At 62.6% G+C, this 56,771-nt stretch carries 53 protein-coding genes and 5 pseudogenes (2 of these 58 only partly in view); 31 read left to right on the plus strand and 27 right to left on the minus strand.

Annotated features, from left to right (window positions below):
- The 4 genes from wecB to QFZ33_RS20415 all read left to right on the plus strand — a co-directional run.
- Positions 1-126: the 3' portion of a non-hydrolyzing UDP-N-acetylglucosamine 2-epimerase gene (wecB, locus tag QFZ33_RS20400; RefSeq protein WP_307030419.1), read on the plus strand. The gene continues 1,023 nt to the left of window position 1, outside the view; 126 of the gene's 1,149 nt are visible here — the last part of the coding sequence; its start codon lies off the left edge, out of view; it ends in the stop codon at positions 124-126.
- Between the two features lie 64 nt (positions 127-190).
- Positions 191-1,435, plus strand: coding sequence for a UDP-N-acetyl-D-mannosamine dehydrogenase (gene wecC / locus QFZ33_RS20405; RefSeq protein WP_307030420.1), 1,245 nt, complete (start codon positions 191-193; stop codon positions 1,433-1,435).
- A gap of 748 nt (positions 1,436-2,183) precedes the next feature.
- On the plus strand, positions 2,184-3,335 hold the full coding sequence (locus QFZ33_RS20410; protein ID WP_307027897.1) for an IS30 family transposase: 1,152 nt from the start codon (positions 2,184-2,186) through the stop codon (positions 3,333-3,335).
- Between the two features lie 372 nt (positions 3,336-3,707).
- The gene (locus QFZ33_RS20415; RefSeq protein ID WP_307030422.1) at positions 3,708-3,947 is read left to right on the plus strand and encodes a hypothetical protein; all 240 of its coding nucleotides are present in this window, start codon (positions 3,708-3,710) and stop codon (positions 3,945-3,947) included.
- Here the strand turns inward: QFZ33_RS20415 and QFZ33_RS20420 are convergent.
- Positions 3,935-5,244, minus strand: a pseudogene (locus tag QFZ33_RS20420) (ISL3 family transposase). The gene QFZ33_RS20415 and the pseudogene QFZ33_RS20420 sit on opposite strands and share 13 nt — an antisense overlap.
- 234 nt (positions 5,245-5,478) lie before the next feature.
- Here QFZ33_RS20420 and QFZ33_RS20425 point away from each other — a divergent pair.
- From QFZ33_RS20425 to QFZ33_RS20450, 5 genes and pseudogenes are all read left to right on the plus strand, one after another.
- A pseudogene (locus tag QFZ33_RS20425) lies at positions 5,479-5,968 on the plus strand (helix-turn-helix domain-containing protein); the annotation flags it as partial.
- 83 nt (positions 5,969-6,051) lie between these two features.
- A complete protein-coding gene (gene istA, locus QFZ33_RS20430; RefSeq protein WP_307030427.1) occupies positions 6,052-7,284 on the plus strand; it encodes an IS21 family transposase in 1,233 nt (410 codons plus the stop codon).
- 8 nt (positions 7,285-7,292) lie between these two features.
- Positions 7,293-8,039, plus strand: coding sequence for an IS21-like element helper ATPase IstB (gene istB / locus QFZ33_RS20435; protein ID WP_307030429.1), 747 nt, complete (start codon positions 7,293-7,295; stop codon positions 8,037-8,039).
- A gap of 66 nt (positions 8,040-8,105) precedes the next feature.
- Positions 8,106-8,894, plus strand: a pseudogene (locus QFZ33_RS24100) (ISL3 family transposase); the annotation flags it as partial.
- Between the two features lie 46 nt (positions 8,895-8,940).
- Positions 8,941-9,144: pseudogene (locus QFZ33_RS20450) on the plus strand (IS21-like element ISMyma9 family transposase); the annotation flags it as partial.
- A gap of 39 nt (positions 9,145-9,183) precedes the next feature.
- Here QFZ33_RS20450 and QFZ33_RS20455 read toward each other — a convergent pair.
- Genes QFZ33_RS20455 through QFZ33_RS20485 form a run of 8 tightly spaced genes read right to left on the minus strand, consistent with a single transcriptional unit; the run spans position 9,184 to position 17,599 of the window.
- On the minus strand, positions 9,184-10,362 hold the full coding sequence (locus QFZ33_RS20455; RefSeq protein ID WP_307030435.1) for a glycosyltransferase family 4 protein: 1,179 nt from the start codon (positions 10,360-10,362) through the stop codon (positions 9,184-9,186).
- Positions 10,349-11,563 (minus strand): hypothetical protein, encoded by a 1,215-nt coding sequence (locus QFZ33_RS20460; RefSeq protein ID WP_307030436.1) that lies wholly within the window; start codon positions 11,561-11,563, stop codon positions 10,349-10,351. Before QFZ33_RS20460 ends, QFZ33_RS20455 begins: the two co-directional genes overlap by 14 nt.
- Positions 11,563-12,909 (minus strand): hypothetical protein, encoded by a 1,347-nt coding sequence (locus tag QFZ33_RS20465; RefSeq protein ID WP_307030438.1) that lies wholly within the window; start codon positions 12,907-12,909, stop codon positions 11,563-11,565. The genes QFZ33_RS20460 and QFZ33_RS20465 overlap by 1 nt, the downstream gene beginning before the upstream one ends.
- Positions 12,910-12,935: 26 nt before the next feature.
- Complete coding sequence (locus QFZ33_RS24055) at positions 12,936-13,361, minus strand: serine O-acetyltransferase (protein WP_373427303.1); 426 nt, start codon at positions 13,359-13,361, stop codon at positions 12,936-12,938.
- Positions 13,358-14,113 carry a WecB/TagA/CpsF family glycosyltransferase gene (locus QFZ33_RS20470; RefSeq protein ID WP_307030440.1) on the minus strand — a complete coding sequence of 252 codons (756 nt, stop codon included), beginning with the start codon at positions 14,111-14,113 and terminating at the stop codon, positions 13,358-13,360. The genes QFZ33_RS24055 and QFZ33_RS20470 overlap by 4 nt, the downstream gene beginning before the upstream one ends.
- Positions 14,097-15,170: a prenyltransferase/squalene oxidase repeat-containing protein gene (locus QFZ33_RS20475; protein ID WP_307030442.1), complete on the minus strand. Its 1,074-nt coding sequence runs from the start codon at positions 15,168-15,170 to the stop codon at positions 14,097-14,099. Before QFZ33_RS20475 ends, QFZ33_RS20470 begins: the two co-directional genes overlap by 17 nt.
- The gene (locus QFZ33_RS20480; protein WP_307030443.1) at positions 15,167-16,216 is read right to left on the minus strand and encodes a glycosyltransferase; all 1,050 of its coding nucleotides are present in this window, start codon (positions 16,214-16,216) and stop codon (positions 15,167-15,169) included. Before QFZ33_RS20480 ends, QFZ33_RS20475 begins: the two co-directional genes overlap by 4 nt.
- Positions 16,217-17,599, minus strand: coding sequence for a hypothetical protein (locus tag QFZ33_RS20485; RefSeq protein ID WP_307030445.1), 1,383 nt, complete (start codon positions 17,597-17,599; stop codon positions 16,217-16,219).
- 560 nt (positions 17,600-18,159) lie between these two features.
- Here QFZ33_RS20485 and QFZ33_RS20490 point away from each other — a divergent pair.
- The 4 genes from QFZ33_RS20490 (at position 18,160) to QFZ33_RS20505 (ending at position 24,136) form a co-directional block, all read left to right on the plus strand.
- Complete coding sequence (locus QFZ33_RS20490) at positions 18,160-19,626, plus strand: polysaccharide biosynthesis tyrosine autokinase (protein WP_307030447.1); 1,467 nt, start codon at positions 18,160-18,162, stop codon at positions 19,624-19,626.
- 405 nt (positions 19,627-20,031) lie between these two features.
- On the plus strand, positions 20,032-21,417 hold the full coding sequence (locus QFZ33_RS20495; protein ID WP_307030449.1) for a sugar transferase: 1,386 nt from the start codon (positions 20,032-20,034) through the stop codon (positions 21,415-21,417).
- A 42-nt stretch (positions 21,418-21,459) separates the two neighbouring features.
- A complete protein-coding gene (locus tag QFZ33_RS20500; protein WP_307030451.1) occupies positions 21,460-23,343 on the plus strand; it encodes a DUF4012 domain-containing protein in 1,884 nt (627 codons plus the stop codon).
- Positions 23,344-23,512: 169 nt separating this feature from the next.
- Positions 23,513-24,136, plus strand: coding sequence for an LPXTG cell wall anchor domain-containing protein (locus tag QFZ33_RS20505; protein ID WP_307030453.1), 624 nt, complete (start codon positions 23,513-23,515; stop codon positions 24,134-24,136).
- Positions 24,137-24,278: 142 nt separating this feature from the next.
- On the opposite strand, the gene galU is transcribed toward QFZ33_RS20505, so the two are convergent.
- Complete coding sequence (gene galU / locus QFZ33_RS20510; RefSeq protein ID WP_307030454.1) at positions 24,279-25,169, minus strand: UTP--glucose-1-phosphate uridylyltransferase GalU; 891 nt, start codon at positions 25,167-25,169, stop codon at positions 24,279-24,281.
- An 86-nt stretch (positions 25,170-25,255) separates the two neighbouring features.
- On the opposite strand from galU, the gene QFZ33_RS20515 reads away from it, so the two are divergent.
- Positions 25,256-25,699: a VanZ family protein gene (locus tag QFZ33_RS20515; protein WP_307030456.1), complete on the plus strand. Its 444-nt coding sequence runs from the start codon at positions 25,256-25,258 to the stop codon at positions 25,697-25,699.
- Positions 25,700-25,748: 49 nt separating this feature from the next.
- Here QFZ33_RS20515 and QFZ33_RS20520 read toward each other — a convergent pair whose 3' ends face one another.
- The 6 genes from QFZ33_RS20520 to paaA all read right to left on the minus strand — a co-directional run bounded on the left by QFZ33_RS20520 (position 25,749) and on the right by paaA (position 30,932).
- Entirely contained in the window at positions 25,749-26,528 is a 780-nt protein-coding gene (locus QFZ33_RS20520) for an enoyl-CoA hydratase/isomerase family protein (protein ID WP_307030458.1), read from the minus strand.
- Positions 26,529-26,752: 224 nt separating this feature from the next.
- Positions 26,753-27,979, minus strand: coding sequence for a 1,2-phenylacetyl-CoA epoxidase subunit PaaE (paaE, locus tag QFZ33_RS20525; RefSeq protein ID WP_307030460.1), 1,227 nt, complete (start codon positions 27,977-27,979; stop codon positions 26,753-26,755).
- Between the two features lie 10 nt (positions 27,980-27,989).
- Positions 27,990-28,526 carry a 1,2-phenylacetyl-CoA epoxidase subunit PaaD gene (paaD, locus tag QFZ33_RS20530; RefSeq protein WP_373427362.1) on the minus strand — a complete coding sequence of 179 codons (537 nt, stop codon included), beginning with the start codon at positions 28,524-28,526 and terminating at the stop codon, positions 27,990-27,992.
- Between the two features lie 5 nt (positions 28,527-28,531).
- Positions 28,532-29,443, minus strand: a complete 912-nt coding sequence (gene paaC, locus QFZ33_RS20535; protein WP_307030464.1) for a 1,2-phenylacetyl-CoA epoxidase subunit PaaC — start codon at positions 29,441-29,443, stop codon at positions 28,532-28,534.
- Positions 29,440-29,910: a 1,2-phenylacetyl-CoA epoxidase subunit PaaB gene (paaB, locus tag QFZ33_RS20540; protein WP_307030466.1), complete on the minus strand. Its 471-nt coding sequence runs from the start codon at positions 29,908-29,910 to the stop codon at positions 29,440-29,442. Before paaB ends, paaC begins: the two co-directional genes overlap by 4 nt.
- Positions 29,907-30,932 carry a 1,2-phenylacetyl-CoA epoxidase subunit PaaA gene (gene paaA, locus QFZ33_RS20545; protein ID WP_307030468.1) on the minus strand — a complete coding sequence of 342 codons (1,026 nt, stop codon included), beginning with the start codon at positions 30,930-30,932 and terminating at the stop codon, positions 29,907-29,909. The genes paaB and paaA overlap by 4 nt, the downstream gene beginning before the upstream one ends.
- Positions 30,933-31,128: 196 nt before the next feature.
- On the opposite strand from paaA, the gene QFZ33_RS20550 reads away from it, so the two are divergent.
- From QFZ33_RS20550 to QFZ33_RS20565, 4 genes are all read left to right on the plus strand, one after another.
- On the plus strand, positions 31,129-31,539 hold the full coding sequence (locus QFZ33_RS20550; RefSeq protein ID WP_307030470.1) for a four-helix bundle copper-binding protein: 411 nt from the start codon (positions 31,129-31,131) through the stop codon (positions 31,537-31,539).
- Between the two features lie 159 nt (positions 31,540-31,698).
- Positions 31,699-32,115 carry a CBS domain-containing protein gene (locus QFZ33_RS20555; protein ID WP_307030472.1) on the plus strand — a complete coding sequence of 139 codons (417 nt, stop codon included), beginning with the start codon at positions 31,699-31,701 and terminating at the stop codon, positions 32,113-32,115.
- Positions 32,116-32,151: 36 nt separating this feature from the next.
- On the plus strand, positions 32,152-32,772 hold the full coding sequence (locus tag QFZ33_RS20560) for an ATP-dependent DNA ligase (RefSeq protein WP_307030474.1): 621 nt from the start codon (positions 32,152-32,154) through the stop codon (positions 32,770-32,772).
- A gap of 74 nt (positions 32,773-32,846) precedes the next feature.
- On the plus strand, positions 32,847-33,176 hold the full coding sequence (locus QFZ33_RS20565; protein WP_307030476.1) for a hypothetical protein: 330 nt from the start codon (positions 32,847-32,849) through the stop codon (positions 33,174-33,176).
- Positions 33,177-33,301: 125 nt separating this feature from the next.
- Here QFZ33_RS20565 and QFZ33_RS20570 read toward each other — a convergent pair whose 3' ends face one another.
- Positions 33,302-33,943, minus strand: coding sequence for a hypothetical protein (locus QFZ33_RS20570; RefSeq protein WP_307030478.1), 642 nt, complete (start codon positions 33,941-33,943; stop codon positions 33,302-33,304).
- A 534-nt stretch (positions 33,944-34,477) separates the two neighbouring features.
- Between QFZ33_RS20570 and QFZ33_RS20575 the strand changes: the two genes are divergently transcribed.
- Positions 34,478-35,341 (plus strand): hypothetical protein, encoded by an 864-nt coding sequence (locus QFZ33_RS20575; protein WP_307030480.1) that lies wholly within the window; start codon positions 34,478-34,480, stop codon positions 35,339-35,341.
- 115 nt (positions 35,342-35,456) lie between these two features.
- Here QFZ33_RS20575 and QFZ33_RS20580 read toward each other — a convergent pair whose 3' ends face one another.
- Positions 35,457-36,251, minus strand: coding sequence for a helix-turn-helix transcriptional regulator (locus QFZ33_RS20580; RefSeq protein WP_307030482.1), 795 nt, complete (start codon positions 36,249-36,251; stop codon positions 35,457-35,459).
- Between the two features lie 65 nt (positions 36,252-36,316).
- Here QFZ33_RS20580 and QFZ33_RS20585 point away from each other — a divergent pair, with 65 nt between their 5' ends.
- Positions 36,317-36,829 carry a VOC family protein gene (locus QFZ33_RS20585; RefSeq protein ID WP_307030484.1) on the plus strand — a complete coding sequence of 171 codons (513 nt, stop codon included), beginning with the start codon at positions 36,317-36,319 and terminating at the stop codon, positions 36,827-36,829.
- A gap of 56 nt (positions 36,830-36,885) precedes the next feature.
- Here QFZ33_RS20585 and QFZ33_RS20590 read toward each other — a convergent pair whose 3' ends face one another.
- Positions 36,886-39,234 carry a multicopper oxidase domain-containing protein gene (locus QFZ33_RS20590; protein WP_307030486.1) on the minus strand — a complete coding sequence of 783 codons (2,349 nt, stop codon included), beginning with the start codon at positions 39,232-39,234 and terminating at the stop codon, positions 36,886-36,888.
- 228 nt (positions 39,235-39,462) lie between these two features.
- Between QFZ33_RS20590 and QFZ33_RS20595 the strand changes: the two genes are divergently transcribed.
- The 3 genes from QFZ33_RS20595 (at position 39,463) to QFZ33_RS20605 (ending at position 40,768) form a co-directional block, all read left to right on the plus strand.
- Complete coding sequence (locus tag QFZ33_RS20595; RefSeq protein ID WP_307030488.1) at positions 39,463-39,864, plus strand: YidH family protein; 402 nt, start codon at positions 39,463-39,465, stop codon at positions 39,862-39,864.
- 3 nt (positions 39,865-39,867) lie between these two features.
- Complete coding sequence (locus QFZ33_RS20600) at positions 39,868-40,221, plus strand: DUF202 domain-containing protein (protein ID WP_307030490.1); 354 nt, start codon at positions 39,868-39,870, stop codon at positions 40,219-40,221.
- 94 nt (positions 40,222-40,315) lie between these two features.
- Complete coding sequence (locus QFZ33_RS20605; RefSeq protein WP_307030492.1) at positions 40,316-40,768, plus strand: response regulator transcription factor; 453 nt, start codon at positions 40,316-40,318, stop codon at positions 40,766-40,768.
- A 24-nt stretch (positions 40,769-40,792) separates the two neighbouring features.
- Here the strand turns inward: QFZ33_RS20605 and QFZ33_RS20610 are convergent, their stop codons facing one another.
- Positions 40,793-41,890 carry an EAL domain-containing protein gene (locus QFZ33_RS20610; protein WP_307030494.1) on the minus strand — a complete coding sequence of 366 codons (1,098 nt, stop codon included), beginning with the start codon at positions 41,888-41,890 and terminating at the stop codon, positions 40,793-40,795.
- Between the two features lie 139 nt (positions 41,891-42,029).
- Positions 42,030-43,229, minus strand: a complete 1,200-nt coding sequence (locus QFZ33_RS20615; RefSeq protein ID WP_307030496.1) for an MFS transporter — start codon at positions 43,227-43,229, stop codon at positions 42,030-42,032.
- Positions 43,230-43,346: 117 nt separating this feature from the next.
- Between QFZ33_RS20615 and QFZ33_RS20620 the strand changes: the two genes are divergently transcribed.
- The gene (locus QFZ33_RS20620; protein ID WP_307030498.1) at positions 43,347-44,249 is read left to right on the plus strand and encodes a helix-turn-helix transcriptional regulator; all 903 of its coding nucleotides are present in this window, start codon (positions 43,347-43,349) and stop codon (positions 44,247-44,249) included.
- A gap of 84 nt (positions 44,250-44,333) precedes the next feature.
- Here QFZ33_RS20620 and QFZ33_RS20625 read toward each other — a convergent pair whose 3' ends face one another.
- Positions 44,334-45,785 carry an MFS transporter gene (locus QFZ33_RS20625; RefSeq protein WP_307030500.1) on the minus strand — a complete coding sequence of 484 codons (1,452 nt, stop codon included), beginning with the start codon at positions 45,783-45,785 and terminating at the stop codon, positions 44,334-44,336.
- A gap of 97 nt (positions 45,786-45,882) precedes the next feature.
- Here QFZ33_RS20625 and QFZ33_RS20630 point away from each other — a divergent pair, with 97 nt between their 5' ends.
- A complete protein-coding gene (locus tag QFZ33_RS20630; protein WP_307030502.1) occupies positions 45,883-46,260 on the plus strand; it encodes a MarR family winged helix-turn-helix transcriptional regulator in 378 nt (125 codons plus the stop codon).
- Between the two features lie 79 nt (positions 46,261-46,339).
- Here QFZ33_RS20630 and QFZ33_RS20635 read toward each other — a convergent pair whose 3' ends face one another.
- A complete protein-coding gene (locus QFZ33_RS20635; RefSeq protein ID WP_307030504.1) occupies positions 46,340-47,014 on the minus strand; it encodes a class I SAM-dependent methyltransferase in 675 nt (224 codons plus the stop codon).
- Positions 47,015-47,606: 592 nt separating this feature from the next.
- On the opposite strand from QFZ33_RS20635, the gene QFZ33_RS20640 reads away from it, so the two are divergent.
- The 4 genes and pseudogenes from QFZ33_RS20640 to QFZ33_RS20655 all read left to right on the plus strand — a co-directional run bounded on the left by QFZ33_RS20640 (position 47,607) and on the right by QFZ33_RS20655 (position 51,259).
- Positions 47,607-47,741, plus strand: a complete 135-nt coding sequence (locus QFZ33_RS20640) for a heavy-metal-associated domain-containing protein (protein WP_373427304.1) — start codon at positions 47,607-47,609, stop codon at positions 47,739-47,741.
- Positions 47,742-47,806: 65 nt separating this feature from the next.
- Positions 47,807-49,886, plus strand: a pseudogene (locus QFZ33_RS20645) (copper-translocating P-type ATPase).
- 96 nt (positions 49,887-49,982) lie between these two features.
- A complete protein-coding gene (locus tag QFZ33_RS20650; RefSeq protein ID WP_307030506.1) occupies positions 49,983-50,462 on the plus strand; it encodes a hypothetical protein in 480 nt (159 codons plus the stop codon).
- A gap of 152 nt (positions 50,463-50,614) precedes the next feature.
- On the plus strand, positions 50,615-51,259 hold the full coding sequence (locus QFZ33_RS20655; RefSeq protein WP_307030508.1) for a DUF305 domain-containing protein: 645 nt from the start codon (positions 50,615-50,617) through the stop codon (positions 51,257-51,259).
- A 104-nt stretch (positions 51,260-51,363) separates the two neighbouring features.
- On the opposite strand, the gene QFZ33_RS20660 is transcribed toward QFZ33_RS20655, so the two are convergent.
- Positions 51,364-52,635 (minus strand): glycosyltransferase, encoded by a 1,272-nt coding sequence (locus tag QFZ33_RS20660; RefSeq protein ID WP_307030510.1) that lies wholly within the window; start codon positions 52,633-52,635, stop codon positions 51,364-51,366.
- Positions 52,636-52,682: 47 nt separating this feature from the next.
- On the minus strand, positions 52,683-53,198 hold the full coding sequence (locus QFZ33_RS20665; RefSeq protein ID WP_307030512.1) for a GNAT family N-acetyltransferase: 516 nt from the start codon (positions 53,196-53,198) through the stop codon (positions 52,683-52,685).
- A gap of 180 nt (positions 53,199-53,378) precedes the next feature.
- Between QFZ33_RS20665 and QFZ33_RS20670 the strand changes: the two genes are divergently transcribed.
- Entirely contained in the window at positions 53,379-54,284 is a 906-nt protein-coding gene (locus tag QFZ33_RS20670; RefSeq protein ID WP_307030514.1) for a trypsin-like serine protease, read from the plus strand.
- Between the two features lie 138 nt (positions 54,285-54,422).
- Here the strand turns inward: QFZ33_RS20670 and QFZ33_RS20675 are convergent, their stop codons facing one another.
- Complete coding sequence (locus QFZ33_RS20675) at positions 54,423-55,241, minus strand: SGNH/GDSL hydrolase family protein (protein WP_373427305.1); 819 nt, start codon at positions 55,239-55,241, stop codon at positions 54,423-54,425.
- Between the two features lie 279 nt (positions 55,242-55,520).
- Between QFZ33_RS20675 and QFZ33_RS20680 the strand changes: the two genes are divergently transcribed.
- Positions 55,521-55,994, plus strand: a complete 474-nt coding sequence (locus tag QFZ33_RS20680) for a hypothetical protein (RefSeq protein ID WP_307030518.1) — start codon at positions 55,521-55,523, stop codon at positions 55,992-55,994.
- Positions 55,995-56,276: 282 nt separating this feature from the next.
- Here the strand turns inward: QFZ33_RS20680 and QFZ33_RS20685 are convergent, their stop codons facing one another.
- Positions 56,277-56,771, minus strand: the 3' portion of a protein-coding gene (locus QFZ33_RS20685) for a hypothetical protein (protein WP_307030519.1). It continues 198 nt past the right edge of the window; 495 of the gene's 693 nt are visible here — the last part of the coding sequence; its start codon lies off the right edge, out of view; the stop codon is at positions 56,277-56,279.

Below are 56,771 nucleotides of genomic sequence, written 5' to 3' on the forward strand. Positions count from 1 at the left end.
TATGCACTCATGGCGAACGCCGTCAATCCTTACGGGGATGGACTCGCCGCAGATCGTACCGTTGCCGCCATCTCCCAGCTATTCGGATTCGGTAAACGCATGTCAGATTTTGAGGAAGCCATCTAATGTTCCACCGCTTCTGCCCGAATCGAGCGAAAAACACACAGATCTCGAGAAAGAGACTTAAAGAATGACTACAATTCAATCAGTAGCAGTGGTTGGCCTGGGGTATATAGGTCTACCCACGGCAGCGATTCTCGCAACCCACGGACTTGACGTCACTGGCATCGACGTTAATGCAGACACGATAGACGCCGTAAACCGCGGTGACGTTCCGTTTGTGGAACCAGATTTAGAAGTTCACGTGGCGGGCGCGGTTCAACAGGGAAGACTCCGGGCCACTACCGAAGCGCCGTCCGCAGATGCCTTCATTGTGGCCGTTCCCACGCCGTTCGGCGAAGACCTTCAAGCTGACCTGACGTATGTCAGAGCAGCAGCTAGAGCCATTGCGCCCAAGCTCAGCGGTGGAGAACTGATTGTTCTCGAGTCCACCTCACCGCCGGGAACGACGCAGATGATGGGCGAATTGATCATCAGCCTGCGGCCGGACCTGACGTTGAACGCGGACCTAACAAATTCAATCTACGTGGCCCACTGCCCGGAGCGAGTCCTACCGGGTCGAATAATGATAGAGATGGTGACCAACGACAGAATTGTTGGCGGACTCACTCCCGAAGCGGCAGAAAAGGCCAAAGAACTCTACGCTCGGTTCTGCCAGGGAGACATCCACTTAACGGATGCCATCACAGCGGAGATGGCGAAGCTCGTTGAAAATTCCTACAGGGATGTCAACATTGCTTTTGCCAACGAACTCTCCATGATTTCGGATGAACTCAACATCGATGTCTGGAAGCTTATCGAACTTGCCAACCACCATCCGCGGGTCAATATCCTTCAGCCAGGACCAGGCGTAGGAGGACACTGCATTGCCGTCGACCCATGGTTTATTGTTGCCGCAGCGCCTAAGAGTGCGAACCTCATTCGAGTCGCGAGAAATGTGAATGATGCTAAGCCGGCTTACGTCACTCGGCGTGTTCTTGAAAAAGCGGAACGTTTTCATGAGCCACGCATCGCCCTTTTGGGCCTGGCCTTCAAATCGGATATTGACGACCTGCGCGAATCCCCTGCCCGCAAGATTGTCTACGACCTAGCCCTGAAACTTCCATCTGCGTCGATATTTGCAGTTGAACCACACGTAAACGAATTGCCCATAGAACTCGACGAACTCTCCAATGTGGAGCTTCGGGATATTCACTCAGGTATTCGTGATGCTGACATAGTCGTCCTGTTGGTCGACCATAGCGAAACCAAGCGGTTTCCCAGAGGCCTACTGAACGAAAAGATAGTCATCGACACAAAAGGTGTGTGGAGGTAGCTTGTAGCTGCTCAGACTCTCAGGCACGTGGTGAATCTGGTTCGCGACTCGAAGCCTCAGGGCCTTGCCGTTGACGTACAGTATTGACTGACGACGATAGCAGGGAGTCGGTGGGCCTAGGCCTTGTCAACGGCCCGGCCACGTCAGCCCTTGACCTGCTGGGACAGGTTCTGCCGGGTCTCGGTCATGGCGTGGTTGGCCAGGAAGATCAGGTGGAAGTGCTCGAGCGCGGCAGCGGTGCGGAGAGCCACATGCTTAAAGCATTGCGGAGCGCCGCAGTGGGGTCGATCGCGATGACCTGCACGGCCAGCCAGCAGCGCAAGGGCCGGGGCGAATAGCCGGTCTCCGCGCCTGTGTGATCCCGTCCGTCAACGACGACCAAGAACTCGCCGGCGTCAAGGTCCACGATCCTTGGCTCTCACTGCTCAAAATCGCGTCCAGGTTGATAATTCAGGCTCTTGGAAGTAGCCACGGACCGGAACCGGTGTTCATCGAGGCCCAGCATCCGTGGCCTGAGTTTGTCCATGTCAGGCAGCCGCAGCAGGCAGGCCTCGCGTAGTGCAGCCCGGACCATTCACTAAGGCACGGCGTGTCGGTGACGTCGAAAACTGAGCCATTGTGACGGCTTGGCGTCTAGCGGTGGTTGCAACACCTGAGCGATTAGGAGTTGCTGGGAGAGATGAAAAGACCACGAAAGTCCCGGGGCGCTCCTCCAAAGAACGCTGCACGGGCTCACTATGATCAGCTGATGAAACAGGGAATAGGCAATTCCGAAGCGTGCCGGATCGTAGGAATCAGCCGTAGTTCCGGCACTCGATGGCGGCACGGCCACACGGTCGTTCTGAAGTCCGGAGACATCAAGAAGTACGCTCCCATCTCTCATCAGAGGCCAGCCGTGATCTCCGCCCGATTTCTCTCCGAGTCGGAACGGATCACGATCGCGGACCTGCTGCATGCCCGGCGGAGCATCCGTGCCATTGCCATGGAGCTCGGGCGCAGTCCATCAACCGTGAGCCGGGAAATTCGACGCAACATTCACAAACCCTCTGGCAACTACCGTCCGAGGACGGCCCAGCGCAGCGCGGAACGCAGAAGGAGCCGCCAGCGAAGCGGGAAGATCGCCGGCAACCCGGAGCTGCAGGACTTCGTCCGCGAGCACCTCGAACAACGCTGGAGCCCCCGCCAGATCAGCAACCGGCTGCGCGCTGTCTTCCCGGAACAACCGGAAATGCACGTCGTGCCTGAGACCGTCTACCAGGCCCTGTACGGGCGCGGACGCTTGGATCTGGCGGTGAATCCAGCCGTCTCACTGCGGACCGGTCGGACCGGTCGCCGGCCACGCCGCCGGAAGGAACACCGGACCAAACGCTTCCCCGACATGGTCATGATCCGTGACAGGCCCGCAGAAGTGACCAGCAGATTAGTACCCGGGCATTGGGAAGGCGATTTAATAATTGGAAAAGGCAGCCGCTCGGCCATTGCCACACTGGTCGAACGGACCACCCGCTTCATCATCCTCGTGCATCTGGCAGGCAACCGCGGAGCAGAGAATCTGCGCGACCGGCTGGCAGAAACGATGAGCGCCCTCCCGGCCCATCTACGTCGTTCCCTGACCTGGGATCAGGGCACTGAAATGGCCTGCCACCAGGACTTCACGCAGCGGACTCTCATGCCGGTCTACTTCTGCGATCCCGCCAGCCCCTGGCAACGCGGCTCGAACGAGAACACTAATGGCCTGCTCCGCCAGTACTTTCCCAAGGGAACCGATCTGGGCGTCCACACCGCCGAACACCTTGCCTCAGTCGCGAATCAACTCAATCGACGGCCGCGTGAAGTTCTAGGCTGGGAGAGCCCCCTCGAGCGCCTGACTACACTGGGTTCACCACTGACAGACTCATAAACCGTTGCAACGACCGCTGACTTCCGCCCGGTTGAAGACTGAGCCACCCGTTCCAAACGATTGGGTGGTGATACCAGTGGACGATTGGGCGCTTATTCGGCGGTTGCATCTCGCCGAGGGTGAATCGATGGGTCGATAGCAGCGCGGCTGGGTATTTCCCGGAACACACCGTTGCGAAAGCTGTCAGCGCCGACTGCCCACCAACATATGCGCGGACGCCGCAGGAGTCGGGGACCAAGGACCGAGCTGGTATGTCGAGCGCCGTTGAAGGACAACCTGCGGATGCCGGCGACGGTGTTGGCCGAGCGGGGGCTGGTCAGGCTTCGGGCGTGGTTTCGGGAGAACGTGGCGCGGATCCGGCCGGAGTAGGCCTTGGCGGATCCTGCCGATCAGATCAGCCACGAACCCGGCGACCAGGCGCAGTGCGACCTGTGGTTCCCGGAGACCCTGATACCCGTCGGCGCCCGCAAAGCCAGGGTGCTGCCGGTGCAGGTGATGGTCCCCTCGCATTCGCGGTTCATCATGCCCAGGCTGATCCCGTCGCGGATGACCGGGGACCTGCTGGCCGGAATGTGGGAACTGCTCGGTGGATTGGGGGCTCATCGCATTTGAGGGTGTAGCCGTCGTCTGAATCCGCCGGTCTCGAGGAGCGATCGGGCGATGTAGTTGGCCAGGTTCCGAAAGCCGAGGGCGGAACCTCGGAGGTGTTCGAGCCGGCCATTGAGCGCTTCAGTGGGACTGTTGCTGGTGCCGGGCCGGTCGAAGTACGCAAGCACGTCCCCTGCACGGCGTTTCAGCGTCCGGCCGAGCGTAATGACTTCGGTCAGCGCACCGGGAACGCCGGTGCTGACCGCGTCGATCAGTGCTTGCATGAGCTGTTTCCCGTGGGTGCCGTCAGGTTCGCGGTAAGCGGCGATGACGCGCTGATAGATGCCCCAGGTCGCTTCGACTTCGGCATGGCCGTCCGCAATGAACAGGGCCTCCAGCCTGTCCTTCTGCTTGTCGGTCAGCAGATCATGTCCGGTGTGCAGGGTCCGGCGGGCTGCGTACAGCGGGTCCCCGGACCGTCCGCGGTGACCAATGGTCTGCTGCTGAACGCGCTGGCGGCACCTGTCCAGGGCATCGCCGGCAAGCCGAACGACGTGAAACGGGTCCATGACCTCAACCGCATCCGGGAGCTCCTCGGCTGCTGCGGTCTTGAACCCGGTGAACCCGTCCATCGCAACGACCTCGATCCCGTCCCGCCAAGCCTTCGGCCGCCGGCAAGCCAAGCTTTGAAGACCTGTTTCGAACGGCCCTCGACCATGTCCAGCAACCGTGCCGGGCCGGTTCTGTCACGGACTGGGGTGAGGTCGATGATCACGGTGACATACTTGTCCCCGCGCCGGGTGTGCCGCCACACATGCTCATCGACCCCAATCACGGCGACCCCGTTGAACCGTGTCGGATCTTCAATCAACACCCGCTTGCCCTCAGCAAGGATCGCGCTGTTCGCGGTGTGCCAAGACACGCCTAAGCCCTCGGCAACGCGGGCGACGGTCAGGTGCTGACACACGATGCCCTCCAGTGCCCAGCGCAGCCCGCCGCGGGAGATCTTTGCCCGTGGCTGGGCGGCTTTGGAGATGTCCTGCCGCCACACGCGACCGCACCCTGTGCACTTGTAACGCCGGACCCGCACCAGCAGCGTCGTGGGCCCCCAGCCCAACGGTTCGTGCGCGAGAGGCCGTGTGACCGTGCCGCGGGCGATGCCCTGCGCACCACACGAACGGCACCAGTCATCCGGATCAACGGCACGGCATTCCAACACCGCCCGGCCAGGGGCGAGAAGCTGCCCGGCAGCTTCGAGCCCAAGCTCATCGAGCCGGCAGAACGTAGTCAGGTCAGGAGGCAGGAAGGTAGCGTGGGACACGTCGAGGTCTTCCGGATGGGCAGTGTAGGAACTTCCATCATCGGAAGACCTCGACCCCTACCCGGGAACCGACGCGCCCACCCCGGCTACACCCTCAAATGCGATGAGCCGGATTGGGGGGGGCTCTTCGTGGTTGATGGTGAAACAGGTTCCGTGTCTTGAAAGCTGAAGGGCTCGTAGCCCTGCTGTGATGGATGTTCTCTACGCATTCATCAAAGTCAGGAGCTACGAGCCTTGGTCGAGCCTACTTCCCCACGCCCGGATGCTGCCACCGCCATCTTCAACCTGCCCGACTACCGAGTCATCGATACTGAGGTCCTCGCCTTCGGGCAGCGAAGGGTCAGCGTCAATGCCACCGCCGAGGCCGGCCATTCCCGGCGGCCTCAACGACTGCGTGACATACCTGTCGCCGGGCCGATCGAAGTGGTCTGGGCCAAGCGGAGATTCTTCTGCGATGAGTACCTGTGCCCGCGCCGCACATTCACCGAGGAAACCGCCCAGGTCCCGCGCCGGCCACGGTACACCCGCCGGCTCCGTGAGGCCTTTGTGGCTGCCGTAATCGGATCCGGAAGAGCCACCGCTGAGGCGGCCTCCTCGTTCGGCGTTTCGTGGTGGCTGGTGCAGCGAGCCTTGGACTCCGCGGCAGTGACACTGCCCGATGTAGATGCCCCTGGCACCGCGGATGCTCGGCATCGATGAACACCGCTACCGGTCCGTGCCGTTTTCCGCGATCCGGTGTTGAAGACGCCAACCGAGAATAGGGCCAAGAACGCCAACTGAAAATGAGGCCACTGACCATTATGGAAGGTGATCACATTGGATGTTTGGGCGCAGATACGCCACCGATACGCGACGGAGAAGATCTCCAAGAGAGAGCTGGCAAGACAGCTTGGTGTTTCCCGTGGGACGGTGGACCGGGCGTTGGAGGCGGACCGTCCGCCAAAGTATGAGCGGAAGCCCGCCGGCTCCAGCTTCGATGCGTACGCGCAGAGAGTCCGGGCGCTGCTGGTGCAGACACCGACGATGCCGGCCTCGGTGTTGGCCGAACGTGTCGGCTGGACGGGTGCCGCCTCACTGTTTCGGGACAAGGTCCGTGCCATCCGGCCCGAGTATTTACCCGCTGATCCGGTGGACCGTCTGGTCCATGAACCAGGCAAGGCAATGCAGTGCGACCTGTGGTTTCCGCACGAGCCGCTGCCGCTTGGCCACGGGCAGGAAGGCAAGCCACCGGTACTGGTGATGACGAGCGCCTTCTCCGGATATGTTCAGGCCAGGATGCTGCCGACCCGCACGACCTTTGATCTGCTGGGCGGGATGTGGTCACTGCTGCAGGAAACCCAGGCGGTTCCAAAGCAGCTCTGGGACAACGAGTCAGGAATCGGCCAGGGACGGCTGACCGAACCTGCCGCGGCATTCGCCGGAGTGCTGGGCTGCGAGATCCGGCAGCTGCCACCACGGGATCCGGAATCCAAGGGCATGGTGGAGCGGATGAACCGATACTTCCGCCAGGGCTTCATGCCCGGACGGCGCTTCGCGTCGCCAGCAGACTTCAACGATCAGCTGGTGGACTGGCTGCCGTGCGCCAACGCCCGTTACTCCCGATCCCGGCACGGCAGGCCGGCCGAGCTCTTCGACAGGGACCGGGAAGCGATGCGGCCCTTGTCGCCGGTGGCGCCTCAGAGCGCGTTCCGCAGCAGCGTCCGGCTGCCACGGGACTACTACGTGCGGGTCTTCTCGAATGACTATTCTGTGGATCCGGGCGCCATCGGACGGATCGTGGACATTGTCGCGGACCTGGAAACGGTCACCGTGAGCATTGACGGCCGGCCGCTGGCCAGGCACGAGCGCCGCTGGGCCCGGCACCAGATCTTCACCGATCCCGAGCACGTGAACAAGGCCGCCTCCCTTCGGCAGCTCCACCGCACGGTCAAAGCCGGACGGGCCACGATCGTGGAGGAACGGGACCTGTCGGTTTACGACGAGCTGTTCGGTGTCTGCATCCCAGATGACGCCCTCGAACTCTCCGCGGCCGGACGGTGAGCACGGGGATGAAGGACATCGACTACTACGCCCGGGCGCTGCGCGCGCCACGGATCGCCGACGGCTACCGCTCCCTCGGGGACCGGGCACGGGAAGCAGGCTGGTCCCACGAGGAATACCTCGCCGCGGTCCTCTCCCGCGAGGTCGCCGAACGCGAAGCCTCCGGCGCAGCGCTGCGGATCAGTGCCGCCCGATTCCCCGGGCACAAGCTGCTGGAGGAATTTAACTTCGACCACCAGCCCGCCGCGGACCGGAACCTCATCGCGCACCTGGGCACCGGGGTGTTCCTCGAGGAAGCCAAGAACGTGGTCCTGCTTGGCCCACCGGGCACCGGAAAAACCCATCTGGCCGTCGGCATCGGCATCCGCGCCGCGCGCGCCGGGCACCGCGTCCTGTTCGATACCGCGACCGGGTGGGTCTCTCGCCTGGCCGAGGCCCACGACCGCGGCCGGCTGCCGCAGGAACTGGCCAAGCTACGCCGCTACAAACTGCTCATCGTCGACGAAGTCGGCTACATTCCGTTCGACCAGGACTCAGCCAACCTGTTCTTCCAGCTGGTCTCCTCCCGCTATGAACACGCCTCCCTGGTGCTCACCAGCAACCTGGCCTTCAGCCGCTGGGGCGAGGTCTTCAGCCATGCGACCGTGGCCTCAGCCATGATCGACAGGATCGTCCACCACACGGAAGTCCTGAACCTCACTGGAAGCAGCTACCGGCTCCGAAACAAGACGAAAACCCAACTTCAGGCACAATAGAACAGCAAACCCGTGGCCCTATTTTCAGTTGGCAAAACTGGCCCCATATTCGGTTGGCGTTAACATCCGGCCACTAAGGCCTGGAAACGATACGAACCTTGGATGACCACCATTGTCGATCTGGACACCGGTCAGGTCCTGGGGATCGTCGACGGCCGTGACAGTGAAGGCGTCGGGACCGGCTGTTCGCCCGGCCCCTCGAGTGGCGCCTGGGCGTGCAGGTCGCTGCCATCGATCCGTCAGCGGCGTTCCGCAAGGCTCTGCGGATGTGGCTGCCGCGCACCGCTGTCTCGGTCGACGCGTTTCATCTGGTCAAGCTGGGCAACGACATGCTCACCGAAGTCCGGCAACGGCTCACGCAGCAGGTTCATGGCCGGCGGGGGCGCTCCATCGACCCTGTCTGGGCGAACCGGCGGCTGCTCCTGCGCGCCGGGGACACACTCTCGGACCGGCCCGGGACAGGCTCAGCACCGTGTTCGCCACAGATGATGCCACGGGGAAGCCGCAGGCCGCGTGGCTGGTCAAGGAACAGCTCCGGGCTCTGCCCCGAGACCCTCCAGTTTGGCTAGCGGGTATCTGACCACCGGGTCTCTCGCCGACGCTGCCGCCGCGAAAGACCGGCTGCAGGCCTTGGTACTTCAAGCCGCGCAGCCGGAAACGAACCGGCACTGGCGCACGGTCTGCAGGTGGTGGAAAGCGATCGAAGTCCTCATTGTCACCGGAGCGACAACTGCCAAAGTGGAAGCCAACAACACCGCGATCAAGCACATAAAAAGAACAGGCCGGGGATTCACCAACGCACGGAACTACAAAACGCGTATCCTGTTGCGCAGTGCCGCCAGAACAGCGGCATGAACATTCATCGCGGCAGAACATTCACCACGAACCGTGAAGAGCCGACTTGGGGGCTGTTCCGCGGCGGCTGATCTGGGACAACGAAACCGGCATCGGCCGCCGAAACAGCTACGCCACCCGCATGGCCGCGTCCGTCGGTGTCCTGGCCACGCGGATCGTTCAGGTCAAACCCTTCGACCCGGAAACCCAGGGCGTAGTTGAGCGGGCCAACCGATTGCTGGAGACAACCTTCCTACCCGGCCGGGTCTTCACTTTGAGCCCCTAACGTCTTATGGACACCAATGGAGAATCATTTCCGATATTCATCCACCAATTTGAGGTAGCGTTCAAGAACGCGGCCCCAATCATATTCAGCCGCTGCATCGGCGGACCTAGCGCTTATTCTGTCGATCTGCGCCTGGCGCTCGTCAGAGGTCCACAAACGCAGAGCTCCGGCCAGGCCATGGGCCGTAGGTTCGCAAACAAGCTCAGAATGAACGTCTGACACGATTTCAGGCGACGCCCCGGCTGAAGTAACGATTGGCACCAGGCCAAGTGCCATCGCTTCGATAGTAGCCAAACCAAATCCCTCGAAAGCCCTTGTCGGGAGTACGAAGAGTTGCGCTCGCGAAAGAAGCGCAGACTTTGCTTCTTCGGAAACCAGACCATGAAACGTTACCTTCTTGTCGATTCCTAGCTCCACAGCCTTCAGTTTCAATTCGGCAGTCAACGAGCCCGTTCCCACGACGTCCAACTCCCAGCCGTCACTTGCGATACCGGACCCGGCAAAACCTTCAAGCAGGAGGTCGACGCCAGTTCGCCATTCCAACCGACGGAGCGCGATTAGCCGCTTCGCCGATTCCCGAGTTCGCGGCGCAATCTCAATGCCCGATACTTTCGAGCCTCCGGGAATTACATGCACATTCTCGCGCCTCATCCACGAGTACTGTTGGAGTAGAAGTTGTTTTGAAAAGTCGCTCAGAACCACGACGCAGTCGGCTTTCTTCAAACACGAGGCTTCTAGATACCCTAGAATGCCTACGCGCAACCGTGTACCCATGTTAAACGATAACGATTGTTTCGCCTGCGTGGCTAGCTCCAGCGCGGGGCTTGCATGAAAAACATAAACCTGCAGTGCTTTGCTCCGCCTAGAAAAGAATAGGTTGCCCAAAATCGAAGTATGCGCAACACGAACGCTGCCGCGTAACCGGGCGTGCATCGGAAACGAAACAAGAGAAAGAGCGGTCAGTAAAAGCCCTCTCAACTTGCCTCGCACGTTGGGCAGCAGCTGGACAACTTTAGCGTCTGGCACGATTTCAGAGATGGAAGCAGCGCCAGAAGGAGACCACATGCGCGTCCAGATCCGCGTCGATCGTCCGCTGTCGGCGACCACCTGAGCGAATTCACTCGCGTAGCGTTGCAGGCCTCCGACCCAGTCGGGGTGGAACGCATCACTAATAAAATCCCACTCTTCGTCACGCCGTACCAAGTAGAAAACCTCCCATTAGGACAATGTAGCCCAGGTTGTACAAAGTTGTGGTGCCACTACGACGCACCCAGCCCAATAATGCCGCTTGTACCAGCTGAACAGTCAGAGTAGACAGGGCTATTCCTAGAACCCCAAATTCCAGAATGAACAACCAGTTGCCGACCACATTCAGCAGCAGTAAGCCGGCAGCAAGGCCGACCATCGACTTAACTTTGGCAGTGCGATTCCAGAGCCGCATGTGTATCTGATTCAGAACAGCCGAAGGAGTCGCCAAAGCGTAGACAAGGCACAGGGACAACAGGACACGAGCGCTGCCTGTACCGTAGTTTCCGCCTCCCAAGACCACTTGCACAAATACCGGGGAAAGGGCTAGGAAGACTAACCCGACTAAAATCGGCACACCGGCCAAAGCAAAAGCTGGAAACTCACGCTCTTGAACGCTCGCTCGACTGACAGCCGCGTTTCCCATTGCGATACCGATAGAGGATACGGCTCCAGTGTAAAGAATCGCACCCAAGTTGAGCAAGACAAGGTTTTCAGCCCCGAATCCGTTGGCAAAAAAACGATCAACAACAGGAGTGGCAATATTTATCGCGGAAATACCCGAAATGGCGAGACCTTGGGCTACTACTCCCTTTAGAGATGCATTTGAAGAAATTCCGGCGAGCGCGTGGGCGCACCTCCAGGTAATGAAACACATGAGAGCGGACCCAACCAAGTTTCCCCACGCAGCACGTTCCACTAATGAACCCGACGGCAGGACCAAAAAGACAAGACTGATCAACGGCGGCAGCGCCGACGTAAGCATGCCCAGGAAACTATTGCCGGCACGAAGAAGTCGTCCGTTGGCCACGCCGTATACTGCGTAGAATGGAACGGCAAGCGCAAATATAATGAAAAGTAGGCCACGACTCGCATCGCTCAGTAGATAGTATGCGCCGGCAAGCACCAGCGGCAGAATACCCGAGATGAGACCGAATATCGTGACGTACTTATCTGATCCTGAACGCCTTATTACAAGAGCAGACGCAACGCCCGAAACGAGGCCTGCGACTGCTAGAAGTATGGTCGATGCAAGTACGTAGTTGGACATCTCCTCTGTAGGACCGACTTCATGAGCCAGGAAGAACTCCCTTGCAGCCCCGAAAACCCGCCCCAACACGAGCACGAGCGCACCGCCAATTGATGCACGCCAAAGCATTAGTGGACCAATCTCTGCGAGCCGCCAATTGCTGGCGTTTCCATGCTGCTCGTACTACCTGGTCCTCTGGATGTCTGGGAGAAGGCCAAGCAGCACCAAAGTGGAATAATCACCCACGCGCCGTACCAGCCATTCCAAAAGTAAAGGCTCGCATACAAGGCCAGAAGCGCCACAGACTCCCACTGCCTCCAGTTCTTGACCAGCTTCAAGATGACGGCGAAACCAATTAGAAAAACGACCACGACCCCTACGTCTGATGCCATCGCAAGCCATGACGACTCGATACCGAACCGATCGCCGTTCTGAACAGGACTATGGATTCTCTTTGCGGTAAGCACACTGCCCAGCGGGACTCCACCGAAAGGTCTCTCTCTAAGAGAGTTCAATACAAACTCGGTTGTAAACGCCCGGTCCGGGTCTGCATCCCGCAGGTTTTCAAAAACCGAGAACCTTAGTGCCAACGAGGCTGCGGCCGAGGGCAGTGCCGTAACGAACAGAAAAAAAGCCACTACGGAACCCGTAATCAGGGCTACTGATCGGCGTATACCCAAGGAGTACATCGCGACCAACAATCCGACGACGAGTCCAATGAGTGCGCTCTTCGAGCCGGTCATTATAAGAGCAACTATGAAAATCGATCGCATAACATTGGCATAACGCAAATCCTTTGGAATCGCGAATATCGCGACAAGTAGGATCGCACTGCTGAAAAGTGGGTTACCCGCGGGGCCAAGAGCCCGAGTACTGCGAAGGTAGTCACGGACGCCGGGCACGTCAGCGAGCAGGTTGTTGGAGCTTAGATCAGTGACGTATTCAATTATTATCAACACCGCATATACGCAACCCACGAGAAAGAGGTGTCGTCGCATCAACTCAGAGTCAGGCGGGCGGACCAGAAAGCTGATCCCGATCGACACGCAAGGAACTACCCAGACAAGCAGGCTCGACTCTGCAGCGCCCCACAGTAACGAAGTTACAACATATGCTACCGCGGGTAGGAACACCAAAATGGACACCATCCATTTTGACACCGGAGGTTGCTCGCCTTTTCTTGAGAACAACCGCAGGACAGCCAACCATATCCAAGGATTGAAAATCATACTGGCATTTATGAACGGTAAAAACTGCCACGGAATCAGAAAAAGCCACACAAATGACCTATCAAATCCCAAAAGGATTAGTAATCCGGTACCGGCCAGAAGCCCCAGAATAGCGATGCCGAACTTTGGAAAGAAGCCAATGAGAACACACACGACAACGATGGCCGTAATCGTCGACGCCACGAGCACGTGAGACTGGGAAATCGCGAAACGATGCTTCCCTTCCCATATCGGGTTACTTCTCATCAAGGACTCTTTTCAATTGCCGTTTGTCAAGCATCGCCACGAGGAGGCAACATGCGCGCAGCAGGGGCCACGACCCTGCCACCCGCCGGAACATCCGCAACGACGACGGCGTTTGCTCCAATAACGGCGTTGTTCCCAATGACGACGCTCCCCAAAATCGCCGCGCCAGGAAAAATCTTCACGTCATCGCCTATCGTCGGCAACACGGGACTCCCACCGCGCCCACCAATAACGACTCCCGGCGAGATCGTACAACCGTGGCCAATGGTTGCGTTCGGATGGATCACAACGCCAGAGCCCCCATAAGCAACCTTGCATTGTCTCCCTATGCTGCATTCCGAGGGTATGTGCGCCCCAAATAGCAGCCTCCCCAATAGCGTGCAGACGCGCGGAAGAACTGGAATGTGATGAACATGGAAGTAGTGGCCGACTCGATAAAATATTAAGCTCATTTAGAAAACGTCCGTCTTTTCATAGTGACAAATTCTCGGACGACATAATAGATAAAGCGAGAGTTTCCAACCAGGTATCTCATAAACATGCGTCGTGGCTCCTGCAAAAGCCGATGCAACCATTCCAGTCCAAAGGTCTGCATCCACTTCGGCGCACGAGACGTTACACCTGCCATCACGTCGAAGCTGCCTCCGACCCCAATAGAAAGTCGAGCATTCATTCGTTGCAATTGATCCCTGAGGAAATTTTCCTTGAACGGCGAGGGTAGAGCGACAAAGACTAAGTCTGCTTGTGTGTCGCATATTATTGACGCCATTTCTTCATCGCTCATGTCTTTGCGCCAGAACCCATCATGGAAACCAACGACCGACACGCCCATGTCCCTCACTTTTTCAGCCACAGCAGACACAACGTCCGCGGAAGCCCCAAGGAGGTATACGCTTAGAGACTTAGCAGCAGCAGCCCGGAGCATCTGATCCATGAAGTCTATGCCCGCAACACGTTCAGGGAGTCCCTGCCCCAGTAATCTGCTGGCCCAAACTATTGACTGTCCGTCGGCGTTAACCATTGCACAATCGGAAATGGTCCGCTTCAAGGAATCATCATGCATGGCACTGACAATCTTTGCGGCATTTACAACGACGTGTTGATGGGTTCCGCCCCCTTTAACTAAATCTAAGGCTTTAGACACAGATTCCGCCATGGTTAGCGAATCGATCTCAATACCGAGAAAATTAATCTTCCGTGCCATTTGAGCCATTTCCGTCCGTAACCATAACTTTTGCAAGAGCACAGAATGCGTGAGCCTGATTCCACCGCATATACGGTACGCTGCCGGGCTTGTCCCGGAAACCCCCGTCGGGCCCCTGATGCGACAGTAACAACTGCACTGTGGGATGAGCATGACCAGGAACGGCGAGCGGATCCTTAAATTTCGAAAGACCGCCGACAACCGTTGCGATGTTATGAACGTCTGTACTGGGGCTTCTATCGCCAGCGTAATAGAAGGGGAGACGATCTTGGCTCAGCAAGGATTTATGCCAGTAGTCAATGCCTGACTTGAGCTGATCACGAGAGCCGATCTCATAGTCCGCCAGTCGGGACAATGATTCGAGTACGTAAACCGTGTGAAAGTTGTCGATCCAACTGAGATTGCTGCCCTCGCCATAGGCCCACGACCCATCAGAGCTCTGATGCTGCAGAGTGATCTCCGCGGCTGCACGGACTGCTCCCAGGTCTCCCCCCATCCGTGCAACTGTCTCCGCCGCGAGGAGGTTTCCGTTGTGAATCAAGGCGCTAGACGCCGGTGTGTAGTGGAAATATCCGCGCGGATCGATTAGCGAATAAAGCCACTCAAGAACCTCCGGATTTACCTCATCCAACCTCTTCTGGACCGCAAGTGCCCGTATCACAAAAGCGGTCGCGATAACGTTGGGTGTGCCGGCCCGATAGTGCGCCCACCTGGTTTGAACGTCAAACTCATACCCCCAAGGCCCGCCTGCCTGGCTGGCCAGCAGCCGGTCTCCGAGGAGTCTCGCCTCATCTTGTCGCCCTAGCAGCCAAAGCCCCTCCGCAAACAATGCTGTTGCCTTGGCCATGCGAACAGGTCGGATGCCGGTCATAGCTCGAATCGTTAGGTTGGAACGCTTAATGACCTGCTGCCAGGCTTGCCTTGGTAACCGTCCAACGAGCAGCTTGGCTAGTGGCGACGTCAAGCCGTCATAGGGGTCCGCACCTGCGAAGTCATGTCGCTTCGCAAAGTCCAGAGCATGGAGAGCGGATGCCCGTACCTTCAAATCGTCATTCATCGTTTTGTCCTTGGATAATCAGAGGCGACCGCATATTCGAACTCGAGCCTCGAGCGATACGAAGATATATCAAAGTTCTGCTCCCAACTGCGACGAGCCTCATTTCCAAGCCTCACCCGGAGTTCTGGATCCTCGACCAATCGCTGCATGGCCTGCCTGAGTCCGTCGACATCTCCCACGCTTACAACAAGCCCGTTGACGCCATCCACAATGACGTCACCGATAGATCCCACCGCCGTCACTATCGGTGCGAGTCCCCATGCCATCGAGTCGAGAAGAGCTAGCGGAAGTCCTTCCGCATGCGAGGGCAAGACGAAAATAGATGCTCTGTTCAGAAGGATGGCGAGTGCGTCCTGCTCAATCCAACCGGTATATTCGACGAGATCGGAGGAAGCCAGCATTTCGCTCATTGATACGCTGTCTGCATCGCCCGCAAGCGTCATAGTCCAGGGGCTGCCGGTCTCCAGACCTTCTAAAGCAGTCAGAATTTCGGGAACACCCTTACGCGAGCCGGATCTGCCAATGAAGATCATCGAGACCGGGTCATCGCTGGATGTCGGAGGCGCCTGCGGTCCGGGCACTGCATTTTGCAGAACAGCTACTTTCGAGCCAGGAAGGCCGATCTCCTCCGTCACAAAGCTTTTCCATGCCGAACCAAGCACCAGCACTCGCGCTGATCTTTTGAACATCGATCGCACGAGACGTTTGACTATGCTGTGGCTACTCGAGTAAAACTCACGGTACGATGCCCCATGCAAGTGCAGGACATACTTTTTCCGTTTCCTCCAGAGCACAGCAGCTATCACTAGCTTCCTGTATGTGCTCCCGCGTGAGGCTAGGTTCAGATGAAAGATCGCATCATCTTCGCAGACGCGCAGGACGGTCCATAGCGCTTTTGCAAATGTAAGCAAACGCCTCTGGGTTGTGCCACTGTCTACGAATTGGTAGTCGCTTTTGGCGTCGAGTGTCCCAGACAGGTGTTCCATCATTATGCCAATGCCGCCTGGAGATCCTGGCGGGGGGCCGATCACGATAACCCTGGTCATTTAGAGTTGCCTCGTTGCATCCGATATCCGAAGGTCGACGAGCTTCTGCTTTCCATTGATAGTATTCGGCAGAGTGTTGACAACAGTCGACTTGAAGACGATGCGGTCCCCGCAGTTCTTTTGCAGCTCCGATGCGAAGACCTCGGCATCTCTTGCCGATGCGTTTTCTTTCAAAACAACAAGGACTTCAGTGAAACCCATTTGAGTTTGAACAAAGCGAAAGGCAAACACAGAGGCATAGGCAGCGGAGTGGACGTTCAGAGCCGATGTAGAAATTGGTGCGCCAGTTAACGTATACAGGTGCTCTTGAACGCGCTTGCCCCTAATTTCGCTAACGATCGGTGAACCGCAATCCCCATATCCTTCTAGCGTCGCCATGTCCCCGGTGTCATATCTCAAGAGCGGCATTCCGGTAAGTCGGAGCCCCGTGGCCACCACCCGGCCCTGCTCGCCCGGGGCAACCGGGACGCCATTGTCGTTCAATATCTCGACGAATCCATAGAGAGAGTTGAACCGGTAATTCATCGATTTCTGGTCGAACTCAGCGAAAGCAACCCGTTCACTCAGGCCATAAAAAGGAGTGACCATTGCTTCCGGAAATGCTTCTGCAAGCGTTCTTTGCTGCTCTACCGTTAGCGGCTCGGAGACTGGAAAGATCCCTTTGATCAACCTGCGATTTAGGCGCGTGCCTGTCGTCAATGCTGCCTCGGCGACGGCAGCTAGCGCAGAAGGGTACCCGTGAATGTAGCGTATCTTCCGCTTGAGTATCAAACGCCAGTAGTCTTCGACGGATGCAGGCGAGAGATCGAACGGAGAAAGATAAAGTTCCCTCGTGGAGCGTGACAACAAATATCTCTGACCCGAGGCGCCCAAGTTTTGCCCCCTGAGAACAGCACGCCAGTCGTTCACTTTGTATCCCGCGTTCCTCCAGGCATCACAAACGTAAGCCCATTCACTCGCCCCCCTGACCTTGTCCAAGTAAAAAGCTGCTGGTTTACCTGAGGACCCACTCGTTGTGACCAAATCGACTTTCGATCGAGGCACCGTCAGCATTTGATCACGGAACTCTGAAAGGTCCTCACGGGTTAGAACCGGAAAGCCGGACAAAGCTTCATAAATGTCACCGCTAGCGCAATCAGAATAGGAGCTGTGACCGGAGTAATAGGGGCTTGTACGTGCTTTGGCTACGACATACTCCAGACGTCTGCGCTGCTCCCGCGCCGCCCATTGAGGATCTTGCCTGCGCTTTTCAAGCAAGGCAGTTGTAGACGAGAAATCGGCTCCAAGCCGCACCCGAGCTGGCATCCAGTAAGAAAGTCGACCGAATAATTCACGAACTGCGGGGCTGCTGTGAGCAAGACTCTCCCGAATTGTACCCAACATTGTTGATCCGTTCTCATCTAGACTCTGCGCCGAATATGGCGTCTTATGCTGAGGAGATAGCAAGGTCTGGCCCCATCCAACCTGGACGTGCCGATTCATCGCGTTCGCGGCCTGCGCCGGCATGATCATCTTGGACGAATCGACCGACGCCTAGCGATGCCAGCGCAGAGGTCGTAGATGTGTCCGCCGCTCGCGCTACCCCCAGTTGAAATTTTCTTCGAGGACACGGCGAAATATTATCAGACAAGATCCAGACCCTGCTCGAACGACGACGCCTGCCCAGGTGCTGTCTCGTGGCCGCGAAGGCGCGGCCACGAGAAGCCAGTTTCTTCCTTTCCGAGCGGTTGTCTCGTTGCCGACCACGCCACTCAGGTGACGGAAATCGAGGTAAACGGTTCGGTGCGAAGAAGATGAACATAGGCAGAATTCCGGTGCCGCAAGCCCTACATGACCGAGGTCAAGCCTGCGTGACGTCTGTACGGAGTTACTTCGCTCGCAAGATAGACTGTGCGGACTTGTGTCTCCTAAGGCATGACAACAGTGGCTAGAAAGGTCCCATTTTGGAGTTAAGCGACTACCTCCGCGTTTTGCGGCGTACCTGGCCCACAATCGTCGCCTGTACTTTGCTTGGCCTCCTTGTAGCAGCCGCAACGTCGATGATTGTGAAGCCGACTTATACAGCCCAGACCAAGTTGTTCGTGGCCATCCAAAGTTCAGGATCGGTTTCCGATCTGCAGCAGGGCAATACGTTTAGCCAAGCGCGCGTGCAGTCCTACGTGGAGACCGTCGGAACCCCCGCAGTTTTGCAACCGGTCATTGATAGCCTCGGACTCGACACCTCACCTGAGGAACTCAGCAAGAACGTTGAAGCCCGTTCGGATTCCAACACGGTAATCATCTCGATTGAAGCCATCGACTCTTCTCCCGTCCAGGCAGCAGCAATAGCGCAAGCCGTGGGCAATAGCCTCATCTCGGCCATTGACGAGATCGAAAGCCCCAAAGAAGGTGGCGCATCGCCCGTTCGTTTATCAGTCGTTACTCCAGCCAGCGCCCCGGTTGCTCCTTCCGCTCCAAATACCCGTCTGAATATGTTTCTCGGAGCCTTTGCCGGCCTTGCCTTAGGCGTTGTGCTAGCTGTCCTGCGATCGACGCTTGACACCAAGGTTCGGGGGGAGTCGGACGTCCGGCGCGTTTCGCAGGTTCCCATCCTTGGCGGAATCTCCTTTGACGGGGATGCCACCAAGAAGCCGCTGTTGACCCAGGCCCCGGCGCAGAGCCCAAGGGCTGAGTCCTTTCGCCAAATACGCACGAATTTACAGTTCGCTCACGTCAGTCACGAATCTAAGGCGCTACTTGTGACGTCGTCTCTTCCGGGCGAAGGAAAGAGCACCACGGCCACCAATTTGGCCATCGCAATCGCTCAGGGCGGGCAGTCCGTTGTCCTAATCGATGCAGACCTTCGTCGGCCCAGGGTTGATGCTTATCTCGGACTCGACAGGAACGCCGGACTGACAACGGCACTAATCGGAAAGGCAGACGTAAACGATCTGCTACAGCCTTGGGGGGACGACAATCTGTACGTACTGACTTCGGGACAGATTCCACCAAATCCAAGTGAGCTCCTCGGGTCCGAGTCTATGAAGCAGCTGATACTGCGCCTGGAAAACGCGTTTGATTCTGTAATCATCGATGCACCTCCGTTGTTGCCTGTGACCGACGCAGCCGTGCTGGCCCAGCAAGTCGGTGGCGTCGTCCTCGTGGTTGGCTCATCCATGCTGAAGATCCCTGATCTACAAAAATCACTGAGTTCACTAGAAATGGTTAACGCTGATGTGTTGGGCGTGGTGATGAACCTTCTCCCTGTCAAAGGCCCGGACGCATATGCGTACAGTAATTACAGTTACGAGTCCCTGCCGAACAAGTTCAGCCGGACATCTGCCAGCTCGGAGCGCAAAGGTCGGACGATTTCCACGCTCGAGGACGATCCGCTTTTACCAGCCCTCCGCGGACGCTCCGAACAACGCTAACCGTTGAATTGCCAAGAGAAACCTCGGCTCTTGTCTGAAGATTCACTCCGCTGCAGAAATGTCTTTCTGTCATCTGAGCTGTAGCATGCGTCCGTACGTGAGACATACCGCCAGAAGTATCGCGACGGCTCGTGGTCACGTATTACTAGTTGTCATTGGTGCATGAGGTACCCGTCCAATCATTTCCGTGTTCGAGTTTTGGAAATGCTCTTCCGAGACTTTGGATGTTAGGAATCGAGAAGAATTTTTGCACGATCAAAAACGAAACCGCAGTCAGCGTTGATCTGAAGAGTCATCAGACTTGCAGATTTTCGGAATCTGGTTTCTCTCAGGCGTAGAAAAGGAGTCACTGCATTGGGGGCTAATGACAGTTGGCGTGTTCGTACCTCGCGCTTACTGGGAGCAGTGGATGCTTTCGTTGTGGTTTGGGCGGTGGTCGGTGCTTACATCACCCGTTTTGGACTGGAAACGGACTTTGCTTCCATGGGACACGAGGCTGGGTACGCGCTGTTGTCCCTTGGACTGATCGTAGCGTGGTGGCTAATGCTGGCCGCCTGGAACAGCAGGCACGCCCGTGTACTGGGAGCCGGAGCGGATGAATATAAACGAGTCGCTGCTGCATCGCTGTGGTTGTTCGGACTAATTGCAATTTTCTCTTACGTCTTTCGCATAGACACAGCGCGAGGGTATGTGGGTTTCGCACTTCCGGTCGGGCTACTGGGGCTGCTGTTGGCCAGGTGGTTACTCCGCCAGCACCTAAACGTTCATCGAGCGCAAGGCGGTAGCATGTCGCGTCTGCTGTTACTTGGAGGACCGAGTGCTATCGCGCACCTGGCCGCTTCTTTGGAACGTTCACGCGGGGCTGGCTACCTTCCTGTTGCCGCGTACACTCCTGGAGTCTTTGATGAGGCAGAATTCGAGCCGGAGTCAAGGCTTCCTATCCTCGGTAGTGCCCCTAACACTTCCTCCATAATGGAGGCCATTGACCTCTGCGAAGCAGACGCAGTGGCTGTGTCAGCGGGCGTCCAACTACACCCGCAAATACTGAGGCATTTAGGGTGGGAACTCGCGTCAAGAAATGTGGGTCTCATTATGGCTCCCGCACTCACAGACATTGCAGGACCTCGAATTCACACGCAGCAAGTGGCCGGGCTACCACTCATTCACGTCACGACGCCTACACTGGAGGGCGGGCAGCGAGTCGCTAAGCGGCTCTTCGATATTGGGGTGTCTGGTCTCCTCATAGTGGCGACATCCCCACTTATGGCGATAATAGCGGTCCTCATAAAAATCGACAGCCAGGGACCCGTCCTGTTTCGACAGGAGAGGGTTGGAATGGAAGGTCAGCTCTTCGGGATGCTCAAATTTCGATCGATGGTTCCCGACGCAGAGACGCGGCTCGCAGAAATTTCCAAGCTAAATGAAGGCAGCGGGGTCCTCTTCAAGATCAAGAACGACCCGAGAGTGACACGAATCGGTCGCGTCCTTCGGAAGTACAGCATGGACGAACTTCCTCAGTTATTCAACATCTTTGCCGGCTCCATGAGCCTCGTCGGGCCAAGACCTCCGTTGCCCAGAGAGGTCGAAGCCTACGAACGCGATGTGCGCCGCCGGCTACTTGTCAAGCCGGGGCTCACGGGCTTGTGGCAGGTAAGCGGACGCTCAAATCTCTCGTGGCAGGACTCGGTTCGACTCGATCTCTACTATGTCGAAAATTGGTCACTCGCAGGCGATCTCGTCATAATCCTCCGTACGGTGCGTGCTGTATTTCGCAGCACCGGGGCCTACTAAAGGTGGCGAACCACTATTCATAGCCGGAAGGATGTCATTTTGATGTCGGACGCCAATGTTGGGAACCCCCACAACCGCAGTAATGTGCAGCATGCGCGTTCTGAAGATTCGACTAGAAGTCGGTTCCGACGCCAAATTATTATCGCCTCAGTCTGGATCACTGCAATAGCAGTTCTTGCTCTGGCCGCCGTATTTTGGCTGCAAGCCAAGGCCTCCATCATCAGAACGGAGCTCGACGCAGCAGTACAGCTTGTCCCCCAGCTAAAGGACGACGTTGTGCGCTACGATGCGGCAGCAGCGACCGACGCGGTTGATCTGTTGAAGGAACACACCGGGAAGGCTCGTGCGGCTGCCGGTGACCCCTTGTGGACAATTGCCAGTTCGGTCCCCTGGATCGGAGCCAATTTTCAGGCCGTGAGCGAGATATCGACGGCTGCCGACGATGTGGCCAGGCTGGCAGCCGACCCACTGGCGGACACTTTGCAATCGCTCGACTGGAAAGCCCTAATCCCGAGTTCCGACGGAGTTGACCTTCAACCACTGACTGCGGCAAAACCAAAGTTGGCGGCGGCCGCTCACGCAGTTGGTCAATCGTCGGATAGGTTGAACCGGATTGATACACGCGATCTCCTTCCTCAAATTTCGGACCCGCTTCTACTGGCTAGAGACCAACTCAGCTCCTTGCGGGATGGCATCGCCTCGGCCGCCGATGCGGCCAACGTTTTGCCGGGGATGATGGGCGAGCAATCCCCGCGGCGGTACCTCTTGCTCATCCAGAACAACGCTGAATCACGTGCTACCGGCGGCATTCCTGGCGCTCTGGCTGTTCTGAACGTGGACAAAGGAAAGCTCTCCCTGGATTCGCAGACCAGTGCAACCGCCATGGGCGCCTTTAATCCGACAGTGAGGGTCGATCCTGAGCAGAGTCGAATCTATTCCGCACGTCTCGGCAAATTCATGCAGGATGTCAATCTCACTCCTGATTTCCCGACAGCGGCACTGACAGCAACGGCCATGTGGAAAACAGAAAACGGTGAGAAAATAGACGGTGTTCTTTCGATTGACCCCGTTGCACTCGGCTACATTCTTGACGCCACAGGCCCAGTCCGCATGAGCGATCCGCTCCTGCGGGAGGTCGCCCGTGACGTTCTGCCCACGGAGCTCACTGCGAAGAATGTGGTTCCCACATTGCTTTCAGATGTTTACTCGAAAATTGGCGAACCGGATGTGCAGGATGTGTATTTTGCCGGCGTCGCCCGAGAAGTGTTCACAAAGCTATCTGCCGGAAGTGGTGACGCCAGGAAGCTCGTCGACGGACTCACCCGTGGAGCATCCGAACGCAGAATTCTCTTGTGGTCCTCCAAAGCCGACGAGGAGTCTATCGTTTCCCGATATCCGCTTGGTGGTTCCGTGACTGGAGCCGCAATCTCCCCCGCACAATTCGGTGTGTACTTCAACGACGGCACTGGCGCAAAAATGGACTACCACGTGAAGAGAACTGTGCAGCTCGTCGAAGAGTGTCCGGCTGATGGGTATGGTCAGGTCAAGGTTCGCATCACGAGCACCAATACGGCGCCCAAGGACGCGGCAACATCTCTACCCACGTATGTGACGGGCGGCGGTGCTTTTGGCGTGCCTGCAGGAAGTGTCCAAACAAATATCGTTGCCTACGGGCCCGTCCAGTCGAACGTCGAAACAGCATTCGTGTCAGGCAAGAAAACTGGTTTCGCCTCTTATCGACACAGCGGTCGACCGGTAGGTTCGGTCACCGTCCGCCTAGCCCCGGGGGAGAGTAGCACTGTTGACTTCATGTTCGGCAAGATCGTGCAGCACACCGTGCCGCAGCTTTCCGTCACGCCAACAGTTCAGGCGCTGAAGGACGTGGTTTTGGACACGATTCGGGCAAAATGTGCGCCCGCTTCGTAGCCAGGCCATTAACAGTATGTAAAGTGCTTGGATTGACTTTGGAAGCCAGGCCCGGTGAGTGCTAATCTCTACTTGGGTAAAACCACGAGATTCGCCCCACGGTCACATGGGGATGGGGAATCTCCACAATTATGTGACATCCGTGTTGAAAAGGTCTCAGGGGGGACAAATGAAGAAGTCTATTGCTGCGCTCGCGCTTGCAGGAACCATCGTACTGACCGGCACCGCGCCGGCCTTTGCCACTACCAACAACTACCCGGCGCCCGGAACCGGAACCGGAACTGTCTCAGACGGCACAGTCACCCCGGGTGAAGTGTTCACCTTCTCGGGAACAGGCTTTCTGGCTGGCGAACTCATCACCATCACCGTAACTCTCACCAGCACCCCGCAGGCACTGGGTGGCGGCTTTTCAGGCGGTGCCGCAATGTCGGTTCCGTCCAAGATCACTGTGCTGGCTGCTCCGCAGACCTTCACCACGACTGCAGCTGCTGACGGATCCTTCGCGTTCCCGCTCAGCCTCAGCGAACCGGGTACCTACACCCTGACTGCAACTAGTGCCACGCACTCTGTCTCCCAGAGCGTCACCGTGGCCGAAGCTGCGGGAACGGGCACAGGCCTTTCTAACACCGGCGGTAACGGTGCCGGTCTGGCCAACACTGGTGGGGGCCTGGCCAACACCGGCGCAGACTCCAGCCTGGTGCTGTGGTCGCTCGTTGGCGCGGGTGCGCTCGCCGCTGGCGCTGCTTCGGTGGTCGTAGTTCGCCGCCGTGCTAACGCTGAGGCATCTGCCTAAGCACAAACTCAACGCCTCAAGGAAGCGGGCCTGTTTCGGAAACCCGGAGCTGGCCCGCTTCTTTGTTCTTGAACAGACATTCGCTGCAACAGGAAAGCCCCGACTGCCGTCGGGGCTTTCCTGTGTCTTGCCTTCCTTGCAACTATCCGTTGAACTCCTTCATCCATGCCTTCAAGTCCTCGCCGAACTCGGCACGCTCCGAAGCCAGGGTGATGACGGCTTTCAGGTAGCTCAGCTTGTCGCCCGTGTCATAGCGGCGGCCTCGGAATACTACTCCGTACACGCCCGAGCCCTCCCCCTCGCCTGCAGCCAGCGTCTGCAGAGCATCGGTCAGCTGGATCTCCCCGCCACGGCCGGGCTCGGTTTGCTCGAGAACATCGAACACGGCTGGATGAAGAACGTAGCGGCCGATGACGGCCAGGTTGGACGGCGCCTCGTCCACCGACGGCTTCTCCACCAGGCTGTTCACGCGAACGTAGCCTTCACCCTCAACCACTGAGATGTCCGCGCACCCGTAGGCGCTGATTTGCGACGGCTCCACCTCGATGAGGGCAATCACTGAACCACCGGTCTTGGCTTGGGCTGCGATCATCGTTGTCAGGAGCTCGTCCCGCTCGTCGATAAGGTCGTCACCTAGCAGAACCGCGAAAGCCTCATCCCCGACGTGCTGGCGGCCGCACAACACCGCATGCCCCAGGCCCTTGGGCTCGCCCTGCCGGACGTAATGAATGGGTCCGAGACCTGACGCGTGCTGCACCGCGTCGAGGCGAGCCCGGTCGCCCTTCAGCTCCAGCGTGTGTTCCAGAGCCGGAGCGCGGTCAAAGTGATCCTCCAGCGCCCGCTTGTTGCGGCCGGTGATCATCAACACGTCGTCCAGGCCGGCGTTAATGGCCTCCTCCACGACGTACTGAATGGCCGGCGCATCTACTACCGGCAGCATCTCCTTCGGCATCGCTTTGGTGGCAGGCAGAAAGCGCGTGCCAAGTCCGGCGGCCGGAATAACTGCTTTACGAACGGATTTCCCCAATGTCATGATCGAACCTTATAAATTGACTTGCGCAAAGTGAAATTTCAGGTCCTAGATTTCGGTGCGGACCCAGACTCCCGTAGCGTTTCCATATGGGGAAATGGAGCGGGGCCGACGCCGCCGGGGCGGCGCGTGTGCTACTGGGCCTCTACCTTGGTGCGCTCGCCTTCGTAGCCTTCTGGCCGACGCCCGTTGACCGTCCCGTGGCTGGGCGCCTGCAGACTGTGCTGTTCGCCCTCCACCGCTCGGGGCTTCCCGAGCTGGTCAACTACAACTTCGTGGAATTCGCGTCCAACATCCTGCTGTTTGCGCCTATTGGGGTGCTCGCTGCACTGTCTTTCCCGGCGTTCCATCGTGGACGGGTTGTGCTGAGCGCGTTTCTGGCTTCCTGCTGCATGGAACTGGGCCAAAAGCTGTTTTTACATGACAGGTTTCCGAGCGCGATGGACATCGTGGCGAATACCGCCGGGGCGATGCTGGGGGTTTGGGTTCTGGGGGTCGTTGAGGAATGGGTGCGAGCGCGTAGCGACAGATGATTTCGACAAGCTCAATCAGCGGATCTCAACAAGCTCGATCAGCGGTCGATCAACCGGCGAACTTGGGCTCGCGCCTTTCTTGGAACGCCCTGAAGCCTTCGGCGTAGTCCTCCGTCTTGCAGAGGCGCGCTTGCTCAGCGTTTTCCTCCTGCATCGAGGCCCACAGGCCCAGTCGCTGGTCGCGGATGTGCGCCACCAACTCCTTGCTGGCCTTGAACGCGCCCGTCGCGCCTGTCGCCACCTTGGCCACGATCGCGCGGGTTGAGTCGAGCAGCTCATCCGCCGGCAGGGCCCGGCTGAACATGCCCTGCGCCACGGCTTCGGCGCCGGAGATCAGCTCCGCCGTGTAGATCAGATCCAGCGTCCGGTGCATGCCCAACCGCTCGGTGAAGTACCAGTGCGCGCCCGAATCCAGCGTGGCCCCAAGCTTCGCGAACGGCGACCCGAACTTCGCGTTCTCCGCCACGTACACGACGTCCGTGGCCAGCAGGAGCCCCAGCCCCACGCCTAGGCAGGCTCCCTGGGCTGCCGCGAACGTCGGCGCCGGGAACGCACTCATCTTCTGCAGCAGCGGCTGCACCAGCCCGCCCAGGTAGGCCTCGGCGTCGTCGCTCTCCGGCGTGACGCCGCCGATGTCCCGGCCCGCGCAGAAGGCGCGTCCCTCTCCCCTGAGCAGCAGGGCCCGCACCTCACCGCGCGAGGCGGCGGCAGCGGCGTCGTCGTACGCCTGGGACAGCTCCGCCAGCGCCTGCTCGTCCAGCGAGTTGAGCTTCTGCGGGGCGTTGAGGACGATTTCGGCGACGCCGTCGGCAATGGAAAGGGAGATCATGGGTTCCTTCTTTCGGGTTTCGACAAGCTCAACCAGCGGGGTCTTGGTTTCGACTATGCCCCTTGGTTTCGACAGGCTCAACCAACGGGGCCGGATGGGTTTCGACAGGCTCAACCAACGGGATTTCGACAAGCTCAATCACCGGGCGGCGTTTCGACAGGCTCAACCAACGGATTTCGACAGGCTCAACCAGCGTGGGTTTCGACAGGCTCAACCGGCGAGGGTTACACGTCGAAGTCGACTGTTACTTCCTTGCTGGTGGGGTGCGACTGGCAGGTCAGGACGTAGCCCTTGTCCAGTTCATCCTGCTCCAGCGCGTAGTTTTCGTCCATGGTCACGGTGCCGGTGACCACCTTGGCGCGGCACGTGCCGCACACTCCCCCGGCGCACGCGAACGGCACGTCCGGGCGGACCCGCAGCGCGGCGTTGAGGATGGACTCGCGGGCGTGCGTGGGGCTGGTGACGTCGCCCTGCAGGCCGTCCAGCTTGAAGGTGATCTTGTAGGTCTCCTTGGACTCGTCCTCGACGACGGGACGGCCGGCGTTGCCCTCGGGCCGGTCCGGCTTGCCGGAGGTGAACAGCTCGAAACGGACGTGCTCGGGCTTCACGCCGCGCTCGGCCAGGGTGTCCCGGCACAGCTGCACCAGCTCGAACGGCCCGCACAGGAACCACTCGTCCACGTCGTCCGCGTGGATGGCGGTCCCCAGCAGCGCCTGCAGCTTCTCGGCGTCGATCCTGCCGCTCAGCAGCGGCGCGATCCGCTGCTCGCGGGACAGCACGTGGTGCAGCGCCAGACGCTGCGGGTACTTGTCCTTCAGGTCCGCCAGCTCCTCCAAGAACATCACGTCCATGGCGGCCTTGTTGGCATAGATCAGGTCGAACCGGGTGTCCGGGTTGGCCGCCAGCAGCGTGCGGGCAATCGCGATCACCGGAGTGATACCCGAGCCCGCGGCGATCGCCACGAAGCTCCCCGGCTCCCCCGCCAAGTCTTCAGGATGGTTCATCGAGTTCATCACGTTCTGGTCCACGGCCTGCCCGTCCCGGCCGTGCTTGGAGACGAACGCGCCCATGGGGCTCATGACCTCCAGGGTGTCCCCGGCCTTGAGCTCGGCGTTGGCCCACGTGGAGAACAGCCCGCCCAGGTCCTTCTTGATGGCCACCCGGATCTCGCTGCTGCCGTCCGCGAAGCTGCGCGGCTCGGCGCAGATGGAGTAGCTGCGGCGGATCTCCTTCGGCTCGCCGGCCTCGTCCGGCAGCGTGGTGCGCAGAGCCACGTACTGGCCCGGCAGGTAGTCGAACTGCCCGGCAAGCTCCGCCGGCACATGGAAGGAGACCTCGATGGCGTCCTCCGTCAGCCGGCGCACCTCCGCGACGGTGAGGGAATGAAAGGACGGACGACGGCGGCCGGCGGCCTGCGCCGATTCGGCTGCGGTCTGGCGGACAACGGGCATGGGCTTTTCCTTACAGGACTTTGAAGTAGTCGAACGGTTCCTTGCAGTCCTGGCACACGTAGAGCGCCTTGCAGGAGGTGGAACCGAAGCGGGTGAGTTCCTTGGTGTTCAGCGACGAGCACTGCGGGCACTTCACGGCCAGGCTCAGCCGCACCGGTCCGTTGTGGCCCAGGGCCGCTTTACCGGAGGGCGGGGCAATGCCGTACTCCTGCAGCTTGGCCTTGCCGGCATCCGTCATCCAGTCCGTGGTCCACGCCGGGGCGAGCACCAGCTCCACGTGCACGCTGGGGTAACCCTCCTTGTGGAAGGCGGCCTTGAGGTCGTCGCGGATGGCGTCCATCGCCGGGCAGCCCGAGTACGTGGGCGTGATGGTGACCTGGACAGCGGGAACCAGCCCGCCGTCGTCGAACAGCCGCACAGCGCGCAGGATGCCCAGGTCCTCGATGGTGAGTACGGGGATCTCCGGGTCGCAGACCGTGGCGGCGATGGCCCACGCCTTCTGATCGGCGGTGACTCCGGTCTTGGTCTCGGAGTCCGAGACGTACACGGCAGTCACCAGCTTGCTCCGGGATGCTCGCGGGCCAGCACCTGCATCTCGGCGAGGACGTAACCCAGGTGTTCGGAGTGCTTGCCCCGGCGGCCGCCGCCCGGCGCGAACGGCACCTCGGGGACCTCCAGCTCGGCCTCCTTGAGGACCTCGCCGGTGAGGCGGTCAAAGTCCGCCTTCAGGCTGGAAGGCTCGACGGCGGCACCCGCCTCGGCGAGGCGGGTCACCAGTTCGTCGGTTTCGAAGAGCTCGCCGACGTACGGCCAGATGAGCTTCAGGCCGTGGATCATGCGGCGGCGGGACTCGTCCGTGCCCTGCGCGAGGCGGAGGACCCACTGGGTGCTGTGGTCGCGGTGGTAGTCCACTTCCTTGACGGCTTTCGCGGCGATCGCGGCAAGCGTGGCGTCCGTGGATTCTGTCAGCCGGCGGTAGAGCTCGAACTGGTAGTAGCTCACCACGAACTGCCGGGCGATGGTGACGGCGAAGTCCCCGTTGGGCTGCTCGAACAGGTGCGCGGAGCGGAACTCGTGCTCGCGGCGGAAGTAGGCGAGGTCATCCTCGGTCTTCTCGTCGAGGCCGGCCGCGTAGCTGAGGAAGGACCGGGCGTGGCCCAGCTGGTCCAGTGCGATGTTGCCCAGGGCCACGTCCTCTTCAAGTTCCGGGGCACGGGAGATCCAGTGGCCCAGGCGCTGGGCGAGGATCAGGGCGTCGTCGCCCAGGCGCAGCGCGTATTCGGCCGCATCCTCGGAGGGCTTCACCAGGCCGGTGCGGACCTCGAGCGCGATGTCCTCCGGGCGGAGCGCGTTGCCCGGGGTGATGCGGGTGGCGCTGGCGGACGAGTCACCGCTGCCTGCTACTCCAACAGAGATGTCGCCGTGGCCTGTGGTCTCTGCCTGTTCTGTCTGCTCGGGAGTCACAGGTGCTTCACTCCTTCGCTCTTGGTGTAGTACGTGGCGTGCCGGTAGTCCTTGCCCTGCGGTGATTCGAAGAAGGCGCCCTTGGCATCGGGGTCACTGGAGGCAATGGCGTCCGCCGGGACCACCCAGATGGACACGCCCTCGTTGCGGCGGGTGTAGAGGTCGCGGGCGTTGCGCAGGGCCATGGCGGCATCCGGCGCGTGCAGGCTGCCGGCGTGCACGTGGGACAGGCCGCGGCTGGACCGGACAAAGACCTCCCAGAGGCCCCAGGCGCTGGTTGAGCTTGTCGAAACCGAGCCTGTCGAAACCCCGCTGGTTGAGCTCTTGGTTTCGACAGGCTCAACCACCGGATTGCTGGTTTTGACAGGCTCAACCACCGAATTGCTGGTTTCGACAGGCTCAACCACCGGGCTGTTCGCAGTCACCGGCTTCTCGCCCGGGAATTCTGGGTTGCCGTGGGGGCTCATGCTGCGTATTCCTTCTGCTTGTTAACCTGTTTTTCCGCATAAGCTGCGGCTGCCTCGCGGACCCAGGCGCCGTCGTCGTGCGCCTGCCGGCGGCGCTCAAGCCGCTGCGAGTTGCAGGGGCCGCGTCCGGCCAAAACTTCCTTGAATTCGTTCCAGTCCAGCGGGCCGTGTTCCCACTTCCTGGTGTCCTCGTTGTAGCGGACCTCGCTGTCCGGGAGGGTGAGGCCCAGGACCCTGACCTGCTCCACCATCATGCCGACGAACCGGCTGCGCAGCCCATCGTTGCTGAAGCGCTTGATGTTCCAGGCCATGGACTGCTTGGAGTTGGGGGAATCGTCGTCCGGCGGGCCGAACATCATCAGGGCCGGGGCGTACCAGCGGTTCACGGCGTCCTGGGCCATCTGCTTCTGTGCGGGCGTTCCGTTGGAGAGTTCCAGCAGGATCTCGAAGCCCTGGCGCTGGTGGAAGGACTCTTCCTTGCAGATGCGCACCATGGCCCGGCCGTAGGGGCCGTACGAGGCGCGGCACAGCGGCACCTGGTTGCAGATGGCGGCACCGTCCACCAGCCAGCCGATGGCTCCCATGTCCGCCCAGGTCAGCGCCGGGTAGTTGAAGATCGAGGAGTAGCGGGCCTTGCCGGCGATGAGGTCGTCCATCATCTGGTCGCGGGACTGGCCCAGCGTCTCGGCGGCCGAGTAAAGGTACAGCCCATGGCCCGCCTCATCCTGGACCTTGGCCATGAGGATGGCCTTGCGCTTCAGGCTGGGGGCACGGCTGATCCAGTTGGCCTCCGGCTGCATGCCGATGATCTCCGAGTGCGCGTGCTGGGAGATCTGGCGCAGGAGGGTCTTGCGGTAGGCGGCCGGCATCCAGTCCTTGGGCTCAATGCGCGAGTCGTCGGCCATGACTCGGTCGAAGTAGGCCTGGCCGTCGGCCTCCCGCTGGTCCTGGCCTTCTGTTGCGTTGGCTTCCTGGGGGGCTGCCGGCTGGTCAGGCACTGACTGCAGATTCTGCGCTGCCATGGTTGCTCCTATGCATTCACGTCCGTACTCGGATTATTTACCGACCGTTCGTTCAGGATATGCGGAAGCGGCGAAGGGCGTCAAGCAATGGGGGCGGTGCACTCGGTCGGTGAACGCCAGGGCAGACAGCCGAATCGGGCGGGGCTAGGGTAACGACATAGAAAGCAAGTATGTGACCGACTGACAGGAGCAGGATATGACGCACCACATCACTGCCATGCTCAATGCGCACCCCGGGGGAATCGGAACTGAGGACAAGGAGAAGCTGGCCGCGTGCATTGCCGCCTGCTTCGAATGCGCTCAGACCTGTACCGCGTGCGCCGATTCCTGTCTCTCCGAAGACATGGTGGCCGATCTTGCCAGATGCATCCGGACCGACCTGGACTGCGCCGACATCTGCGCCGTAACCGGCGCGGTCCTGACCCGGCAGACCGGCGACAGTTCCGCCATCGTCCGGTCCATGCTCGAAGCCTGCCGGACCGCCTGCGCCGCATGCGCTGCGGAGTGCGAAAAGCACGCCCAGATGCATGAACACTGCAGAATCTGCGCCGAGGCCTGCCGCCGCTGCGAAGCCGCCTGCACCACGCTGCTGGAGTCGCTCTCCTAGAAAATTTCGGCAGGCTAAATCACGGTACCGCGAGGTCTGGACGCCAACGGTCAGCATACTTAGCATTAAGCCGTGACCGTGAAGTGCCTGCCGCGCCGACACACTGGGCCCGACTGGCGCGGTCTGAATGCCCGAGCAAACCATCATAAGGAGAGCGTCATGGCTACAGCACGTGAAATCATGACCGGCGGGGTTGAATGTATCGGCGAAAACGAAACCCTCGAAGCGGCCGCCCGGAAGATGAAAGACCTTGACGTCGGCGCACTGCCGATTTGCGGGGAGGACAACAGGCTCAAGGGCATGATCACAGACCGCGACATCGTCATCAAATGCTTCGCCGAGGGAAAGGACCCGCGCACGGCAAAGGCCGGGGATTTTGGCCAAGGCAAGCCGGTGACCATCGGTGCGGACGACTCGATTGAAGACGCGATCAGGACCATGGGAGAGCACCAGGTCCGCCGGCTGCCGGTCATCGACGGCCATGACCTGGTCGGCATCCTCACGCAGGCAGACATCGCCCGAAACTACCCTGAAGACCGCGTCGGGGAGCTCGTAGAGCTCATCTCGTTCTACTAGGCCTATTGCTCCTGCCATCGGGCCTATGCTGGGGCCATGCCAGGTTCGGGCAGCGGGATCCCCGCCGGGCTTGTCCCGCCAGTTCCACTGGCGTTGGCCAAGGCCGTGAACAGGTTGCCGGCCGCACATGCGCTGCCCGGAACTTTGTGTTTTGAGCCGAAGTGGGACGGTTACCGCCTAACTGTTTTCCGACGTCGGGATGGCACGGCTCTCTGGTCCCGGCAAGGCAAGGACCTGACGAAGTACTTTCCCGAACTGGTGGCCGCGGCCACCGAGATGATTCCTTCCGGCTGCATCGTGGACGGCGAGGCCGTGGTGTGGACCGGTGGGAGACTGAACTTCGAGGCCTTGCAGCAGCGTCTCTCCGCGGGAAAGAACCGGCTGGAAGCCTTGGCCAATGAAGTCCCCGCAAACTTCGTGGGGTTCGATGTCCTGTGCATCGCGGGCCACGATGCAAGGGACCTGCCGCTTCGGGAACGCCGGGCGCTGCTCGAGGAGCTGGCCACCGTCTGGTCGCCTCCGCTGTCCCTCTCCCCGGTGACCACTGACCGGGATCTCGCCCTGCAGTGGTTCGAGGATCTGGGTGCCGCAGGACTGGAAGGCCTGCTGATCAAGGGCGACGCGCAGCCCTATCTGGGGGCCAGCGCATTTGGCTGAAATATAAGCGACGGTGGGAGACGGACATTGTCTGTGGGGCCGTCGTCGGGCCGATTTACCGGCCAACCGAAATCGTGGCAGGTCTTCCGATCGACGGAGAGCTGCGGATCGTGGGCCGGTCAGCGGTCCTGCGCCCACGCGACAGCATGGCACTGGCACGCTGGCTCAAGCCCCCGGCCGGCCCGCACCCCTGGCCGGACGTGGTGAAGGGCACCACCCTTGACCGGTTCAACCGTGACGCGTCGTCGGTGGCTTTGACGCTCGTGGAGCCTGTCGTCGTGGAGGTTTCCGCAGACACCGCCTGGTCCGGGCAGGCTTTTCGGCACGCTTTGCGCTTCCTCAGGGTCCGTCCGGAGCTGCCGCCGGATGGTGTTGAAGCGCCTGGAAACCTGGCCGGGGGCTGAATCGGGACACGGAGTCAGCGAAACAGGATCAGCAGCGGATTTCGACAGGCTCAATCACCGGGTCGCCGGCAACCACACGGCGCTCGGCAGGGCAGGCGGGGCCGGGCCGGGAGCGCCCAACAGCGCTACTTCGCGGGGCGGGTAACCGTCTTCTCTTTGCTGCGCACCGAGCCGGCCGTCCCGGAGATCGACGAAATATCCGGCGAAAGAATATTTTGAGCCCCGACGGTCACCGTGCCGGCGGCAGAGACGGGCCGGCTCTTGGTGCCTTCCGACGATACAAAGCGGATGCCCTCGGAACGGGATTTGGACTCTGCAAATGTCTTGGTCGCATGAGCCGTAGCCCGGAAGGACACGTCCGCCGTGATTGCCGAAACTACTGGGTTCTCGGGGTCGGCATAGTTCGTGAATTCCATGGACATCCTCAGCTGCCCTCTAGACAGCCCGTTCGGAACGGCCAGGTTCAGGGTACCCGTCTCCCCAGACCCATCAATCAGTGTCACGAGTGTGCAGGTGTTGACCTGCGAGACCGACACAAAGCCCAGCTTCTCGGGCGGAGTCGCTCCGCGGGCGGTGAAGACGCTGCCGAACACGCTGACGTTCGTCTGTATGCACCCATCCGTGCGGACGAATTCCGCGGTCACTCCCTCGCCTCTCATCTCGGTTTTCGTAGTGACGCGCTCCGACGCGGTGCTCGGTCCGGCGCCAGCGAGTTGAACAAAGAGTGTTCCGGCTAGTGCCAGTACTCCGAGTGCTGTCTTTTTCATGGCGCCTCTCTCTTTCGTAGGGCCTCGAGTCCGCAGGGTCATCGGATCGTATGAGCATGAGGTTGGGAAAACAGTGGAACGGTCCGGACTCGCGCGCCCGGTGGCCCTTTTGATTCCCAAGGTGCTCCATGCTGCTTCCAAGGACGAGTACTGACAATGCGATTGGGACGGCGGTGGCCGTTGGTGCAACCTCCGGATCTGGCTACCTAACCCCAGTCCGCCGCCGGTCCCGCCAAGCGCGATTAGGAGGTATGGGGCGACACGGACCACGAAGTACCCCGCCGCGAACGGGAACCCGGGCTGACCAGGAAGGAGGCGCGCACCCCCATGCGTCGCAATCGTGTTATCGCTGGAACGTCCGTTATTCTCCTAGGCGCTGCTGGTCTCTGGGCCGCGTCCCTCGCTATCGGCGGTGGGAACACTGCTGAGGACGTGCCGCCGCAACCAACTACGACTCTCACGCCGAGTTCGCCACCGTCCCCTAGCAAGCCCAGGACACCTGCGCCTGATGTTCGGATCGCCGCTGTCGGTGACATGAACGGCGTCAGGACCATTGACCCTGATAGCCCGTCCGGTCGGAACGGTGCGGCGATCACCCGGCTCGTGCAGAAGAACGAGATTGACGCGTTCCTGGGGCTCGGGGACTTCCAGTACGCCACCCCGCATTGCGCTGACTACGTGAAGTACTGGACGCCGCTGTGGGGTGGCACCAAGCCCAAGTTGTACTGGGTGTCCGCCCCCAACCACGACTGGGAACCAGGCCGCAACGAAGACCTCGACAACTTCATGAACGGCCAATGCCCGGGCGCCCCGGCGAAGGCCGCGATCAACCGGCAGCGTGGGTTCATCGAGAACGGGGATCCGTACTCGAAGGACTTCGGGAACTGGCACTTCGTGTTCCTGTCGTCCGCGTACTGGCGGTACGACCCCGAGCACGCTGAAGCGTTAACGACTTGGCTGGACGACAACCTCACTGCTGCTCAGGCGGCGGGCAAGTACCTGGCAGTCGTGTACCACGAACCGTACTTCACATCGAACACGGACGAACATGAGCGGGCCCTTGACCACAAGCCGTGGATCGACGTGATGTATAAGCACCGGGTCCGTCTGACCCTGTCAGGGTCGCAACACAACTACGAACGCACATGTCCGGTGAACAACGAGGACCAGTGCGTCTCTGACGGTATGACGGCGTTCCAGGTATCCACGGGAGGTATCGGCCTCCGCCCCTTCACCAACAGTCCGTCGTACATCGTGAAGCGGTTCAGCGACACCCACGGGTTCCTTCGGATGACACTCAAAGACAACGGGTCTTTCACCTGGAACTTCGTTCCAACATCGGGCCCGGGCAAGGACTCAGGAACGCGTTCCGCACCGGAGCCCTCTGCCGACGGATAGAGGATCTCGACAGGGTCAATCACCGGGTCCCCTGGATTTCGACAGGCTCAATCACCGGGTCCTACGGATTTCGACAGGCTCAATCACCGGGCCCCCCGGATTTCGACAGGCTCAATCACCGGGACATGCTCAATCCCCGCCTGTACGCACTGGGGGTGAAGCCCAGGTACTTCTGAAAGTCGTTCGTCAGGTGTGCGTGGTCGGCGTATCCAAGCTCGGCCGCTATCGCGGCCAGATCCGCTGAAGCATCCAGCCGCGTCCGCTCGGCAGCGTCCTGAAGGCGTCGACGGCGGATCAGCGCGGCAGGGCTCAGGCCGATGTACTTCTTGGCCACACGCTGCAGGGTCCGCTGCGAAACCGCCAGCGCAGACGCCGCGTCCTCCACTCGGACTAGGGACGCGTCCGAACCAATGACGTCCATCAACCGGTTGGCCAGCAACGCCTCCTCGGACACCGCAGGCCCAGCAAAGCAAGCCAGCCACCCGGCAAAGGCATCCGCTGCCCGCTCGCGGCGAGTATCGCCGTCGTGCGTTTTCATGACCTCCGAGACCGAAAGATGCAGTCCTTCCGCGGCCACGGCCACTTCTGTGTCCCGCAGGCTGGAGGGATCGTCGGTGAACAGCGGCACGGCCGCCGGCCGCAACAGCGCACCAACCGCCCAGCCCCGTCCAGCCAAATCCCGATGGGCCGCCCGGGTAGTTGGGCCGGAGAAGACCACGGCACCAGGCTGCACCACGAGGTTGGAGCCGGGGTACGCGATCAGGTGCTGGCGGGAGGTGCGGCCGGGCTCGATGTCCCACTCGGGAATCCAGAACCACTGGACCAGGTCCGCCATGGAGGGCGGCGCCGGAAGGCGGTGAAAACTGGGAAGCCGGGCCGGGTACAGGATCCCCTTGAACGAACTCTCCATCGGTCCCTTCAGACTGTCGCGAATCTCCAAGCGCCGCCGCTGACGGGGCACGTAGCGTCATAGACATGACAGATACTACAAGCACCGAATCCACCACGGCCGCCCACGGAGAGCACACCACGCACGGAATTCCGAACGGACTGACGAGCCTCACGCCGTTCCTTGCGGTGACCAGCGCCAGGGAAGCGATCGCGTTCTACGAGGACGTGTTTGGCGCCCGGGTAGTCGCCGCCACGGAGATGCGCGGAGTAGTAGTCCACGCCGAACTCGACTTTGGGAACGGCCACCTCCAGCTCGGCGAACCCAACCCCGAATACCACCTGGTTCCGGCGCCGGAGGGAGAAAACGACTGCTACTCCCTTGGCCTCTACTGCCCGGACGCAGACAAGCTGGTGCACCGGGCCGAACAGGCCGGAGCCACTATCCGCGAGCCACTGGCCACGTTTGTCTCAGGCGACCGTTACGCCAGCATCCGGGACCCCTTCGGCGTCCGCTGGTCTATCATGACCCGTGTGGAAGACCTCTCCGAGGAGGAAAGCAACCGCCGGGTCGAAGAATGGGCGGCGCAGCAGGGCTGACGCCGGGGACCCGCGTCCGGCTGACGGATGCGGGTCCGGCAGTCTGACCCGCTCAATCAGGCGGCGGTGACTGCAACGGTGCGGGTGGCGAGTACCTCCGACGTGAGCCAGTGCAGGAAGCTGATGCTGATGGTGTACTTCCCGGGAGCGGGCGGGCGCAGCAGGAAGTCGAACTTCTCCGCGGCACCGGAATGGATGATGTCGGTCAGGAGCGGCTGCCCGGCCATCGACGGCTGCACCGCGGGGCCCGTGGGGCTGGGGGTGTTCCAGAAGGGCCGACCATCGTGGGCGATCAGCTCGGCGATCCTGGCAGGTCTCCCGGCCGCGTCCGTAATCCGTGTCAGGGTGGGAAAATAGTCGACGTTCAACATCCGCACCAGAGTTGGATACTTGCCGGCCCGGACCACGTTGGCCCGCATTTGGGAGACGGCCCAGACGACGTCGTCGCCCCTCGGCCGAGTAGGGATGTTGCCCCCCAGGAGGAAGAAGTGCTTGGGCTCGAAGCGGTTGAGCCCAGCGTCCTCGCCGTTGAGCCCGGCGGCGTGGTTCAGTTCGTGCCAGCGGGGATCAATGGAGTACGGCGCGATCAGGGTTTCGGTGGCGATGTCATACAGCGGCCCATCAACCGAATGACGGCGGGCGCCGGCCGGCGCCGGTGCAGCGGGATTGGCTGGAGGGTCGACGACGATCGGCCCGAACATGCCCATCTGGACGTGGAGCGGGGTGTTGACGTGGCAGTGGTAGAAGTAGGTGCCCGCCGCGCCGCGGTTGGGGTTGCCGCGTACGCCGACGTCGGTCCTCCACTGGTAGGTGTAGTGTCCCGTGACCTCGAAGGAGGTGTGGCCCACTCCGTCGTTGCGGGGGTCCGGTTCGATGCCGTGCCAGTGGATGGTGTGCACCCTCTTGCTGGGCTTGACGGTGCCCTGGAACAGTTGCCCCTCCTGCATCCGCACCGTGGTTCCGGGGATTTGGCGGCCGAATTTGTTTCCCTCGAAGCTCCACATCTCGTGTTCGGAGCCGTCGGGGAACGTGAACTTTCTGTTGAAGAAGTCCATCTCGAGGAAGACGTCCGGCTTCAGCGGAAACTCGGTTTCCGGGCTGCCCTCGTGGGGCTGGTCCGATGAGAAGTCCACCTGGCTTCGGAACGTGTGGTGCGGATCCGCGGCCGTCGGCGGCGTCCCTTCACTGGGGGCGGGCTGGCCGGCCAGCACCCAATCCGCCACGAGCCCGCCGGGGTACAGTCCGCCGCGCGCCGTCTGGGACGGTTCCGCATGGCAGTGCATGGGGTACGTCCAGTCTTTGTCCCTGGCATTCCACACCTGGTCGACCGTGTCCGGCGGCCTCCGGACCGGCAGAATCGATTCTTTGTGGTCCAGCGGTTGCAGCTGGACTGTGTCTTCCCACTGCTGGAGCACCACGTCGCCCTTGGGCGTCACCCGGCCGTGTGAGCGTGGGAAGTCGAGGCCGTTGGACCGCACGGTCCACACGTGGTTGCCGTGGTAGTGCAGCTGGTGGTCCACGATGCCGGCGTTGAGCATCCGCATGAGGTGCCCGCTGCGGATGGCCCCGGCCGCCGGGGAGGCACTGAAGTTGCGCACGTCCGTCTCGCGCGGATGGCCCGAGGGCAGCGTGTCCTCGTGCCGCCGGTCATTGAACGCCAGGTCAGTGGTGACGGCCAGCGACTGGAACCCGGCGAACCCGTTGATGGTGAAGTAGTTTGGCACCGCCGGGGTGGCGACCGGATCGACTCTCTGACCCCGCGATGCGATTCGCGCCCAGTTCGAGTCCACGTCATGGCACAGCCAGAGCCACTGGCGCTCGAATTCAGCCGCTCCCGGGGCCAGCCGCCACGCGTTGCGCGGATCGATCACCACCAGTGCCCCGTAGAGGCCCAGCGTCCGTTCCACCGGCTGGTTGCCCGGATCGGTGTACAGATAGGTCCCGGGCAAGGGCGCCGGAAACCGAACCAGCTTCGATGTCCCCGGCGCGACTGGCCCGGAGCTGACGTCGGTCCCGCCACCCCCTGCACGGTGGAACCGCATCTCGTGCGGCTGCGCGAGGTTGTTGTGGACCATGATCTCGATGGTGCTCCCGGTCTCCGCTATCAACGTCCGGGGCGGAAAGAAGCTGGCCCAGTAGCCCCGCCGGGCAAGGAACTGCCGGGGGAATGCCGAGTCCGGCCGCAGCGGCGCGGGCCTCCCATGCGGCGGCACAGGAGCGCCCAGCGGATAGGTCCGGCTGACCACCACCCTTCCGTTCGCGGTGATCACCCGAGGCGTCATGGCCAGCGCCGGAGCCGGATCATTGACCGCCGTGCGGCGATCCCCGAAACCACGGTGATAAACCAGGGAGCCGTCCACCATCGGAACGAACCCGTCGTTGACGTGGACATCTAGGACTGCCATTGCCGACCTCCTGTGTATTGGAGACCGGAAATCTGGGTAGACACAGGTCCAAGTCGCCCCCAATTGCGAACAGACACGGCTTCATGGTGCCGACGGAAACCTAGAGAAAACTTGCGGCACTTTCGAGAAAGGAGCATGTCCTGACATACGACATCAGCGGGACCCCACTTAACCCTTTCGGGTAAGTCGTTCCGGGACCCCTTAGACAGCACTGGCTAGACTGTGACCGTGCCGCCCACCTCTACTCCCCCGCCCAGCTCCACCCCCCGCAGAAGCCGCTTTGCCGAAAAACTCCTGCCCGGCGGCACCGAGCCGGACCCGCGTTTCACCCTGGCCAACGAGCGGACCTTCCTGGCGTGGATCCGCACGTCCCTGGCGCTCCTCGCCGGCGGGATCGCGGTGGAGGCCTTCACGTCCGACGTTTTCGCTGAGCCCGTCCGCCGCGGGCTGTCCGTGCTGCTCCTCCTGCTGGGCATGCTTCTCAGTGCGGGGTCCGCTATCCGCTGGCTGCGGGTTGAGTCGAGCTTGCGCTCGAACCGGCCGCTGCCGTTGCCCCTGATCGCCCCGTTGCTTGCCGCCGGCTGCGCCGTCGCAGCGGCGGTGGTGATCGCCGTCGTCGTTCTTGCCTGAACCATGGACGAAAGCCCGGCTACCGCTCCCCTGCCCGACGACGGTCCCCTCCACGGCGATCCGGGACTGCAGCCCGAGCGCACAGCGCTCGCCTGGGGCCGGACGGTCCTGACGCTGATTGCCGCGAGCGCGATGAGCCTGCGCTGGCTCCCGGACCAGGGGCCGTTCGTGCTGGCGATGTTCGGCCTCACCATCGCCGCCGGGACCGGCATCTATGCCACCCAGCGGCGGCGCTACCGGCGCAGCATCGCGGGGATCAGGGCGGGACGTCTGGCACCCGATGTCGCGGCGGTCTTCTGGACCGCGGGCGCCTGCGTCGCGCTTGGAGCGCTGGGCATCTGGCTGGTGCTGTCCTGACCGGATGAGCCGCGCTTCATGAAAGCGCATTTTTGAATCCGACAAATTTTATGCTGAAAAACGGCTCCCGGCCTTGTACCGTGTGGTGTGGGCGGTGAACTTAGAGCTGGTGCTGGGCCGGTTCAAGGATTCACCAGACGTGGAGTTGACCATGACCGGCTTGGGAGTGGCAGTCGTTATTGAGGACGACGCAGATATCCGCAATCTTCTGCGGGCAGTCCTGGAACAGACGGGCTTTTCCGTCTACACCGCGGCCAGCGGCCTTGAGGGGGTCGATCTGGTGCGGCGCCGGCTTCCCCGTGTTGTTACTGTCGACGTCGGCCTTCCGGACGTCCATGGTTTCGAAGTGCTGCGGCGCATCCGTTCGTTCAGCTCCGCCCGGGTGGTGATGCTTACCGGCCGCGCCGACGAATCGGATATCGACGAAGCGCTGCGACGCGGGGCAGACGAGTACGTCACGAAGCCGTTCCGGCCCAGGGAACTGCGGACCCGGATCGAGGCGCTGCTTGCCGCCGGGACCGCGGGCCCGGTTCACCATGCGGTATAGCTGACAACCCGTTACCGACGCGGGTTAATTCGCCGCTGGCCTTCCGGCCCTGTGCCGTCCGTGGCGGTCAGGAGCCCCCGGTGCGGTGGCGGGACCCGTCCAGGTAGCCCATTCCTTCGCATCGACTGTCGGCCGTCCCAGGAAGTGGCCCTGGCCGGCGGCAACTGCCAGCCGGGTCAGGACGGTCAGCTCATCGGCGGTTTCGATGCCTACCGCAGCCAGTTCGGCGCCGGTCTGCCGTCCGAATTCGACCATGTCGGCGACCAGGTACTGGCGGCTTGGGTCCCGGTGGATCTCTGCGACCAGATCACGGCCGATTTTGATGACATCCGGCCGGAGGGACCGGATGTGGCGCATGGACGCAGCGTCCGTGCCGGCCTCATCAACCGCCAGACGCAGGCCGGAACGGCGCATCGGCGTCAGGACATCCAGAAGCGGGCCCAACTGGTCGCCCTGAAGTGGTTCGGTGAGTTCCAGAACCATGCGCGAAAGCTCCAGAGGTGCTTGGTGGAGGAATCCAGGAAGCCGGGGATCGAGGCATACCGCCGGGGAGACGTTCAAGGCGACCGCAAGTTGAGGTGGAAGTTCCTGGGCCGCGGCCACGGCCGTCTGCAGCGCAGAGAACTCCAGGTCCGCTCCCAGCCCGACGGCGGCGGCATTCTTGAACCAGGACCATGCACTGTCCCCGTCCTCCCAGACAAAGCGGGTCAGGGCCTCCGCGCCGATCACACCCTTGCGGGCAAGATCGTGGACCGGCTGGAAGGCTGTGACCAGCATGCCCCCGTGCAGGACGGCCTCAATGGCCGCCCGATCCCGGGCGGTGACGCCCTGCTTATGACTATCCTGCTGGACGCTCGCATCCCGTCTGTCCGGCTTAGGCCGGTCGCTCGCCCGCCTGGCAAGGGAGCGGCTGAAGATCAGGTGCTCGTGCAGCGCTGCTTCGGGATGGCCAGGATGCGCTGCGACGTGCTCGCGCAACCGCTCCCGGATTTCGGCCCCTTCGGGATCTTGACCGGCCAGGACCGCCTCGATGATCTCATGCGCCTGCGCCCGCACCAGCGGGACCTCATCGGCGCTCTCCCCCACCCAGCCGTCATCCTCGGGGAACGGACTATCAACCAATTGACACTCCTTAAGCCCACCCCACGAAGTAACCTGTCATGCGGTTCCAGATTACGCGATCTGGGGTATTGCAGGAACAGCTGATGCAGGGGATGAAGATCGCCGCCTGCAGTGCCGCGGGCAATTTCCTTTGTTCGGGTCACGCCACGGCGGCGAGACGTGTGCGGCTGGCGGACCAGACGGCCAGTGCCGCCAGAGTAAGGATGAGTGCGGCGATCATGACGGCGGTCCAGCCGCCCGCACTCCACAGCGGCCCGGACATGGCAGACCCGGCCGCGCCGCCGATGAAGTTACTCACCACCACAGCGGTGTTGAGTCTGCTGCGCGCCGAACCCGGGAGGGTCAGGAGCCGGGTCTGGCTGAGGACCAGGTTCGCCTGCGCTGCGACATCAAGCAAGATCACGATGACGATCAGTCCGATGATCGAGCTGCTGGCGAGCCACGCACCGACCAGACTCAGGCCGAGCAGGGCGAGCGCCGCGCCCGTGGCAGGAACGGACCAGCCGCGGTCGTGGATGGTGCCGGCCCGCCGGGCGGCGAGGGCGCCGGCCAGTCCGGCGAGTCCCACCAGCCCGATCTGCCCGACCGAGTACGAGAACGGCGGCGCTGCAAGCAGGAACGTCAGCGATGTCCAGAACAGGGAGAACACCGTGAAGCCGAGCCCGCTGATCAGCAGCGTCGGCGGTACGGCACGGTACTGCGCCACCGTGGTGAACACGGAGGCGAGCAGCCGCCGGTAGCGGATCGACTCCCGCGGTTCAAGGCGAGGGATGAGTGCGTGCAGCACGAACGCGAGGGTCACGGCGAGAATGGCTGCGATGACGTAAATGGCCCGCCAGCCGAACGCTTCCGCTACAAGACCGCTCACGGTACGGGAGAGAAGCACGCCAATCAGGGCGCCCGACGCGATCGTTCCCACAACCCGGCCGCGCTGTTCCGGTGCTGCAAGCTCGCTTGCCAGGGGCGAGAGGAGCTGCGCCGATACGGTGGTGAGCCCCACTCCACCCAAAGCGGCGAGGAGGAGGGAGAAGTTCGGTGCCGCGGCCGCTGCGAGGAGCATGAGCGCTGACACCCCCAGCACGGCAGGAATAAGCCGGCGCCGGTTCAGGACGTCACCGAGGGGAACCACGAGGAAGATGCCGAGCGCATAACCGATCTGGGTGACGGTAACCAGCGCGGCGGCGCTGGAGGAGGCCACGCCGAGTGAGCTGGCGATCTCTTCGATCAGTGGCTGTGCCCAGTAGAGATTTCCGACGGCGAGCCCGCCTGCGATGGCGAAGACGATGGTCCGGGTCCGGTTCATACCGGCGACAGGAGTGATGACAGGAGTAGTAGACACGTATTCCATTTCACCCCCTGTATGGGGTCTATGGCAGGGCGGCTTTGTCATCGGTCCGGCGTGCCTAGGCACAGCAGACCCTCCCACGGCTCACCCGCCCGGAGTAGCGTGGAAGGCATGGATTATCAGGCGGAGCTTCAGGGATTCCTCACGTCGCGCCGCCACCGGCTTACCCCCGAGCAGGCGGGTCTGCCGCCGTACCCAGGGATCCGCCGAGTACCCGGGCTGCGCCGCGAGGAGGTCGCCCAGCTCGCGGCGATCAGCACGGACTACTACACCCGCCTTGAACGGGGAAAAATCACAGGAGTCTCGGACGAGGTGCTCGAGGCGATCGCCCGCGCCCTCCAGCTCGGTGACATCGAACGCGACCACCTCATGTCCCTGGCACGCGCAATCCGCCCGTCGCCGGCCTCACGTCGGCCCCGAAAGGCGAAACCACGCGTCCGTCCCCAGCTTCAACGGGTACTCGACACCTTCCCGGCACCGGCCTACATCCAGAACGGCCGTCTGGACCTCGTGGCCGCGAACTCGATCGGCTGGTCCCTGTTCCCCCAAGCCCAGGAGGCCAATCCCGGGCAGTTCAACCATCTGCGCTTCCAGTTCCTCGATCCCCGGGCCCGCGAGTTCTACCGGGACTGGAACATGGGCACAAACAACTCCGTCGCCCTGTTGCGTGCGGCTGTGGCTCATGACCCCAACGATGAGGAGAGCATGAAGCTCGTGGGCGAGCTCTCCATGAAGAGCGACAGGTTCCGGGGCCTGTGGGCAGCCCATGACGTGCTTCGGTTCCGGCACGGGGTGAAGAAGTACCACCACCCGCTCGTGGGTGACCTCGATTTCGATTTCGAGTCCTTCGAGGTCAGCGGAGAACCCGATCTGCTCATGGTCGTTTACGTCATCGAGCCCCACTCACCAACTGCTGAGGCTATGCAACTCCTGGCCAACTGGACAGGCACCGGTCAAGGCAACGCGATTGAACAATCCCGCAGTGATGCAGGGGCGGACCCGCGGGCGCGCTGACGTTACCCGTCTGGCTGGTGCCGTCCTAGCCGTGGGCGCGGGGCCGAAGCAGAGCGCGCTCCGGCCCGCACCGACCAGGGTGGGCTAGGCAGCCAGGGCGACCGCCCGCCGTCGGGCAGGCACAGCCGCAACCAGCAGCGCCGCGATGGCGACGGCGGCACTCAGCACCAGGCCGGGCCTGTACTGCTCAAGCATGGCGGCGGCACTGGGGACCGTGCCGCCGTCGGAGCGCCCTCCGCTGACCATGGCGGTGGTGACTGCCAGGACCAAAGCGGCCCCCACCTGCGTGCTGGTCTGGATGAGTCCGGCTGCCAGGCCCTGCTCGGAATCCTTGATGCCGGCGGTGGCCTGGACATTGATGGAGGGGAAGGCCAGGGCGAAGCCGATGCCCAGCAGGATGATCGAGGGCAGGATGTCCAGGGCGTAGTTGGGTGTGGTGCCCACCCGGAGGAACAGGACGTAGCCGAGGCCCATGGAGGCCAGTCCGGCCAGGATCAGCCGGGTGGCACCGAACACGTTGATCAGGCGGTCGGCAAACGGCGCGCTGGTGGCGACGATCAGTCCGGTCGGCAGCAGGGCCAGGGCCATCGCCAGCGGGCTCCACCCCAGGGCGGACTGCAGGAAGAGCGTCACGATGAACTGGAAGCTGAGGTAGGAGCCAAACAGTCCAACCGCGCTGATGTTGGCCCGTGCCACCCAGCCCTCGCGCAGGATGCCAAAGCGGATGAGCGGGTGCCTGACCTTGTTCTCGATGACGGCGAAGGCTGCCAGCACCGCGGCAGAGATGATGAATCCGGCGATTGTTGCCACAGATCCCCAGCCCTGTTCCGGTGCGGACACCAGCGTGTAAACGAGTCCCAGCATGCCCAGCGCCAGGGTGACAGCGCCCCAGACATCGTGGCCGCTGTCCGTGGCATCGGGCGCGTCCCGCGGGATGAAGCGGTGGCCCAGAATGACAACCAGGACGGCGATGGGCACGGATACCAGGAACGTCCACCGCCAACTCAGGCTGGTCATGAGGCCACCGACGACGAGCCCCAGGGAGAAGCCGCTCGCGCCGAACGTGGTGAAGATGGAAAGCGCCTTGTTGCGCTCGCGGCCCTCCGCGAAGTTGGTGGTGATGATGGAGAAGCCCGTGGGGGCGGTGAAGGCGGCCGCGAGGCCCTTCACGAACCGTGTGGCAATGAGGATTGCGGGGTCATCCACGAGTCCGCCCAGCAGGGATGCGGCAGCGAAGACCGAGAGGGCAATGAGGAAGATGCGGCGGCGGCCCAGAAGGTCCGCGAGCCGGCCGCCCAGAAGCAGCAGGCTGCCGTAACCGAGGACATACGCGGAGACAATCCACTGCAGCGCGTCCGTGCCGAGGTTCAGTTCGTGCCCGATTGATGGCAGGGCCACGCCCACCATGGACACATCCAGCCCGTCCAGGGCCAGGACGGTGCAGACAACCATCAGCAGGAGCCACTGGGCACGGGTCCAGCGGACGGCCGTGGCGACGGGGCCGGCAGTTCGTTCGAGGGTGGTAGGTGAGGTCATGTTTGAAAATCTATATGACGCGTCATTCAATGACAAGGAATATGACGCGGAATATTATGACGTGGACTTGAGTTCGCTTTTCGCCTAAAATCAGGGCATGGCATCGACGACGGACCGCACGCTGGTTGAGCAATGGCGCAGCATCCAGGACGCGTACTTCCGCACCTCCTGCGCCCTCGACCGGGCACTGGAAGCCAAGTTCGACATCGGCCTGAACGAGTTCGAGATCCTGGACCTTGTGGCGGAGCACAGCAAGGCATCGTGCCGGATGAAGGAACTCGGCGAACGGACCCCCATGAGCCAGAGTGCCGTCTCCAAGGTGGTGGACCGGCTGGAGAAGGCCGGACTGCTGACCCGCCAGTCCTGCACGGATGACCGCCGTTCGCTATACCTCGAGCTCACAGCGGCGGGCCGAAAGCTCCACCGGGCTGCCGCCGTCGAACACCGCGCACTCCTCAAGGAGAACCTGGCTTAGGGGCCTGGCGCCTTCACCCGGCGTCGGGATTTCGACAAGCTCAACCACCGGTCCGGGACCGGGATTTCGACAGGCTTATTCACCGGGGCGGTCCGGGGCTGGTGGCGTGGCCGAGGATGTGCGCCACGGGAGGGGTCAGGGACTGGACGGCGAAGCCGAACCGCCGGTTGTCCCGGATGGTGAATCCGGCCGCGGCGATGGCGCCGAGGGTGTCCCGGTTGGGGTGGCACCCGCCGGCCAGGCGCTGCCACGCCGGCGTGAGCAGATCTTCGACGGCGGCCAGCACAGGGCGGTCAGAGCGGACATGCTCGTAGTAGGCCAGGGTCCCGCCGGGGCGCAGAACGCGCCGGATTTCCGCGAGGACCGCCGCCTGGTCCGCGACGCTGCACAGCACAAGGCTGGCGACGACGGCATCCGCACTGCCGTCGTCGGCCGGGATCCGCTCGGCTGCAGCCGGCCGTACCGCCACCGGCACCGGGGCATCAGCGGCGCGGTTCAGGGCGAGGCTTCTGAGGTAGTCGTCGGGCTCCAGCGCCAGAACGTGCGTGACTGCCGGCGGGTAGAGCGCAAAGGCGGACCCGTCCCCCGCGCCGATCTCGATCACCGTCCCGTGCAGGCCGGCCAGCATGCGGCGGCGGTGCTCGGTGGCCCCGCGGCGGTTCATCCCTTCGACGGCGCGCGCGTAGGCGCGGGCGAACCGCGGATGCTGCAGGTGCTTCAGCGCGCCGCTGCCGGTCAGGCCCGCGTTGTCCATGCCGTTGACTCCTCATGGCGCTGTCTCTGAGCTTCGAGCTTTTCCGCGTCGTACGACCTGAGGCCGTGCTTCACCCCTAGGCGAATGATCCAGTACAGGGCTGTTGCGATGAGCATCGCCGGCACCGCGAACCAGAGAACGGCTGCGACTAGTCCAAGCATGTTTCCCCCCGTGAGCATTTTGGCGCTTGGCACAGCTTCTCACGGGAAACTCGAGCGCGTCACCGACATCCTGACTCGCCACCTCGCGCAGCCGCCCCCGAACAACGACTAAACCGACCCCTTGACGAATATACCCCCAGGGGGTATATTTTCTTGTGTTGTCAGTGAAGTGGTATGTCCAGGGGCTTCCCTCCCCGTCACAGCCGTTCAACCCCAGCGCACCCATCCGTCTTCGTGGAATGGAACTGACATGCGTGAATCAAACAAGCGCCTTGACTTGCCGCTCACCACCGGCTCTGCCGGCTGCGGCTGCTGCCCGCCGCAAGACCTCTCTGGGCCGGATGCTGATTCGGCGGCGGAGGCCGAGTACCGCCTGGAAGGGCTGACCTGCGGCCACTGTGTCGCATCGGTCGAAAAGGCCGTTCTCGGCCTTGGACGGCGTGGACGACGCCGCCGTCGAACTCATTCCGGGCGGCCTGTCCCGCCTGCGGATCTCCGGAAGCGCCGACGAGGCCGCTGTCCGCGAAGCAATCAACTCGGCCGGATACAGACTCCACACCAGCTGACCTGCCACCCGGCCCCGCCCCGGATTTTGATTCCGGGGCGGGCTTGATCTCCTCAAGGAGGAATCATGGAAGACCACACCTCACACCGAGCGCCGCAGACGGCCACGGCTGAGCACGCGGAACACGACACTCACGACGACCACATGGTCCACACACAGGGCCAGCATGCCGGGCACAGCACGGCCATGTTCAAGAACCGGTTCTGGCTCACCCTGGCCCTGTCGGTCCCGGTGGTGTACTTCAGCCCAATGTTCGCGCACATCCTCGGCTACATGCCGCCCGAATTCCCCGGGACGGCGTGGATCCCGCCCGTCCTGGGCACCGTCATCTTCGTCTACGGCGGGATGCCGTTCCTGAAGGGGCGGGCTGAACGAGCTGAAGGCCCGGCAGCCCGGGATGATGCTGCTGATCGGCATGGCCATCAGCGTTGCCTTCTTTGCCTCCTGGGTGACGAGCCTGGGCATCGGCGGCTTCGACCTGGACTTCTGGTGGGAGCTGGCCCTGCTGGTGGCCATCATGCTGCTGGGCCACTGGATCGAAATGCGCGCCCTCGGCTCCGCCCAGGGTGCCCTCGATGCCTTGGCCGCGCTGCTGCCGGATGAGGCCGAACGCATCACCGAGGCGGGCACCGAAACCGTCAGCGTCGCAGAGCTCCGTGCCGGGGACCTGGTCCTGGTCCGCTCCGGCGCCCGGATGCCGGCCGACGGCACCGTAACCGACGGCACGGCCGAATTCGACGAGTCAATGATCACAGGCGAATCCAAGACCGTCACCCGTTCCGCGGGTGACCCTGTTGTGGCCGGCACGGTCGCGACAGATAACACCGTCCGGGTCCGGGTCACCGCCGTCGGGGACGACACGGCTTTGGCCGGCATTCAGCGACTGGTCGCCGAGGCGCAGGCCTCCTCGTCCCGCGCGCAGGCCCTGGCCGACCGCGCCGCGGCCTTCCTGTTCTACTTCGCCGCCGGCGCCGGCGTCATCACCTTCATCGCCTGGACCCTGTTGGGCAGCGTTCCCGATGCCGTGACCCGCACCGTCACCGTGCTGGTGATCGCCTGCCCGCATGCCCTGGGCCTGGCCATCCCCTTGGTGATCGCGATTTCCACCGAGCAAGCCGCCCGGGCCGGGGTGCTGATCAAGAACCGGATGGCGCTGGAACGGATGCGGACCATCGACGTCGTCCTGTTCGACAAAACCGGCACCCTGACCAAAGGCGAACCAGAGCTCAAGGACGCAACCGCTGTTGAAGGCGTGAGCCCGGACGAACTCCTGGCCCTGGCGGCAGCCGTCGAGTCAGACAGCGAACACCCCGTTGCACGGGCGATCGTCCGTGCAGCACGGCAACAGGGACTCCTGATTCCCCGTGCCACCGGATTTTCGTCCATGACGGGACGCGGTGTCCGCGCAACCGTTGACGGCAGGACGCTGGCGGTGGGCGGACCGGCACTGCTTCGAGAATCCGGCATCACCGAACCGGCGGAGCTGGCAGCCTCCACGCGGGGCTGGATGGACCGCGGCGCGGCCGTGCTCCACGTCCTTGACGGCGACCGCATCCTCGGTGCGGTGAGCCTGGAGGACGCCGTCCGTGACGAATCACGCCAGGCCGTGGCGGCCCTGCAGAGCCGCGGCATCAAGGTGGCCATGGTCACCGGCGACGCCCGGCAGGTCGCCCAGTCCGTGGCCGCCGAGCTGGACATCGACGAGGTCTTCGCCGAAGTACTGCCCGCCGACAAGGACAAGAAGGTCGCCGAACTCCAAGCCCGTGGCCTGAAGGTGGCCATGGTGGGCGACGGCGTCAACGACTCCCCGGCACTGGCCCGCGCCGAGGTCGGCATAGCGATCGGTGCCGGAACCGACGTCGCGATGGAATCGGCAGGAGTGGTGCTGGCCGGCAACGATCCCCGGGCCGTGCTGTCCATGGTGGACCTGTCCCGGGCCAGCTACCGGAAGATGTGGCAGAACCTGGTCTGGGCCACCGGATACAACGTCCTCTCCGTGCCGCTGGCCGCCGGCGTCCTGGCCTTCGCCGGTGTCGTCCTGTCCCCCGCCGCGGGGGCCGTACTGATGTCCGCCTCCACTATCGTCGTCGCCCTAAACGCCCAGCTGCTGCGACGGGTGAAACTGAACCCGTCCCAGGCCCGTTAAACCCCGGACACATTGTGCGTCAGCATGGGGCTGGCAGGACAGTGCCGGTAGCCTTGAAAATGACCCGGAACCCGCTACGGAAGGAGGAACAACGTCATGACCTCACCCGTGAAGCGCCTCGTGAGGGCGTTCCTCTGGGCGGGCGGACTGGCCGCGGTCCTGGCGGTTGTCGCCGGCATTCTGGGCATGCACGTGATCACCGGCAATCATTCGATGCACTCCATGTCAGCCATGAGCGCGGGAACACCCGGAACACTGCAGGCAGTGCACGCGGACTCCGCCGCTGCAGGCCACTCAGATCACCTGGCGCCCGGTACGCAGGCAGTTCAAACAGCCCCTTGCCACGAGTTGGCCGGCGGATCCGCGGACCCGTGCTGCGGCAGCTGCACCGGCTTGCAGACCGTGACCGTATCCTGCACACCGTCGGCGAAGAGCGGTTCTCTGGCCGCCCCGCTGCCAGGCACCACCGTGTTCGGCGCCATCCCCGGTGCGGCCGCGTCCGGTCCCGTGGCCGGTGGTTATTCCTATCTTCCCGGAGGCCCTTCACCGGGCGATCTCTGCATCAGCCGGACGTAGAAAGCACGCCAACGCACAGGACCCTCGCCGGAGCTTCTCTCCGGCGCGAGCCCCGCGGGCCCACAGCGGCCCTTCGGCGCATCCATGCGCGCTCGCGCTCCCTCCTGGTGGCGCCTCCGCGCCCTGACAAATTTCTGAAGGACCTGATTTTCATGACCAAAAAGTTTCTGACCCTGTCCGCCGCCGCCGTTGCCGCGACCCTTGCCCTGGCTGGATGCTCCACCGGTTCAGGGCCCGGCTCCACCGGCACCTCGACACCCGGAATGGATCACGGCAGCTCCAGTTCCGCGCCGGCCGGCAGCTCCGCCGCTGCCGCCGCTGAGCACAACGCCGCCGACGTCATGTTCGCCCAGATGATGATCCCCCACCACGCGCAGGCGGTGGAGATGAGCCAGATGATGCTGGCCAAGAAGGACATCCCCGCGGAGGTGACCGCCCTGGCCACCAAGATCAAGGCCGCCCAGGGACCCGAAATCGAGACTATGACCGGGTGGCTGACCAGCTGGAACGAACCTACGCAGGCACCCACCGGTCACGACATGTCCACCCACGGTGCCGGTGGCATGGGCGGCATGGTGAGCGACGCCGACATGAAGAAACTCGACGCAGCCCAGGGCACGGAAGCGGCAAAGCTCTTCCTGACCCAGATGATCGCCCACCACGAGGGCGCCATCGTGATGGCCAAAACCGAAACCACCGGCGGGAAAAACCCCGACGCCGTCAACCTCAGCAAAGCCATCGTCAGCGCGCAGGAGGCCGAAATCCAGGAAATGCAAGCACTGCTGGCCAAGCTCTGATCTGGCCCGCGTGACCCTTGGCCGGCACCGGAACGTCCCGGTGCCGGCCAACCCCGGCCTCTGCACACCGCTGTCGGCCCGTTCCCCTGCACGGGCCACGCCGTTCACACCTTCCGCAGCATCGCTTCCATCTCGTCGATCAGCCCGTCCACGCCAGGGGAAGCGGCAATCGCCGCACCGATCCGCTGGCTGCCGGCACGGTACCGGCCGTCGCCCAGGACCTTTTGCACGGCGTCGCGGATAGCCTCCTGCTTGGGCCGGCCGGTCTTGAGGTTAATCCCGACGCCGGCCCAGGCCACCCGGGCGGCTCCCTCGGGTTTGTCCTCGGTGTCCCCGGCCACCACGATGGGCACGCCGTTTTCCATCGCGTAATGCAGGCCGCCGTAGCCGCCGTTCGTGACGTAGACGTCGACCTTCGGCAGGAGCTCCGCGTCCGGGAGGAACTCGGCGGCGCGGGCGTTGGCCGGGAGGGGCGGAAGCGATTCGAGCGGTCGGCGGCCGGTACTGACGACGACGGTCACGTCCTCCCCGGCAAGCCCCTCGAGCGTGGGGCCCACCAGGGCCGTGAAGTCCTCGTTGGAGACCGTCCCCTGCGTCACGTAAACCACCGGGCGGGAGCCGTCCAGCTCGCCCCACCAGTCCGGCTTCGGCGTCACTGAGGCGGATGCGGCATGGCGGGACATCGGCCCGAAGAAGCGCAGGTTGCCCGGCGCGTCCGAGCGCGGGTACTCGAACTCCTCCACGGTGAACTGGGCGATGAGTTCGGTGCGGCGGGCCCAGTCCAGGATGAACAGCCCGTCCAGCCCCACTCCCACCAATTCGCGGGTCAGGGCGTCCACCTGCCGCTGGCTGTCCTTCAGCACCACGTTGGAGATCAGCCAGTTCATTGCCTGGTTCCTCAGGCGGGCGCCCGGTCCCTTGCCGGGCGCCAGGCCGGAGCCGTAGGGGGCGCAGTCCCGGCTGGAAAGCGTCAGCGGCAGGATGCCGCAGGTGATGATCGGGGGCCGCTTGCTGCGCGGAAGCCTGGACAGGGTGGCGGCGCCCACGAAGGTGACCTCTGCCAGGACAGCGTCCGTCGGTTCGGCAGCGATCGCCGCCGCCAACGGCAGATACTGGCCGCGGGCAGGCTCGATCACCAGCCCGCGGATACCCTCGCGGATCGCCTGGACGCCGGTGGCCGCGCTGGGTTCGGTCGCGTGTTCGGCGCCCGGCCCCAGCGGGAGGTACTCGGCCCCGATGGCCTCTACTGCGTCCTGGTAGGCGGGGCCGGTGAGGAACCGCACCCTGTGGCCGCGATCAATCAGGCGGCGTGCGACTCCGACCATGGGCGAAACGTGGCCGTCGTGGGGGCCGCTGCAAACGATGACTGACGACATGGCTGGAGCTTATGGCCTGCGGCGCCCGGAAAATAGCCCTTTCGTCCCTACTCCCCCGCGGTGACGTTCCGCCTCATGACCACACGGGGCCAGGCGCCAAGGCCCTGTGACGCCTCCATCTCAACGATTCGATGCAGGTCTTCAGTCCACTGTGGTTCCGGCAACTCCGTGAAGCCCAGGCGGGCGTAATACGGCGCGTTCCACGGGACCTCGCTGAAGGTGGTCAGGGTGAGCGCCTGAAGCCCGCAACTTCGCGCCCAGCGCTCCACTTCTTCGATCAACGCCTTGCCAATACCCTGGCGGGAGCGCTGGGGGTGCACCGTGACCTGGGCGATGTGGGCACCCTGATCAATCTCATCGACGAGGATGTACGCGATTGGGCTGTCCACCGAATCAGTGGCGACCCAGGCCCGGCCCGCCACCGCGTAGCCTCGCAGGTCATTGAGGTTCGGCGGATCATCGTCCGCGATGGCATCCAGCCCCACCGCCCGGAACGCCTCGCCGGCGAGGACCTCAATGGCCTGCAGTGTTTCCAGGTCACCCGGTCTGGCTTTTCTGATCACTGCCCAAGTCAAGCATGAAGCCTTTCACCGCCGGCGCCGCGACCTGCATGCGCCGCGGCAGCTGCCCGGGTGGTACCTTAAGTCACCGTCCTATTTGGGCGGTTACTCAACTGTTTGGCACCTGCCGCGTACTCCGACGTGCGCTGCCGGCTGTCCGTGCATTAGGAAGCTGGGGCTTGTATGCGCATTTGGAAGAAATTACGCGCCGGCGGCGGTGCCGCCGTCGTTCTGGCCGTTGCTGCGGTGCTGGCCCTGACAGCGGCCGTCCCGGCCGGTGCGGTCACCGGTGATTATGCCAAGGACAACGAGCACCCCTTCGTGGGGCTGGTTGTTTTCTACGGTCCCCACGGCGAGTTCCACCACAGGTGCTCGGGCTCCCTGCTGACGCCCACCGTGTTCCTGACCGCAGGTCACTGCACCGCCGGCGCTTCCTCGGCCCGGGTCTACTTCCAGCAGGACGCCGGCGCGGACTGGAACCCTGAAACCGGAACGGATCCGGACACCGGCTACCCTGGCGCCTGCGCGGACGGAACGCGGGGAACGGAGTGCGCGGAGTCGCACGAACTGTACAACTACGGCTACACCAGCATGGCCGCGGTCCCGGAAACCAAGGACGTCGGCCTGGTGATCCTGAAGCAGCACATCATGCTCAAGGAGTACGCGCGCCTCGCGGCACCGGGGACCCTGGACGCGCTGACCACCAGGCGCGGACAGCAGGAAACAACCTTCACCGTGAGCGGCTACGGAATCTCCGAAGCCAACCCGGTTTCCGACACCTCGTTCCGGGAACGGCTCATGGCCGAGTCCAAACTGACGAACCTCACCAGCGCGAGCGCCGACGGCTACAACATCCAGACCAACGGCAACGGCAAGGGCCTCGGCGGCACCTGCACTGCCGACTCCGGCGGGCCGCTGTTCTACGGGACCGCCGAGTCCAACACCATCGCCGGCATCACCTCGTTCAACCACAACCGCTACTGCAAGGGAACGAACTTCTCCTACCGCACCGACCGGCAGGACGTCATCGACTGGATCACCGCCACCGCCGGGGACGAGTCCGCGGATATCGTCGTCGGGACGCCGTAGTCCGGGCGGTTCTGCGCCCGGGCGCCGCGGGAGCCCGCCGTCGGACACCCCCCGCACCACCCGTCGTCGGACACGTACGACGGCGGCCGGCCAACCGCCGTCGTACGCTCGCCGGAGCCGCCGCACAGTTTCCGGGCGCTACGCCAGGAACTCAGCCACGGCCTTCACCGCAACGGTCCGCACGGCATAAACCGGCGCGAACACGGGCCGTTTCGGCAGCAGGGGCGCGGGCGCCGGATGGTCGTGGACACCCGGCAGGGGAATGCGCGGCGGCGTGATGCGCTGCCACGCCCACGGCAGGAAGTAGGTCCGCGCCCAGGCAAGGTCGCCGGCCCTGGCATCGCGCCAGTTGCTGCGCGGCAGGGCCTTCGGCTCCAGCGGCTGCAGCGAATGCTGCACCTGCAGGGTGTCCAGCACCTGCATGGCGATGGTGTGGTGGCCCAGCGGCGAGAAGTGCAGCCGGTCCGGGTCCCACATCCGCGGATCCCTGAGTCCAGGCAGCGTCCACAGGTCCACCAGCAGGCAGTCGTGCGCGGCAGCGACGATCCGGATGTTCTCGTTAAAGATGGCTATCCGGGAGCGGCTCCGCCCCAGGATGGGCGTGCGCCGCCAGTCCGGCCCGGCGAACAGCATGATGGTGGCGCCGGTGTCACTCAGCCGTTCCACTCCGGCTTCCAGCTTGGCAGCCAGCTTGTCCGGGTCGGTCCGGTGGAACACCATGTCGTTCCCGCCGGCGGACAGTGTAATCAGGTCCGGTTTCAGTTCCAGCGCCGGCTCGATCTGCTGTTTAAGTATCTGGTCCAGAAGCAGGCCACGGATGGCCAGATTCGCGTAGGCAAAGTCTTTCCGCTCAGCGCTGAGCTCCTCTGCCACCCGGTCCGCCCAGCCCCGGAGCCCTCCGGCGCAGCGTTCCTCGGGGTCGCCGACGCCCTCGGTAAACGAATCTCCGATTGCCACATACCGGCTCCAGGGGTGTGGGGCCGTTGCGTCCGCAGCGAAGTTCCGGGGTCCAAAGTGGCCGATGTGTTTCATCGCCTCGTCCTCTCCCTTGCGCCCCTGGCGCGGTACGCCTGTGGCGTTATCCAAGGAACGTTCGAGCCCCGCGGGAAATTCCTGAAAGGTTCCCCCTTTTGTGAAATATTTCCGTCGGCGGGTGGGCTGCCGGTCTAGGGCAGCCACCGCCCTTGATGCTAGATTCGTGGTGCCTGCACCCCTCTGACCTGCAAGGAGCTTCGAGTGGTCCTCATCGGCGGCCTTCCGGCCCACATTCTGCTGGTCCACGGCGTCGTCGTCTTCGGGCCGCTCGCCGGCCTGGGCGCCGTTGTCTACGGACTGGCTGGCCGGACCCGCCGATATCTCGCCTGGCCGCTGGGCGTGCTGGCACTGGTCCTTGCTCCGCTGGCGCTGGTCGCGGCCGCCACCGGGGAGCAGCTGCAGGCGACCCGGGGTGCCACCGACGCCATCCAGGCCCACGCCCGGCAGGGCGACATCCTGAAGATGACCGCCGTCGTCTTCTTCTTTGTTGTGGTCCTGATGCTCGCCGCAACCGTCGCGCCGCTCGCCGAGCGGATCCCGGCACTGGCTGCACTCCAGCGTTCCCGTCCGGCGCGCATCGCGTCCCTGGCCCTGGGCGTGCTCGCCGGCCTCTTCGTCATGTATCAGAGCGTCATCACCGGGCATTCCGGCTCGTTCTCCGTGTGGGGCGGCTAGCTAACGGTTCACCTCACGCGGTGCGGTGAGCGTCCGCTGGGGCGCCTCGGTCGAGGACGCCGCATTTTCAGCGACCGTCCAGCGGGTCCCCAAGGTAGCCCCAGCTTTCCCCAAGGGAGGCGAGACAGAGTTGTCTCACTCGCACAGGCCGGCTTTCACGGGGCAAATGATGGCAGGTCCAGGCGCCGGGCCCGCAATGTCCCCCATGCATTCCGGGCCCGGCGGAAAGGCTTTTTCGTCAGCGGCATTTGCTGCCGAAGCAGGCGTTCCTGGCTGGGACTTTCAGACCCCGGCCCAGCGGCGGAGTGTGCTGTTGATCAGGCCGATGAGGACGGCCGTCCACCAGCAGGCCTGCGAGATGCTGAGCGCCACCATGAGCCGGAGCCGCAGCCTGCGGCCGAGTTCGCCGAAGCGGGTGTGTGCCGGCAGGGCCAGCAGTTGGTGCATGGCCGGGGCGATGCTCAGGCCGTTGAGCATGAGCACCAGGACGCAGCCTAGCTTGATGACGGTGACCGGATTGGTCAGGTCCGGGTCGATCAGGGCGCCTGAGGTTAACAGCAGCGCGAGCCCGCCCCAGATGAGCGGCTTCGCGGCCGCCTCCAGCTTCCCGGATTCGTGCATCTGCACCTTGCCCAGCAGCCACAGCAGGCCCAGCCAGTCAACCACCAGGATGGTGCCGAAGGACAGCACCAGGGCAAGGATGTGGACGGCGAGCCCGATCCGGTGCAGCTCCGGCCCGCACTCCACATAGTGCCCGACGAGCAACGAGGCCGCCCA

The sequence above is a fragment of the Arthrobacter globiformis genome (assembly GCF_030815865.1).
Classification (GTDB): Bacteria; Actinomycetota; Actinomycetes; order Actinomycetales; family Micrococcaceae; genus Arthrobacter; species Arthrobacter globiformis_B.

Bases quoted from the DNA above. Each gene is read 5' to 3' on its own strand.
- QFZ33_RS20500 (WP_307030451.1), top strand. From the start codon at position 21,460: ATGTCGGACGCCAATGTTGGGAACCCCCACAACCGCAGTAATGTGCAG.
- QFZ33_RS20600 (WP_307030490.1), top strand. From the start codon at position 39,868: ATGGACGAAAGCCCGGCTACCGCTCCCCTGCCCGACGACGGTCCCCTC.
- QFZ33_RS20515 (WP_307030456.1), top strand. From the start codon at position 25,256: ATGGGGAAATGGAGCGGGGCCGACGCCGCCGGGGCGGCGCGTGTGCTA.
- QFZ33_RS20660 (WP_307030510.1), bottom strand. From the start codon at position 52,635: ATGTCGTCAGTCATCGTTTGCAGCGGCCCCCACGACGGCCACGTTTCG.
- QFZ33_RS20630 (WP_307030502.1), top strand. From the start codon at position 45,883: ATGGCATCGACGACGGACCGCACGCTGGTTGAGCAATGGCGCAGCATC.
- QFZ33_RS20580 (WP_307030482.1), bottom strand. From the start codon at position 36,251: ATGGAGAGTTCGTTCAAGGGGATCCTGTACCCGGCCCGGCTTCCCAGT.
- QFZ33_RS20570 (WP_307030478.1), bottom strand. From the start codon at position 33,943: ATGAAAAAGACAGCACTCGGAGTACTGGCACTAGCCGGAACACTCTTT.
- QFZ33_RS20550 (WP_307030470.1), top strand. From the start codon at position 31,129: ATGACGCACCACATCACTGCCATGCTCAATGCGCACCCCGGGGGAATC.
- QFZ33_RS20670 (WP_307030514.1), top strand. From the start codon at position 53,379: ATGCGCATTTGGAAGAAATTACGCGCCGGCGGCGGTGCCGCCGTCGTT.
- paaE (WP_307030460.1), bottom strand. From the start codon at position 27,979: ATGCCCGTTGTCCGCCAGACCGCAGCCGAATCGGCGCAGGCCGCCGGC.
- QFZ33_RS20460 (WP_307030436.1), bottom strand. From the start codon at position 11,563: ATGCTTTGGCGTGCATCAATTGGCGGTGCGCTCGTGCTCGTGTTGGGG.
- QFZ33_RS20520 (WP_307030458.1), bottom strand. From the start codon at position 26,528: ATGATCTCCCTTTCCATTGCCGACGGCGTCGCCGAAATCGTCCTCAAC.
- QFZ33_RS20485 (WP_307030445.1), bottom strand. From the start codon at position 17,599: ATGTTGGGTACAATTCGGGAGAGTCTTGCTCACAGCAGCCCCGCAGTT.
- QFZ33_RS20650 (WP_307030506.1), top strand. From the start codon at position 49,983: ATGACCTCACCCGTGAAGCGCCTCGTGAGGGCGTTCCTCTGGGCGGGC.
- QFZ33_RS20475 (WP_307030442.1), bottom strand. From the start codon at position 15,170: ATGAATGACGATTTGAAGGTACGGGCATCCGCTCTCCATGCTCTGGAC.
- QFZ33_RS20625 (WP_307030500.1), bottom strand. From the start codon at position 45,785: ATGACCTCACCTACCACCCTCGAACGAACTGCCGGCCCCGTCGCCACG.
- QFZ33_RS20560 (WP_307030474.1), top strand. From the start codon at position 32,152: ATGCCAGGTTCGGGCAGCGGGATCCCCGCCGGGCTTGTCCCGCCAGTT.
- QFZ33_RS20410 (WP_307027897.1), top strand. From the start codon at position 2,184: ATGAAACAGGGAATAGGCAATTCCGAAGCGTGCCGGATCGTAGGAATC.
- QFZ33_RS20585 (WP_307030484.1), top strand. From the start codon at position 36,317: ATGACAGATACTACAAGCACCGAATCCACCACGGCCGCCCACGGAGAG.
- wecC (WP_307030420.1), top strand. From the start codon at position 191: ATGACTACAATTCAATCAGTAGCAGTGGTTGGCCTGGGGTATATAGGT.
- QFZ33_RS20655 (WP_307030508.1), top strand. From the start codon at position 50,615: ATGACCAAAAAGTTTCTGACCCTGTCCGCCGCCGCCGTTGCCGCGACC.
- QFZ33_RS20470 (WP_307030440.1), bottom strand. From the start codon at position 14,113: ATGGCACGGAAGATTAATTTTCTCGGTATTGAGATCGATTCGCTAACC.
- istB (WP_307030429.1), top strand. From the start codon at position 7,293: ATGAAGGACATCGACTACTACGCCCGGGCGCTGCGCGCGCCACGGATC.
- paaB (WP_307030466.1), bottom strand. From the start codon at position 29,910: ATGAGCCCCCACGGCAACCCAGAATTCCCGGGCGAGAAGCCGGTGACT.
- QFZ33_RS20620 (WP_307030498.1), top strand. From the start codon at position 43,347: ATGGATTATCAGGCGGAGCTTCAGGGATTCCTCACGTCGCGCCGCCAC.
- QFZ33_RS24055 (WP_373427303.1), bottom strand. From the start codon at position 13,361: ATGAGCTTAATATTTTATCGAGTCGGCCACTACTTCCATGTTCATCAC.
- QFZ33_RS20505 (WP_307030453.1), top strand. From the start codon at position 23,513: ATGAAGAAGTCTATTGCTGCGCTCGCGCTTGCAGGAACCATCGTACTG.
- QFZ33_RS20480 (WP_307030443.1), bottom strand. From the start codon at position 16,216: ATGACCAGGGTTATCGTGATCGGCCCCCCGCCAGGATCTCCAGGCGGC.
- QFZ33_RS20575 (WP_307030480.1), top strand. From the start codon at position 34,478: ATGAACGGCGTCAGGACCATTGACCCTGATAGCCCGTCCGGTCGGAAC.
- QFZ33_RS20465 (WP_307030438.1), bottom strand. From the start codon at position 12,909: ATGAGAAGTAACCCGATATGGGAAGGGAAGCATCGTTTCGCGATTTCC.
- QFZ33_RS20590 (WP_307030486.1), bottom strand. From the start codon at position 39,234: ATGGCAGTCCTAGATGTCCACGTCAACGACGGGTTCGTTCCGATGGTG.
- paaA (WP_307030468.1), bottom strand. From the start codon at position 30,932: ATGGCAGCGCAGAATCTGCAGTCAGTGCCTGACCAGCCGGCAGCCCCC.
- galU (WP_307030454.1), bottom strand. From the start codon at position 25,169: ATGACATTGGGGAAATCCGTTCGTAAAGCAGTTATTCCGGCCGCCGGA.
- QFZ33_RS20555 (WP_307030472.1), top strand. From the start codon at position 31,699: ATGGCTACAGCACGTGAAATCATGACCGGCGGGGTTGAATGTATCGGC.
- QFZ33_RS20635 (WP_307030504.1), bottom strand. From the start codon at position 47,014: ATGGACAACGCGGGCCTGACCGGCAGCGGCGCGCTGAAGCACCTGCAG.